The 57671-nt window shown below is 45.3% G+C and carries 55 protein-coding genes and 3 riboswitches (2 of these 58 cut by a window edge); of the genes, 45 read left to right on the top strand and 10 right to left on the bottom strand.

Annotated features, from left to right (window positions below):
• The 12 genes from AC58U0_RS27795 to AC58U0_RS27740 form a co-directional block, all read left to right on the top strand.
• On the top strand, window positions 1–1907 hold the end of the coding sequence (locus tag AC58U0_RS27795) for a DUF6531 domain-containing protein (protein ID WP_497382098.1). Its footprint begins 4327 nt before the window's first position; the window shows 1907 of its 6234 coding nt (coding positions 4328–6234); its start codon lies off the left edge, out of view; the stop codon is at window positions 1905–1907.
• A 5-nt stretch (window positions 1908–1912) separates the two neighbouring features.
• Window positions 1913–2518 (top strand): SMI1/KNR4 family protein, encoded by a 606-nt coding sequence (locus AC58U0_RS27790; RefSeq protein WP_497382097.1) that lies wholly within the window; start codon window positions 1913–1915, stop codon window positions 2516–2518.
• A gap of 860 nt (window positions 2519–3378) precedes the next feature.
• Window positions 3379–3810, top strand: coding sequence for a transposase (locus AC58U0_RS27785; RefSeq protein ID WP_497382096.1), 432 nt, complete (start codon window positions 3379–3381; stop codon window positions 3808–3810).
• A 192-nt stretch (window positions 3811–4002) separates the two neighbouring features.
• Window positions 4003–4641 (top strand): Tle-like phospholipase domain-containing protein, encoded by a 639-nt coding sequence (locus AC58U0_RS27780; RefSeq protein WP_497382095.1) that lies wholly within the window; start codon window positions 4003–4005, stop codon window positions 4639–4641.
• Window positions 4642–4789: 148 nt separating this feature from the next.
• Window positions 4790–5170 carry a hypothetical protein gene (locus AC58U0_RS27775; RefSeq protein ID WP_497382094.1) on the top strand — a complete coding sequence of 127 codons (381 nt, stop codon included), beginning with the start codon at window positions 4790–4792 and terminating at the stop codon, window positions 5168–5170.
• A 567-nt stretch (window positions 5171–5737) separates the two neighbouring features.
• A complete protein-coding gene (locus AC58U0_RS27770) occupies window positions 5738–6352 on the top strand; it encodes a helix-turn-helix domain-containing protein (RefSeq protein ID WP_497382093.1) in 615 nt (204 codons plus the stop codon).
• Window positions 6353–6610: 258 nt separating this feature from the next.
• Complete coding sequence (locus AC58U0_RS27765; protein ID WP_497382092.1) at window positions 6611–7279, top strand: transposase; 669 nt, start codon at window positions 6611–6613, stop codon at window positions 7277–7279.
• A gap of 200 nt (window positions 7280–7479) precedes the next feature.
• On the top strand, window positions 7480–7998 hold the full coding sequence (locus AC58U0_RS27760; RefSeq protein ID WP_497382091.1) for a Tle-like phospholipase domain-containing protein: 519 nt from the start codon (window positions 7480–7482) through the stop codon (window positions 7996–7998).
• A 48-nt stretch (window positions 7999–8046) separates the two neighbouring features.
• Window positions 8047–8589, top strand: coding sequence for a hypothetical protein (locus AC58U0_RS27755; RefSeq protein ID WP_497382090.1), 543 nt, complete (start codon window positions 8047–8049; stop codon window positions 8587–8589).
• Between the two features lie 271 nt (window positions 8590–8860).
• Window positions 8861–8955: riboswitch (cyclic di-GMP riboswitch) on the top strand.
• Between the two features lie 120 nt (window positions 8956–9075).
• Window positions 9076–9170, top strand: a riboswitch (cyclic di-GMP riboswitch).
• A 17-nt stretch (window positions 9171–9187) separates the two neighbouring features.
• On the top strand, window positions 9188–11563 hold the full coding sequence (locus tag AC58U0_RS27750) for an S-layer homology domain-containing protein (RefSeq protein ID WP_497382089.1): 2376 nt from the start codon (window positions 9188–9190) through the stop codon (window positions 11561–11563).
• Window positions 11564–11644: 81 nt separating this feature from the next.
• The gene (locus tag AC58U0_RS27745) at window positions 11645–13162 is read left to right on the top strand and encodes an O-antigen ligase family protein (protein ID WP_497382088.1); all 1518 of its coding nucleotides are present in this window, start codon (window positions 11645–11647) and stop codon (window positions 13160–13162) included.
• Between the two features lie 151 nt (window positions 13163–13313).
• Window positions 13314–13408: riboswitch (cyclic di-GMP riboswitch) on the top strand.
• A gap of 46 nt (window positions 13409–13454) precedes the next feature.
• The gene (locus tag AC58U0_RS27740; protein WP_497382087.1) at window positions 13455–13697 is read left to right on the top strand and encodes a hypothetical protein; all 243 of its coding nucleotides are present in this window, start codon (window positions 13455–13457) and stop codon (window positions 13695–13697) included.
• A gap of 176 nt (window positions 13698–13873) precedes the next feature.
• On the opposite strand, the gene AC58U0_RS27735 is transcribed toward AC58U0_RS27740, so the two are convergent.
• Window positions 13874–14956, bottom strand: coding sequence for a metallophosphoesterase family protein (locus tag AC58U0_RS27735; protein WP_497382086.1), 1083 nt, complete (start codon window positions 14954–14956; stop codon window positions 13874–13876).
• 245 nt (window positions 14957–15201) lie between these two features.
• Between AC58U0_RS27735 and AC58U0_RS27730 the strand changes: the two genes are divergently transcribed.
• The 15 genes from AC58U0_RS27730 to nadE all read left to right on the top strand — a co-directional run bounded on the left by AC58U0_RS27730 (window position 15202) and on the right by nadE (window position 30056).
• The gene (locus AC58U0_RS27730) at window positions 15202–15498 is read left to right on the top strand and encodes a LiaF transmembrane domain-containing protein (RefSeq protein ID WP_060646866.1); all 297 of its coding nucleotides are present in this window, start codon (window positions 15202–15204) and stop codon (window positions 15496–15498) included.
• A gap of 39 nt (window positions 15499–15537) precedes the next feature.
• A complete protein-coding gene (locus tag AC58U0_RS27725; protein ID WP_497382085.1) occupies window positions 15538–16200 on the top strand; it encodes a PspA/IM30 family protein in 663 nt (220 codons plus the stop codon).
• 2 nt (window positions 16201–16202) lie between these two features.
• A complete protein-coding gene (locus tag AC58U0_RS27720; RefSeq protein ID WP_057303693.1) occupies window positions 16203–16661 on the top strand; it encodes a PspC domain-containing protein in 459 nt (152 codons plus the stop codon).
• Window positions 16662–16664: 3 nt separating this feature from the next.
• Window positions 16665–17351, top strand: coding sequence for a PspA/IM30 family protein (locus AC58U0_RS27715; RefSeq protein WP_060646872.1), 687 nt, complete (start codon window positions 16665–16667; stop codon window positions 17349–17351).
• A 518-nt stretch (window positions 17352–17869) separates the two neighbouring features.
• Complete coding sequence (locus AC58U0_RS27710) at window positions 17870–19372, top strand: sugar ABC transporter ATP-binding protein (protein ID WP_497382084.1); 1503 nt, start codon at window positions 17870–17872, stop codon at window positions 19370–19372.
• A gap of 20 nt (window positions 19373–19392) precedes the next feature.
• Window positions 19393–20397: an ABC transporter permease gene (locus AC58U0_RS27705; protein ID WP_497382083.1), complete on the top strand. Its 1005-nt coding sequence runs from the start codon at window positions 19393–19395 to the stop codon at window positions 20395–20397.
• A gap of 60 nt (window positions 20398–20457) precedes the next feature.
• Entirely contained in the window at window positions 20458–21492 is a 1035-nt protein-coding gene (locus AC58U0_RS27700; protein WP_497382082.1) for an ABC transporter substrate-binding protein, read from the top strand.
• A gap of 105 nt (window positions 21493–21597) precedes the next feature.
• Window positions 21598–23214, top strand: coding sequence for a response regulator transcription factor (locus tag AC58U0_RS27695; RefSeq protein ID WP_497382081.1), 1617 nt, complete (start codon window positions 21598–21600; stop codon window positions 23212–23214).
• Window positions 23211–25001, top strand: coding sequence for a cache domain-containing sensor histidine kinase (locus AC58U0_RS27690; protein ID WP_497382080.1), 1791 nt, complete (start codon window positions 23211–23213; stop codon window positions 24999–25001). The genes AC58U0_RS27695 and AC58U0_RS27690 overlap by 4 nt, the downstream gene beginning before the upstream one ends.
• 9 nt (window positions 25002–25010) lie before the next feature.
• Window positions 25011–25991 carry a substrate-binding domain-containing protein gene (locus AC58U0_RS27685; RefSeq protein ID WP_497382079.1) on the top strand — a complete coding sequence of 327 codons (981 nt, stop codon included), beginning with the start codon at window positions 25011–25013 and terminating at the stop codon, window positions 25989–25991.
• A gap of 284 nt (window positions 25992–26275) precedes the next feature.
• Entirely contained in the window at window positions 26276–27157 is an 882-nt protein-coding gene (locus tag AC58U0_RS27680; protein ID WP_497382078.1) for a polysaccharide deacetylase family protein, read from the top strand.
• Window positions 27158–27223: 66 nt separating this feature from the next.
• Entirely contained in the window at window positions 27224–28111 is an 888-nt protein-coding gene (locus AC58U0_RS27675; RefSeq protein WP_497382077.1) for a prolipoprotein diacylglyceryl transferase family protein, read from the top strand.
• Window positions 28112–28128: 17 nt separating this feature from the next.
• Complete coding sequence (locus AC58U0_RS27670) at window positions 28129–28515, top strand: DUF3905 domain-containing protein (RefSeq protein WP_497382076.1); 387 nt, start codon at window positions 28129–28131, stop codon at window positions 28513–28515.
• 121 nt (window positions 28516–28636) lie between these two features.
• Window positions 28637–29074 (top strand): BrxA/BrxB family bacilliredoxin, encoded by a 438-nt coding sequence (locus AC58U0_RS27665; RefSeq protein WP_029194512.1) that lies wholly within the window; start codon window positions 28637–28639, stop codon window positions 29072–29074.
• 172 nt (window positions 29075–29246) lie between these two features.
• Window positions 29247–30056 (top strand): NAD(+) synthase, encoded by an 810-nt coding sequence (gene nadE / locus AC58U0_RS27660; RefSeq protein ID WP_497382075.1) that lies wholly within the window; start codon window positions 29247–29249, stop codon window positions 30054–30056.
• A 59-nt stretch (window positions 30057–30115) separates the two neighbouring features.
• Here nadE and AC58U0_RS27655 read toward each other — a convergent pair whose 3' ends face one another.
• Window positions 30116–31093 carry an aldo/keto reductase gene (locus AC58U0_RS27655; protein ID WP_497382074.1) on the bottom strand — a complete coding sequence of 326 codons (978 nt, stop codon included), beginning with the start codon at window positions 31091–31093 and terminating at the stop codon, window positions 30116–30118.
• 277 nt (window positions 31094–31370) lie between these two features.
• Here AC58U0_RS27655 and acpS point away from each other — a divergent pair, with 277 nt between their 5' ends.
• A complete protein-coding gene (gene acpS, locus AC58U0_RS27650; RefSeq protein ID WP_060646893.1) occupies window positions 31371–31757 on the top strand; it encodes a holo-ACP synthase in 387 nt (128 codons plus the stop codon).
• A gap of 8 nt (window positions 31758–31765) precedes the next feature.
• Here the strand turns inward: acpS and AC58U0_RS27645 are convergent, their stop codons facing one another.
• Both AC58U0_RS27645 and AC58U0_RS27640 read right to left on the bottom strand, forming a co-directional pair.
• Complete coding sequence (locus tag AC58U0_RS27645; protein ID WP_497382073.1) at window positions 31766–32242, bottom strand: c-type cytochrome; 477 nt, start codon at window positions 32240–32242, stop codon at window positions 31766–31768.
• A gap of 324 nt (window positions 32243–32566) precedes the next feature.
• Entirely contained in the window at window positions 32567–33229 is a 663-nt protein-coding gene (locus tag AC58U0_RS27640) for a hypothetical protein (protein ID WP_497382072.1), read from the bottom strand.
• A 99-nt stretch (window positions 33230–33328) separates the two neighbouring features.
• Between AC58U0_RS27640 and mutY the strand changes: the two genes are divergently transcribed.
• The gene (gene mutY, locus AC58U0_RS27635; protein WP_497382071.1) at window positions 33329–34453 is read left to right on the top strand and encodes an A/G-specific adenine glycosylase; all 1125 of its coding nucleotides are present in this window, start codon (window positions 33329–33331) and stop codon (window positions 34451–34453) included.
• Window positions 34454–34474: 21 nt separating this feature from the next.
• On the opposite strand, the gene AC58U0_RS27630 is transcribed toward mutY, so the two are convergent.
• Window positions 34475–35158, bottom strand: coding sequence for a Crp/Fnr family transcriptional regulator (locus AC58U0_RS27630; protein ID WP_057303463.1), 684 nt, complete (start codon window positions 35156–35158; stop codon window positions 34475–34477).
• A gap of 277 nt (window positions 35159–35435) precedes the next feature.
• On the opposite strand from AC58U0_RS27630, the gene AC58U0_RS27625 reads away from it, so the two are divergent.
• Complete coding sequence (locus AC58U0_RS27625) at window positions 35436–36071, top strand: LysE family translocator (protein WP_497382070.1); 636 nt, start codon at window positions 35436–35438, stop codon at window positions 36069–36071.
• Between the two features lie 213 nt (window positions 36072–36284).
• Here AC58U0_RS27625 and AC58U0_RS27620 read toward each other — a convergent pair whose 3' ends face one another.
• The 3 genes from AC58U0_RS27620 to yfhS form a co-directional block, all read right to left on the bottom strand.
• Complete coding sequence (locus tag AC58U0_RS27620) at window positions 36285–36524, bottom strand: hypothetical protein (protein WP_497382069.1); 240 nt, start codon at window positions 36522–36524, stop codon at window positions 36285–36287.
• A 257-nt stretch (window positions 36525–36781) separates the two neighbouring features.
• On the bottom strand, window positions 36782–37393 hold the full coding sequence (locus tag AC58U0_RS27615) for a superoxide dismutase (RefSeq protein WP_029194504.1): 612 nt from the start codon (window positions 37391–37393) through the stop codon (window positions 36782–36784).
• 84 nt (window positions 37394–37477) lie between these two features.
• Complete coding sequence (gene yfhS / locus AC58U0_RS27610; RefSeq protein WP_497382068.1) at window positions 37478–37684, bottom strand: mother cell protein YfhS; 207 nt, start codon at window positions 37682–37684, stop codon at window positions 37478–37480.
• 281 nt (window positions 37685–37965) lie between these two features.
• Between yfhS and AC58U0_RS27605 the strand changes: the two genes are divergently transcribed.
• From AC58U0_RS27605 to AC58U0_RS27560, 10 genes are all read left to right on the top strand, one after another.
• Window positions 37966–38397, top strand: coding sequence for a GNAT family N-acetyltransferase (locus AC58U0_RS27605; protein ID WP_497382067.1), 432 nt, complete (start codon window positions 37966–37968; stop codon window positions 38395–38397).
• A gap of 141 nt (window positions 38398–38538) precedes the next feature.
• Complete coding sequence (locus tag AC58U0_RS27600; protein ID WP_057303467.1) at window positions 38539–39093, top strand: DUF402 domain-containing protein; 555 nt, start codon at window positions 38539–38541, stop codon at window positions 39091–39093.
• The gene (lepB, locus tag AC58U0_RS27595; RefSeq protein WP_497382066.1) at window positions 39094–39693 is read left to right on the top strand and encodes a signal peptidase I; all 600 of its coding nucleotides are present in this window, start codon (window positions 39094–39096) and stop codon (window positions 39691–39693) included.
• Between the two features lie 47 nt (window positions 39694–39740).
• The gene (gene queG, locus AC58U0_RS27590) at window positions 39741–40916 is read left to right on the top strand and encodes a tRNA epoxyqueuosine(34) reductase QueG (RefSeq protein ID WP_497382135.1); all 1176 of its coding nucleotides are present in this window, start codon (window positions 39741–39743) and stop codon (window positions 40914–40916) included.
• Window positions 40917–40921: 5 nt separating this feature from the next.
• Window positions 40922–41476, top strand: coding sequence for a methylated-DNA--[protein]-cysteine S-methyltransferase (locus AC58U0_RS27585; RefSeq protein ID WP_497382065.1), 555 nt, complete (start codon window positions 40922–40924; stop codon window positions 41474–41476).
• 17 nt (window positions 41477–41493) lie between these two features.
• Window positions 41494–42525 carry an HD-GYP domain-containing protein gene (locus tag AC58U0_RS27580; protein ID WP_057303471.1) on the top strand — a complete coding sequence of 344 codons (1032 nt, stop codon included), beginning with the start codon at window positions 41494–41496 and terminating at the stop codon, window positions 42523–42525.
• A gap of 91 nt (window positions 42526–42616) precedes the next feature.
• Complete coding sequence (locus AC58U0_RS27575; RefSeq protein WP_036632513.1) at window positions 42617–42826, top strand: YneF family protein; 210 nt, start codon at window positions 42617–42619, stop codon at window positions 42824–42826.
• A gap of 192 nt (window positions 42827–43018) precedes the next feature.
• The gene (locus AC58U0_RS27570; RefSeq protein WP_497382064.1) at window positions 43019–43597 is read left to right on the top strand and encodes a TetR/AcrR family transcriptional regulator; all 579 of its coding nucleotides are present in this window, start codon (window positions 43019–43021) and stop codon (window positions 43595–43597) included.
• A gap of 29 nt (window positions 43598–43626) precedes the next feature.
• Complete coding sequence (gene folE / locus AC58U0_RS27565) at window positions 43627–44214, top strand: GTP cyclohydrolase I FolE (RefSeq protein WP_056833970.1); 588 nt, start codon at window positions 43627–43629, stop codon at window positions 44212–44214.
• A 605-nt stretch (window positions 44215–44819) separates the two neighbouring features.
• The gene (locus AC58U0_RS27560; RefSeq protein WP_497382063.1) at window positions 44820–46139 is read left to right on the top strand and encodes a deoxyguanosinetriphosphate triphosphohydrolase family protein; all 1320 of its coding nucleotides are present in this window, start codon (window positions 44820–44822) and stop codon (window positions 46137–46139) included.
• A gap of 349 nt (window positions 46140–46488) precedes the next feature.
• On the opposite strand, the gene AC58U0_RS27555 is transcribed toward AC58U0_RS27560, so the two are convergent.
• Window positions 46489–47508: an alpha/beta hydrolase gene (locus AC58U0_RS27555; protein ID WP_497382062.1), complete on the bottom strand. Its 1020-nt coding sequence runs from the start codon at window positions 47506–47508 to the stop codon at window positions 46489–46491.
• A gap of 530 nt (window positions 47509–48038) precedes the next feature.
• On the opposite strand from AC58U0_RS27555, the gene AC58U0_RS27550 reads away from it, so the two are divergent.
• Window positions 48039–48782, top strand: a complete 744-nt coding sequence (locus AC58U0_RS27550) for an IclR family transcriptional regulator (RefSeq protein ID WP_497382061.1) — start codon at window positions 48039–48041, stop codon at window positions 48780–48782.
• A gap of 128 nt (window positions 48783–48910) precedes the next feature.
• On the top strand, window positions 48911–49816 hold the full coding sequence (locus tag AC58U0_RS27545) for a cation diffusion facilitator family transporter (protein WP_497382060.1): 906 nt from the start codon (window positions 48911–48913) through the stop codon (window positions 49814–49816).
• Window positions 49817–49931: 115 nt separating this feature from the next.
• Here the strand turns inward: AC58U0_RS27545 and AC58U0_RS27540 are convergent, their stop codons facing one another.
• Window positions 49932–51581, bottom strand: a complete 1650-nt coding sequence (locus AC58U0_RS27540; RefSeq protein WP_497382059.1) for a PhoX family protein — start codon at window positions 51579–51581, stop codon at window positions 49932–49934.
• A 227-nt stretch (window positions 51582–51808) separates the two neighbouring features.
• On the opposite strand from AC58U0_RS27540, the gene AC58U0_RS27535 reads away from it, so the two are divergent.
• The 3 genes in view from AC58U0_RS27535 to AC58U0_RS27525 are tightly spaced (at most 41 nt apart) and all read left to right on the top strand, a layout consistent with a single transcriptional unit that may run on beyond the window.
• Window positions 51809–52825, top strand: coding sequence for a phage tail protein (locus AC58U0_RS27535; RefSeq protein WP_497382058.1), 1017 nt, complete (start codon window positions 51809–51811; stop codon window positions 52823–52825).
• 13 nt (window positions 52826–52838) lie between these two features.
• Complete coding sequence (locus AC58U0_RS27530; protein WP_497382057.1) at window positions 52839–53369, top strand: phage tail protein; 531 nt, start codon at window positions 52839–52841, stop codon at window positions 53367–53369.
• A gap of 41 nt (window positions 53370–53410) precedes the next feature.
• Window positions 53411–57671 carry the 5' portion of a cadherin-like beta sandwich domain-containing protein gene (locus AC58U0_RS27525; RefSeq protein ID WP_497382056.1) on the top strand. 3005 nt of this gene lie beyond the right edge of the window, so 4261 of the gene's 7266 nt are visible here — the first part of the coding sequence; the start codon lies at window positions 53411–53413; the stop codon falls past the right edge of the window.

The raw sequence follows: 57671 nt of genomic DNA, 5'->3' as shown, positions 1-57671 counted from the left end.
ATGATCGGACGGCTGCAACGCCATCGTTAACGAACTACAGCTACGACGCGATAGGCAATCGTCTAGCGAAACAGAGTGTATGGGATTCGTTATCGAATACCGAAACCTATACGTATGATCCCGCAGATAAGCTGCTTCATTGGCAAAGCGGAAGCAACTACAAGGACTTCACCTATGATCCGCGAGGCAATTTGTTACGCGTAATGGGCCTAGAAGATGACGAGGATGATGAGGCAATAACAAGCTTGATCAGTCCAACGGTTCTTAGCCAAGTGTATGGATCAGGATCGGTTACAAACGGTGTATATGGTAGTAACCCGTCCATACGAAGTGCAAGCAGCAATTCTTCCCCAGAGTTGATGGAAGAATACATCTGGGATTCGGCTAATCGCCTGAAGCAGCATCGCAGCGCGAAGAAAGATATCTCGCAATTCTTCTACGATGGAGATGGCAATCGGACGAAGATGATCGTGGACGTGGAACATGGTCCAACGGATCACAGCGTAAGTGGAAACGGACAAGGTAATAGCAATGGTAATGGAAACAACGGAAACGGCAATGGCAATAATGGTAATGGTAATGGTAATGGCAAAAATAACTGCCATGAAGTACCGCCAGGCTTCATTCCTCCGGGTCTAGCAAAGAAATGTGGACAGGTAGAAGAGCCATACCCAGACATGCACCCGGGAGGCCCGCGTGAAGGCTGGGAGAAGCAATTCAAGAAGAAGCATTGGGAGTTCAACTATACCAATGATGTAAGCTTGGCGAATCCCGAACCACTTCAAGTAACGGATAAAGATCAGTTAAGCGGATCTAACGACTTCTACCGCTGGAAAGAATCCTATACTTATGGAGCTGGCGGAGAACGGATCTCCATGACGTATCTACCAGCCTATGATGCCAACAATGGTTGGGATCCTCATGATGGTACAGCAGGAGCTGAAAAGGGCGTAGCGCCAAGAAAATTGTGGTACCTTAACGATGCACTAGGTAGCGCAGTAGGCTTAATTGAGAAGGATGGCCGCGTCTCATCACGTTACCACTATGACGAATTTGGAATCCCTACGGATGCCAAGAAATTCGATGTCAATTGGCCGGGACCGGATAACCTTTTCGGTTATACAGGATTAGGGTATGATTACTATAGCGGTATGTCGTATGCTAGAGCGAGATACTATAAGCCGGAGTTAGGGCGGTTTGTTAGTGAGGATACGTATAAGGGGCAGATTGATAATCCGCTGAGTTTAAATTTGTATACGTATGTGGGAAATAATCCTTTGATTCGCACTGACCCTTCAGGGCATGATTGGTTAGATAAAGTATCAGGATTCTTAGATTCAGTAGTCGATGATAGTACATTTGGCTTGTGGACAAAAGCGTGGAAGAAAATAGATGAGGCAAGAGGTATTACGAGCTATGACCCTGACCGTGCTGAAGGGGAAGCAATCTACGATGCAAATTTTACTCCACAAACCCTAGAAGACGAAATTTTATTAATGGGACTAGGCAGAGGTATTCCCAAGACAAGAATGCCGAAGACTGGTGGTTATTGGGAAGGAACACGTGGCAGTGGTAAATGGTATTCTGATAAGGCAGAAGTTAAAGAGATAATTGGTGATGCAGGTGTTGAATTTATAAATGGACGACCTAATTTCTCTCCTTGGTCAAGACTTGATCTTACATTCGAAAGTGGTAAACTTAATGGAACTAAAGATGATTTTGAGGTAGTGTACAACGAACTTAAAGACATCCTGGGTTTAGAAAATAAAACTAAGGCAAAGCAATGGCTTATAGACAATGAGTTGACTCCTCATCATCTTGATGATAATACAATTCAATTAATTCCTTCAAAACTACATGGAAATATACCACATATTGGTTCAGCATCCGATTTAAGAGGGAGGTAGCTAGATTGGAAAGTAAATTTGAAAATATCAAAGATAAATTTAAAGAGCTAGGGATTACAGGTAGATTTGGTACTTTTCCTAAAGAATTAATTTTGCAGACTGAACAGAAATATAATATTAAATTACCAATTGACTACTCGGAATTTCTTGTGGAATTTGGAAGTGTAAACTTTACCCAGGAGATATGTTTCCCATTGCTGAATAAGTATCCTACGGCGAGATCGGATGGTACTGAAGGAATTGTTAACTTTTACGGGTTTCATGAAGGAGAAAGTAATTTGTTCAGAATTATTGACCGCTATAATGGACGTATACCAACGTCTTTAATCCCAATAGCTGAGAGTCCAGGTGGAGATCAACTCTGTATTGGAGTAGGTGAAGAAACTTGGGGGAGAATTTACTATTGGGATCATGAACAAGAGCGTATGAACCCCTCCATTCAAGAGTTGTGGGATAATGTTTATCTTATTGCTCAATCATTTACTGATTTTATCTTGAGTTTTAAAGTACGACTCGAAGAGCAATTAGAAAGTCCTAAAGCTGTATCAATAAAAATGAGTAATGAGTTCTTAGAATTAATGAAAAAGACTAAAAATAATAAGTCTGAATAACTTAATTAAGTACAATTGTCTTCAACCACCTTGCGACTAACCATCGTAGGGTGGTATTCTTTATTTATCCACCGCTTCATTGGTAGGAACGTCAATTAACCATACAGTGGGTATTGGCGGCGGCTTCTCGATAGACCCCACCCAGTGCCGAATGAAGCTACCATTGTAAAAATAACTAACATAACCCTTGTAATACCGCTATTAAGATTTTTTCATTTCGTTTGTACGCACAAAAAAGCTTGAATATTATACCCTAAATACCGCTTTTGCGTTACATTGAACAGGTCAATTATGGTCAGATACCACCATGATTGACCTGTTTTTTGTTATCTTCGTTTTCTCGCGTTTTTTTCAAAATTATTCGCAACTGTAGAATACCTTGCAACGATATTGAGGGTGAGAAGGCATTGAATCGCACCTTCTAGGATGGATAGCACGACAATTATAGTGTGTACGGTAATCAAGAAGGTTACTTTGTCCGCAACTTAACTGACCATTGTAGCGATAATTAGTGTGTAAGAAAGAAATCTGGTGACGACCAGTCAACATATACAGGTAAGGATACGTTTTAGGCTAGCCACCTTGCCCTCTAATATAGTCCGAAATTCGTTAAAAAATTTCGGTTGGGGGCTGAACATGGAAGGAGTACGAGTTTCGATTGACCGGAATTTCTTCTCAAACCAAGCAATTACGCTTGTTCAATAAAGTCTGCTGAGAAAATACTAAGCATAGTTCAAGCAGACGGAAATACCAAAAGGCATTACCAAGCCGATAGAGACTTTATTATTCAAAGTCATATCAGACGTATCCGAAACTGTAAGGAAGAAATACAGGCTATTGAAGAGCGGCTAGCAGTACTGATGAAGGATACTGGCTACAAGTTAGAATCTATGTATGGCATTGAATTGGTCACAGCGGCAGGTTATGTAGCTGAGATAGGCTGTATTAGTAGGTTCTCTAGTCCTGAGAAGCTAGCACGATTTGCAGGTATCGCTCCTGTCTTTCGAGGGTCGGGGGACAAGGGGAAGTTCTATAAGTGTAAGCAAGGAAACCGTACGTTACACGAACTGTTTTACAGGCTTGCTTGTAGACAGATTGGAACTAAGCGAGGGAGCAAAGAACCCAACAATCCCTTTTACTATGACTATTTCCAACAGAAGATGGAGGCAGGGAAAACTAAAACCCAAGCAATTATTTGCATAATGAGGAAGTTAGTTGATGTGGTATATGCTTTTATGAAGAACAAGTCAGAGTACGTTAAGCCGACAGTACAATACAAACAAGCAGGATGATATACTTGGGGCGGGGGCTTGGAAAAGGTTTCCATCTTCTTTATTAGTATGGAACGCTTTATTAACTAGGATACGTATAAGGGGACGTTAGGTAATCCGCAGAGTCAGAATGGGTATGCTTATGTGCATAATAATCCATTGAGGTATGTTGACCCAAGTGGATACAAGCCTACTGTGATGGAAGCCGCTATAATGGCAGAAAATATTTATAGTGCAGGCGATAAAGATAAAGGAACATTAATATCGAATGGAAATGGATGGGGACTGGAGGACATCATAACAAATGACTTTGGATTAAAAATGGGCGTATACTCAAAAATCAAGTTAGGCGGAACAAAAGAGTACTCACTGGTTAACAAAGGTACTAGTCTACCAGAAAATTGGGCAGATAATGTTGGTCAACCCTTGGGTATGTCAGATGATATGGATGATTCAATTGAAAAATCTGAGTATTTTGTGGCTAGCCATTCAGATAGTGAAATCACGATGGTAGGACACTCAAAAGGAGGGGCTGAAGCAATTGCAAATGCAGTTGCGAACAATAAGAATGCCATTACATTTAATCCTGCTAAACCAAACCTTGGGATGTTTGCTTTAGACAAAGATAGTTACTCTGCAACCATGACCCATTATGTAGTTACAGGTGAAGTATTAAATACAGTGTTTGGTGAGCCCTCAATTGGAAACGTGGTATATTTGCCAAAAGTCTATGATTACACATATCATGCTTGGTATAATAATAGTATATCGGATTATATTAATGAACTAATTGATAATCATGGTATGGGTGCAGTAATAATGGCTTTGCAGGAAGCGGGGTATAAGTATTAATTCAAAAACATTGTTAGTAGGTATTCCATTACTGTTACTAGGTTTAATCATATTTTTAAATTTGCCTTGGCTTCTCCTATTTATAGGCATTCATAGCAAACCAAATCCTCCACACCCTGAAATCACATACGGAGAGTTTCCATTTCGTTTGGAGTATGAAATTAATGGAGATCGAAAAGTTATTGAAGATACACTAATATGTGAGTTCGATGGGTTTGGTGCAGATGAAGGGAGAGGCAAGTATCGCAAATGGAAGCAACGATTAGCTAGTGGGCAAAAAAATGTAACGTTAGTTAGAGTTAATGACTCCAATGAAATATACTTATTCCCCGGAAGTGCGGAATACTATATGGGCGATCTAGATACCGATAGAAATGACAGTAGTTTTCCAAATGCCTTGTATATTGAGAAAGACGGAAGGTTTACTAGTGGGGGGATCATCCGTGCAGATGAATTGCTTAGTAAAAACCATATAAAATTGATAAGTTGGAATCCTAGTCAACCAGTCAAAAATACTTTTTCCAAATGATTCTTCCGAGCCACCTTGCGACTAACCATCGTAGGGTGGTTTTCTTTTTATCTGCCGCTGTATCACTAACAACACAAATAACCGTTCAAAGAGTATGAGCGGCGGCAGGTTCAATAGACCCCACCCATTGCCTAGTGAATTACTATTCACATTCCAACGAACTTAACCTTCGAAAGCCCCGTATCAAAATTCCGTCAATTTCTGTGTACGCACAGCTTATGGCTTTAATTGTATACCCAATTTGCATCGTCGTCCTCTTTCCCTACCGAATCAGAATCCCCTGTTATCATCATATTTCATGCCAAATTCCTTACCTTCGCTTTCTTGCGGTTTTTCCAAGAAAAACATCCCGCAACTTCAGTACGACATTAGCCGACTACGAATAGTAAGGAGAATTTAATAATCACTCGCAACAATCTGGCAATAAGCAACGATGATTACCATGTAAAGACAATCTGGTAACGTGCCAGTTCATATATAACAGGTAAGGTACGTTTAGGCTAGCCACCTTCCCAACTTCAAAACCGCCGAGTGGCGGTAACAAACCACAAGAGGGATGGTAAGCAAATGAGAGATAACTGGTTGATTAAGAATAACAAAGCCGCTAATGCCTACATGGATGAGGTAAGTCAAGAAAGTCAATTCACGTCCCACCACAAGGGTTATGTCAAAGTTCCAATAAAACTTATCCGGTGTATTAGCTTGAGTTCCTATGAGAAGTTGGTACTCATTGACCTTATTGCGTATATGAGCGATAAGAGCATGTGCTACCCGACTATCGAAATGATAGCAAGAAATATCGCATGCAGTTCAAAATCAGTGGAGCGCGCTGTAAAGGAACTAGCGGACAAGAAACTGATACTGGTCAGTCAGGACAGGAAGAATAATACGTATTATCTGCCAAACTACTTCCATTGCCACCCGTATTTCCTGATGAGTGAAAAGACGCATGAGTTTATCGCTAGCGTTCGGAAGCAAGTCAATGAAAGGAAATTGACACCTTGGATACAAGCAATGGTCAAGAGAGACGAGTTCAAGGGATTTATCGTAAGACTTCAAAGACTTCATGAAAGACGACTGCCGATAGACAAATTCGCTGAAAAGGAAACTCTGGACAGCTATGCTCAGTTCTTGAGGACGGAGTTAGCGAAGCAGTTTCCGTTCGATGTGAACGGACAATAATGTTCTGTCTGCCATTTCAGCGGACACCCAGTCCCAATAACCGTCATACGGTCTGTAATAGGGTGCAAAACAGGTGCTTTAGACTGTGAGTCCGCGATATTGACATAGATTCGGTTATGGAAGACAGGTAGTCTGGCTGAAAGACCTAGAGTCTGTTGTTAGCCGTCCGACAGTCTCACTAATAAGAATCATAAGTAATACTCATGTAAAAAAGAATCAAGAAAAGAATCACTTGAAAAAGAAACAGCAGACACTCCGTTGGCGATCTGCGAGTTTCGGGGGGTCACAGTCGAAACATTACGTGCGTTCTTATTAGTACCAAGCAATTATGCCTGCTCAACAAAATCTGCTGAGAAAATCCTGCACCTAATCCAAAAAGACGGTTCTACGAAGTGTGAGTACCAACAGGAGAGAGACTTTATCATCCAGAGTCATATACGGCGTATACGTAACTGTAAGCAGGAACTGGAAGCCATAGAACAGCGGTTGGCGGTGCTGATGAAGGATACTATGTACAAACTAGAGTCCATGTATGGCATTGAGTTGGTCACAGCTGCAGGATTCATAGCCGAGATTGGAAATATCGACAGGTTTACAAGCCCTGAGAAGCTAGCCCGATTTACAGGAATTGCACCAATTCTAGTTGGTTCAGGCGACAGACATAAGCATTATAAGTGTAAGCAAGGTAACAGAAGGCTACACGAACTGTTTTACCGTCTGGCTTGCAGACAGATTAATGTAGCCAGAGGAAGCGGTAAGCCTAACAATCCCTACTACTATGAGTATTACCAACAGCGGTTGACGGCAGGAAAGACCAAGACACAGGCAATCATTTGTATAATGAGAAAGTTAGTTGATTTGGTGTATGCACTTATGAAGAAAAAGACGGAGTATAGCATGCCAGTCGTATTGAAACAGGCAGGATGATATAATTGGAACAGATGGGCGGCGATTGGAATACAGTCACCGTCCATTTTTACGAATTAACACGGTTAGTTAGCTAGGATACGTATAAGGGGACGTTAGGTAATCCGCAGAGTCAGAATGGGTATGCTTATGTGTGGAACAATCCTCTGAGGTATATTGATCCGAGTGGACATATTCCTACTGTGATGGAAGCCGCTGTAATGGCACAAAACATTTATGGTGCTACAGAAGACGACGTTCTAAATAAAACAACAGTTGCTGATAGACTGACAATAATTGACATTCTGACAAATGACGAGGGATTAAAAATAGGTGTATATTCAAGTGTCAAAGCAGATGGAACGACGGAATACTCACTAGTTAACAAAGGCACTAGCACAAGGGGGGATTGGGGCAATAATCTTCAACAACCATTTGGTTATTCAAATGACATGAAAGACTCGATTTCAAATTCCGAGTATTTTGTGGCTAACAATATGAATGCTGAAATAACGATGGTAGGGCATTCAAAAGGGGGAGCTGAGGCGGTTGCAAATGCAGTTGCCAACAATAAAAATGCTATTACATTTAATCCAGCAAAACCAGATTTAAGTGAATATGGTTTAAGTGACCTGGACTATACCGCCAGTGTAACGAATTATGTTGTTACGGGTGAAGTTTTAAACGGACTTTTTGGTGAAGTACCAACTGGGACAACGGCTTATAGTGGCAATAGCTAATCACTCGATGGATTCAGTAATAAGTGCTTTGTTGGAGGATGCTCGTAAATGAAAGTAAAAATATTTTTATTGCTAGGCATTCCATTATTTGTGGCATTTGTATCTGTGGCGTATTTTGCTTTTCCTTGGATTCTCATATTCATAGGAATTCATTCAGAACCAAACCCTCAACGCCCTGAAATCACATACGGAGAGTTTCCATATCGTTTGGAATATGAAATTAACGGAGAGCGAAAGGTTATTCAAGATACGTTAATATGTGAATTTGATGGTTTTGGTGCAGATGAAGGGCGTGGGAAATATCGCAAGTGGAAGAAACGATTGGCTAGCGGGAATGAGAGAATAACATTGCTAGAGGTCAATCAAACACAAGAAATATACTATTCTCCAGGTAGCCCAAACTATTATATGGGTGATTTGGAAAATAGCGAGGAGTATCGGCATGGTTTTCCCGATGCTTTAATTATTGAACGGAATGGTAGATTTACTAGTAATAGATTAATCCGTGCAGATGAATTACTTAATAAGTACCATATTAAATTGATAAGCTGGGACTCTACCCCACCAATCAAAAATACGTTTTCTAAATGATTCGTCCGAATCGCCTTGCGACTAACCCTCGCAAGGTTTTCTTTTTGTCTGCCGCAGTATCGCTAACAACACAAATAACCGCTCAGAGATTATGAGCGGCGGCTAGTCAAATTGCCCCCCCCTATTTTGTGTGAAATTACACACTTTGCAAATGGATTTCCTCTTTTTTGTAGAAATGTGTTGAAATTTGATGTTTTATGGAATAGTATGGAAAATAGTTGGTTCTATACGACTAGTAATAATGAGCGAATATACCCAATAACCAAGCATTAATGAACAAAGGCAAATTTATCGAAAGATAGAGACGCAAAGCCACGGGTCTAAGCCATGAGTCATGCCTCATGGGACGATAGCCGGGTTACCTTTAGGGGCTTGGTTTTTTATTGTCTAAAAAGAAAGGAAGGAAGTGCTTGATTTACATCATTTAGGAAGAGTGCGTTTGAAGAAGAAATTTTAAGCTCCAAATTATCTAATAACCAAGCAATAAACGAACAAAGGCAAACCCATTGAAAAATGGAGACGCAAAGCCACGGGTCTAAGCCATGAGTTATACCTCATGGGATGATAGCCGGGTCGCTCATTGGAGCTTGGTTATTTTTTGATAGATAAATTACTTACAGAAAAAGGAGTAGATGCTGTTTTGTTAAGATTCATGTCATTACGAAAGTTAAGCTTGTCAATTGCTGTTGTTATGGTTGCTACCCTGTTTATGCCGCTTATATCCTATGCTGCACAAACCATCTGGTTTACTTACAACCCGACTACAGGGAAATTAAGCGGTCAGGTGTATATTCATGATCCTAATAAGGTCTCGATTCAAGTTACTAGCCCTCAAGGAGTTACTAATGTAACCTATAGTACATACGGAACTGTTGTAGATACCACCTATGACGATAACAATGTTTTGTTGAAAGTGGTTAAGTATGATTTGAACTTAAATCCTAATAAAGCGCCTAGCCAAATCGTTATGAATGTATGTAACCAAACTACAGAGCTTAGTAAAAGTGTTTGGAGCGATTCAACGGTTTCCTATTATAGCCCAGACCGTTTTACAAGCGGAGCTTACAGATCGCCGGGGCACCAATACTTCTCAGAAATTCCTGCTGGATCCTACATGCCGAGCGGAGCTAAATTAGTATCTTTTACTCCTCTATTAGATGGGGATAACAGAGTCGAATTATATATGCCTTATGATAATAGTGTTTGGAATAGTAACATTGTCACGCAAATCGATAAGTCACAATTCACAATCTCTGATCTTGCATTAAAAGATACTACGACCAACGAATCTGTGAGTATAGGTAGTTTGAAATACGTAGGTAACTATTACTTTTATTTTGAAACTACAAGTAATCTGATTAAGAACCACAACTATGAGCTTAATCTTTCGAACACAAGTGGAGGCAATGAATTTCTGCTACCGGCTAGTGGGAACTATCTGGCTAAGTTATATCTAAGAAATGGCGATCTATTTCTTGGTAGTAGTGTTATGAATTTTTACCCGATCAATCTTGGAAACGGAACTCCAGGGGGTACCCCGAGTTATCATGGTACTGGATCGCCATACGGCACAATGGATAACTGTTCTGATCCAATAACGATTCCAGACAACGGGGATTCTGGTCCTGATCCTGGAGATAACAGTGAAGGTGGAAACGATACATCTCCAGTCGGGGGAAATACAGGACCTATAACTCCTGCACCGGGTACGGGGATAACAGATGGTAAAGATGGCGTAAAGCTTGATAAAGGAGCAGCGACCGTAACTAAAGATACCAATTCAGAAGGCAAACAGGTAACGAAAGTCGTTCTTGATGCCGACAAATTAGGAAAAGCCTTGGGTCTTCTCAAAGACAAGGACAAGGGTGCACAAACAGTAAGCCTAGAAATCGAAGGATCGGATCCGATATCTCAGGTTCAATTGCCAGTAGGCACACTAGCAGATTCATTTAAAGACTCTTCCGCAGTTATTTCCATTAAAAATGAATCGGCAAGCTATAATTTGCCTATAAAATTAATAGATTTAACTTTGCTAGCTACTCAATTGGGGGCTTCATTGAAAGATGTTGTTCTAACCATTCAAATCGAGATAGTTACAGGGAGCAAAGCTGAACAAATAGAAAACAAAGCTAAAAGCCTGAACGTCAAATTGTTAACAGACCTAGTCGACTTCAGTATTACTGCTGAGGCGAATGGCAAGAAACATGAGATGAATAACTTTGGCAGCATATATGTGACTAGAACCATAACAGTTCCTCAAGTTTTAAATGAAAATCGTTCTTCCGCAGTTACCTTTGATGAAACAACCGGTAAATTAATGTTTGTACCGGCTATATTTACAACGATCAACGGTAAGACGGAAGTTACGATAAAGCGAAATTCAAATAGTATCTACACCGTTGTTCAAGGGCTACAAACCTTCAAAGATTTAAGTGGGCATTGGGCAAAAGAAGATGTAGAGTTTCTTGCTACAAAGCAATTGGTTGAAGGAACAGCAGCTAATACATTCTCGCCGGAACAAGTGATAAGCCGTGCCGAGTTCGCGACATTACTTACTCGTGCTTTAGGATTAAATGAAGTTAAGTCCAGTATGCAATTTAAGGATGTTGATTCCGCAAGCTGGTACCAAGGTACCGTCGGTGCTGCCGTTAAAGCGGGACTAATCGAGGGGTATGAGGATGGTACATTCCGTCCTAATGCCAAGCTCACAAGGGAACAAATGGCTGTTATGATCGCAAAGGCATTAAAATTTACAGGTAAATCTGTTGATGCTGTTAGTGAGAGCCCAATAGCCTCCTTCCAGGATAAAGATGCAATAAGTACTTGGGCTCGAAACTCTACCGCTCAGGTAACGAAAGTTGGAGTAATTACTGGCATGACAGAATCTGACTTTGCGCCACAAAGCGAGGCCACTCGTGCACAAGCGGTTGTGATGTTGAAGAGACTATTACAGGTAGTTGGGTTTATCAATTAAATAAATTGACCAAGTGACTGCCGATTAATCGGCAGTTTTCTTGTATAGTAGAGGGATAAGTTAGATAAGCAGAGGTGTTACATGAAAGTGAAAACGATGACAGGGCTTTTATTGCTCCTATGCTGGAGTGGCTCATTATTTCAGGGATTTTATTACGAACAGAGCTATCTTATTGTATTTATTGTTCTTCTAGCAGGGTTTGCTGTGTTCGCATTTTGGGACAAGGAAATTCAATTTTCATTATTTCACTTTCTTATTGTGTTTATGGCAATCATGTATGGGGTGTCTATTCTCTATGCCGTTGATTGGGAGCAAGCCATCTTGGAAGCATCAAAGTTTAGCTTACTTGTTCCTTGGGCTTTGATAGTAATTAGAGTACCTCTAATACAAAAAATCAGGTATTTAAAGTCATGGACATGGGCTGCAGCTGGGCTCGTCGTGTGGGGGCTTCTACTGCACTTAGAGCGAAAAGGACGTCTTGAATCTACTATAGAGTATGCGAATACGTTAGCTGTTGTTTTATTGATTGGTCTTCTATCTGGACTCTTCTTTTACGTAAGCAAGCAGAAGAAACGGTATTTATTGCTTGCAGTTATCAGCGGAACAGGCTTGCTCTTGACATTTTCTCGTTCTGTTTGGATTCTATGGTTATTATCTATATGTATCAGTCTGATCCTATTTCCGGAATTTAGAAAGAGAGCCGCATGGATGGGGACCGCATTTGCTCATTTCTTGAGCTATGTGATCGCCGCAACTATCAAACAGGATCCATTATTTTTCTGGAGCAGAGTGCAGTCCATTCAACCCCAAACATCTGAATTTCAAATAAGGCTTGTATATTGGAAGGATAGTCTACAAATCATTAGGGATTATGGATGGACAGGGAGTGGCGGTGGAGGATGGGTTGTTCTGCAACAATTATACCGATCCAAGGAGTACTTTGTTAAATATGTCCATAATCATTTTCTGCAAATTACGATGGATATAGGGCTGCTTGGATTGCTGGCTTTTTTAGCGTGGATAGGATGGTTCTACCTAAAAGTATGGGGATTTTTCAAAGCAAAAAGTCTCGGAGAGATAGATTTTTATTGGGTGAAGGCAGCTATGGTGATGGTGACGGTTATCCTGCTGCATGCGGGCTTTGATTTTGATCTTAGCTTCCCATGGGTGTTTATGCTACTACTGTTTCTAGTAAGCTTTGTAGAGACTCCGATAAATAATAGATTTACATGGCGTATGAAGATGGAGACTCCATTTTCAAAAGTTATCTTATCTGGTACTTTGATTGTGTTGGTTGCGGTATTGGGGTGGTTTGAATGGGGCTACACCTGTAAAAGGGTGGGGACGAATCTAGTATTATCTGGGCAGCTAAGTGAAGGCCGAGCTTATTTAGAAAGAGCTGAACGTGCTCTCCCATGGTCACATTCAGTGAAATATGAATCCGCTAAAAGCTACGTGCTACTAGGGAATAAGACGGGGGATCGGACTTATTATATATTGGCAAGAGAGAAGATCCAAGCTGCTGTAGATATCTTGCCTAAAGAGGAGCTTTATCGTTCGCTTCTGGATGAATTAGCAACTAGTAAATTAGTCAATTAGGCCTTTTTTGTGTGAAATCACACACTTTGCGTAGTGGGTACCTCATTTTTGTAGAAAAATGTTGAATTTCATTATTTTATGGAATACCATGGAAATAGTTAGTTCTTTACAACTAGAAATAATCACTGAAACACACCTAATATCAAGCAATAATGAACAAAGGCAAATCCATCGAAAGGTGGAGACGCAAAGCCACGGGTCTAAGCCATGAGTCACATGTCATGGGATGATAGCCGGGTTACTCTTTAGGGGCTTGTTTTTTTATTGCCAAAAAAGAAAGGAGGGTCGGAAAATGGCAACATATCTGATGCTGATTAAAGTATTCGACGATGCAGAAAAAGTCATATACAAATTTGGTCCAACAGAAGAAAGTTTGGGTGAAATTGAGTTTGATCTAGTTAATGAAGAATTTCGGCAGCTAGAGAGGGTCCCAGGTACTACCAAGGATCATATGTTTATGAAGGCCGCTTCAGCTATAGCAAGATGTTATGCAGAGGGAGACGGTTTTCCGGACAAAACTTTTTTTGCTTCATAAATGAGTTGTTTCAATTACTATCTTTCCGTACGATACATGCGACCCGCAGCAAACGCAGCAAGGATTTTGTTAGATTACAAAAATCGCTATGAATAGTGTCGAGTTTTCTTTAGTTAAACGATATGTATAAAAGTGGATAAAAACTACCTTGCGTCCTCGCTCGGTAGTTTTTTCAATCAATTCCCCTCATAACGCTTCACAAATGCCGGCTCAATCCACCTTTTCTCCGAATGCTCACGCCCCTGAATCACAATACGGTCCGTATAAACGTCCACAACGATGCTCTGGCTAGCCGCGCTGCCTTCAGGCTCATTTTTCGAATTCCATATTTCATGGACAGAGGCGCTAGATACCGCAAGGAACTCCAGCTGTTTAATCTGTTTAGTAGTCTCCAAATTCCAGTGGGTATGCCCACTGAAGAATACAACATTCGGATATGCATTCACAATCGCCCTAAGCTCTTCCTGCTGTACAACTCCGAGCTCTTGATCCGAACCGTCCACGGTATGAACGAGTGGTTGATGCAGGAACACGAAAATAGGCTTGTCCGGCGCTGCAGCCGCAGCTGCCTTCAATTTATCTTGAAACCAAGTAAGCTGTTCAGTGGATAGATAAGCGTCCTCTTTCACGTTAGGATCCACATCGCGATAAAATTCACCCCCAAGAAATAGAAAGTGATAGTCCTCCATGACGAGTTCATGGTAGGGCTTTTCATAGTTAAACATCTGATGGAATAGGTCGATGGCCTTTTGGCTTGTCCAATTCGGATTTAGCCTGCTGGTATCTTGACCGCCACTCTTCGTCTGCCACATTCCATAATACTCATGATTTCCCATCGTTGCATGAACGGGAGGTAAAGGGTGTTCGCTCATAACGCTGACCAGACTCCGATTATCTGCTTCGTTGCCATTGCTGAGGTCGCCATTCATTACTATAAGTTTGCTGTCAGGTCGAATAAGACGGTGATCGGCTAAAGCAGCACGGAAGCGCTTTTGAGAATCTTTGTCTTTTGCACCCACATGTATATCGCTCAGCACGGAAAAAGAAAAGAGTGGCGCGTTACTTGCTGTGGACGTTTTTTTGGGAACAGTACGAAAAAGTTTTACCATAGGCAATGGCTCTTTACTAAGAATATCCGCCTTAAATGATTTCGAAACAGGCGCTATCGCCGTTGCTTCCCAAGCATAAGTAGGGAGTAATAGAAGGAATAGAGTGGATAACAGGATGCGTATAGTTAACGTTTGTAATCGTTGTTTCATAATTTAAACCTTCCTTTTCCCGGGATAAAAGCGCGGGTTACCGAGTTTGTTAAGTATTTAACCAAAACGTCTGTCGTATAAACACTGTTTTTGCCTGACACAGGTCTTAGATGCGCCCCGACTAAGGTCTAGGAACAAATACCGTCGTTAGTCCGTTTTGGAAAGCTTCGTTTTTACCTAAAATAAAGACATGAACAAGAGCACAGCAAACAACACAGCAAACAACGAAAGGCGGTGACGAAACGATGAAAAGAAATACAGGCTTAGCCGCTCTGCTAATCGCATTCGGTGCACTGATTCTGTTAAATAAGCTAGGCGTTCACATGGGACCATTTATTGGCTCGGTGATGGGATACTTGATTCCAATAGGAATGGTTGGCCTTGGTTATGTAGGTATACAGAACGGTAGCAAAATCGGTTGGATTATTGCAGGGCTTGGCGCAATCATCCTGATTGGTAAGTTAGCTGGTTGGATCATCATTTTACTGGCGATTGGGTTGATAGGTTACGGAGTTTCGATGTTGACAAGAAGAACGGTGTAATTGAAACGAATACAGAGAGTGAAAAAGGTGGTATGAGAGATGAGCCTATTTAGGCGAATGAGAGACATTACCGTAGCAACACTGAATGAACATTTGGAGCGATCGGAAGACCCGGTCCGCTTGATTGACCAGTACTTAGCAGCGCAGCGTGAGCAGCTTCAACAGTCCGAGAGACTGTATCAACAATGCGTAAGCCATGCAGCTTCTCTCCGGCAGCAATATCTGACGGCGCTGGAAACCAAAGAGAAGCGCGAGCATCAAGCGCTGCTGGCTCTGAAGGCCGGCGAAGAACATATGGCAAGGATCGTGCTTCAAGAGAAGCTGCAAGCTGAAGAGAAAAGCGAGCAATATCATGAATTGTACGACCAAGCAAAGCAGTCAATCCTTGATTTGGATGAAGAGCTGCAGCAGCTCAAGGCCGATTACAAAGAAGTGGCAGACAAACGCAGCTACTACTTAGCGCGAATGGAGTCCGCAAGGTTACAGCAAAGATTGCATGCTCGCAGCAGTGTGGCGCAGGATGCGACACCGCGGATGTTCGGTCGCTTGGAAGAGTGCGTATCCGATATGGAGCTGCATGCCAGAACGCTCCGCGATGTAAGACGAATGGGGCGCGAAAGCTACTATAGCGGGGGAAACCCGGCAGTAGATGCTGAAATGGAAGCTCTTAGAAACAGACTGCAGCAGGAGGGAGCCAAGTAATCATGAGCAAACTATACCGCTCACGAAGAGATAAGAAAGTTACTGGCCTATGCGGCGGACTCGCCGAGGCCATGAATGTAGATGCAACGCTATTACGTTTGTTAGTGGTGATCACCACTATCTTCACTGGAGGAACAGTCATTTTCATCTACTTTGTAGCTGCACTTGTTATTCCAAAGGAACCTGGGTATGATCAGCCGCCATTTGATCCTTATGCCGGCTCATATGGCCGTCAAGGCTATAATGGCGGGGCATGGAACGCTCACAAGCCGCACCACCCTAGCCATGCGCCACAACAAACGGGCTACAATGCTCCGTACGACGCTGGGAAAGTAAACAACATTGACGAGATGATGAAAGACATTGAAAAGAAAGCTCTGCAAAGAGAAGTAGAAGAACTGAGAGCCAAAGTCGCTCGCTTTGAACAACAACCAATTGATATTAAAAAAGGAGACGTGTAAACCATGGGAGTATTTACAAGAATGAAAGATATGACAAAAGCATCAATTCACGAGGTATTGGATAAAATTGAGGATCCGATCGTTATGTTGAATCAATATTTACGGGATATGGAGCAAGAAATCGCACAAGCTGAAGTTACTGTTGCTAGACAAATCGCCAACGAGCGCAAGCTGAAGCAACGTCTGGAAGAGTCTGTTCGTCTCGTGGCTGACCGTGAAGCTAAAGCTTCCGCAGCGATCAAAAATGGCCAAGAGGCTATCGCTCGCCAAGCTGTTGAAGAAAAATTGTACCACGAAGATAAAATTGTTGAGTACACAGATCTATATGCCGCTTCCAAAGCACATGCTGATGAGCTAACACAGCAGCTGCACGAAATGAAAGACGAGTTCTACAAACTGCGTAACAAACGCAACGAGCTTGTGTCCCGCGCTCAACTGGCTAAAGCAAAAAAACAAATGGCACAAGTGTCCTACAATGGCGTCATCGAGAGCGGCAACGCATCCCGCGGCTTCCAACGTATGGAAGAGAAAATTATCCAACTGGAAGTTGAAGCGGAAATCGCTCGCAAGCCATACGTACCAGCAGGCTCAGTAGGCAGCTACACACCTGTTGATGTTGCAAAGCAAGCTAAAGTTGATGAGCAGTTGAATCTGCTGAAAGAGAAATTAAACGTTAAAGAAGCCGAGTAATCTGGGTTTTATCTAGAAGCCCCTCCTTGTGAGGGGCTTTTTTTGTTTGAAAGTGGCTTATAGGAGTGGAGCTTACTCCTTTCTCAACCTTTTAATGGATTTTATTGATTGAGATTTTGGATGAATGAATTTTCATCCGGGGACTGTTTTGATTTTCTGGTTTGGTTTAGTTTTTAGTTTTTGATTTTAGTTTTGGTTTCCGCATTTTGGTTTCTGGTTTCTGATTTCTTTTCTCTGGAAACTGGCTACAGGTTACAGGGTTCAAGTTTGTTGGTGAAGAGGAATTATAAGGTAGTTGTTCTGTCATTCCCCGATTTATTGATGGTGTGCCCAAAGACAATTTAATCCGGACAACCTTATTGTTATGTTGGACATCCTTTTACTTTTAGTGCTGCGGCATCAGTAAAATCATAAGATTTTCAACTTTTTTGAAGAGATTTATCCACTCTTTTTCCAGCAAATTGCAGATAGAATAAGCACATAAGCACGAAATGTTAAAACGAACACGAGGTGAGGTCATGAATGAAGCTCTGGTCCGGATGGAAGGAATTGAGAAGCATTTTCCTGGTGTGCATGCCCTCCATCAATGTCGTCTAGAGTTGGCAGCCGGTGAAGTGCATGCGCTTGTTGGCGAGAACGGCGCCGGAAAGTCCACGTTAATGAAAATTGCCACGGGTGTCTATCAGAAAGATGAAGGCAGAATCATCCTGAAAGGCAAGGAAGTGAATATCCCCAATACGAGAGCGGCTCAGCAGCTTGGCATCTCGATGATTCATCAAGAGCTGAACTTAATGCCGGATTTGACGATTGCCCAAAATATATTTATTGGGCGCGAGCCGAGGAAGGGAATTAAGCTGTTCATCGATGATCGGAAGCTGAACGATCAGGCACAGCAATTGCTAAGCGAAATGAATCTCCAGCTCGATCCTCGCACGAAGGTGTCGGAGCTAACAGTCGCCAAGCAGCAAATGGTGGAAATCGCCAAGGCTTTGTCATTTCAATCCGAAGTGCTCATCATGGATGAGCCGACGGCGGCACTTACCAATGCTGAAATTGAGGAGCTGTTTCGAATCATCGAACAGCTGCGCGGGCGTGGGGTAGGCATCGTCTATATTTCTCACCGGATGGAAGAGTTAAAGCGAATTACCGATCGCATCACGGTCATGCGTGACGGCCGCTATATCGATACCGTACAGACGAAAGATACGTCCATCGATCAGATCATAGCGATGATGGTTGGTCGTGAACTCTATGTCAGCACGCAGCAGACTACCGTTGATGCTTCAGAGATAAGAGTGCTCGAGGTAACGAATCTGAACCGGGGTTCTGCGGTGAAAGACGTCTCCTTCCATTTGGCAAAAGGCGAGATTCTTGGCTTTGCGGGTCTTATGGGAGCTGGTCGTACTGAAGTGGCGAGGGCCATTTTTGGCGCAGATGAGATTGACTCGGGCGACATACGCATCCACGGGCACAAGGTGCAGATCAAAGCCCCGCATGATGCGGTGAAACATGGAATCGGTTATTTATCAGAGGATCGTAAACGTTATGGGCTCATGGTGGATATGGACGTGAAGACGAATATCGCCGTTGCCTCTTATCGCAAAGCTAGACGTCTGCTCGGGTGGATGCATGATGCCAAAATTGATCAGTCAGCCTCACACTTTGTGGAAGCGCTTCAAATCAAGACGCCGAGCATTCATCAGCAAGTTAAATTTCTTTCTGGCGGCAATCAGCAGAAGGTCGTTATCGGTAAATGGCTGCTGCGGGACTGCGACATTCTCATCTTCGATGAGCCGACGCGAGGTATCGATGTTGGCGCGAAAACGGAGATTTATAAACTGCTGGATGAGCTTGCCGCACAGGGGAAATCGATCATTATGATTTCGTCGGAGCTGCCCGAAATATTGCGAATGAGCCATCGCATCATGATCATGTGCGAAGGGCGAATTACCGGTGAGCTTCGTCAACAGGACGCCACCCAGGAAGCGATTATGAAATACGCTACGATGCGAATCAGTTAGCGGATGTCTTAGGAGGAATCATGATGTCAACATGGCTTGTACGTAAAAAAATAGTACCCACGATATCGGGTCAAACCGGTGCTGCACAGAAGCTGCTGGCATTCGCCAGCTTGATTATGCTGGTTATTATCTTCTCGGTATCTTCCAGTAATTTTTTTCAATTCAATAACATTGTAGCCATTATGCTATCAACAGCCGTTATCGGCGTGCTTGCTTTAGGTTCAACGTTCGTTATCATCACCTCCGGGATTGATCTGGCCGTCGGAACCGTTATGACCTTCTCGTCGGTGATGGCCGGAGTCATCATCACAACGTGGCATTTACCGATGCCGCTTGGCATTATCGGGGGCATTGCCACTGGAGCCGTTTGCGGTCTCATCAGCGGGCTTCTCGTTGCGAAGATGAAAATTCCGCCATTCATCGCAACGCTAGCTATGATGATGGTGACCAAAGGACTTTCTCTCGTCATCTCAGGGACGAAGCCGATCTATTTTAATGATACGCCGGCATTCTCACAGATTTCGATGGGGTCCATTCTTAATTCAATCATTCCTGGCTTCGAAATTCCGAATGCCATTCTCGTCTTCTTCGGCGCTGCCATTGTCGCCAGCATTATTTTATCGAGGACGATCATTGGACGTTATAACTTTGCCCTAGGAAGCAATGAAGAATCCACTAGGCTTTCCGGCGTTAATGTAGACTATTGGAAAATCGTCATCTACTCGCTGACTGGTGTGTTCAGTGGTATCGCCGGTATTATGATGGCTTCCCGTCTCAATTCCGCTCAACCCGCGCTTGGTTCTGGTTATGAACTGGAAGCAATCGCAGCCGTTGTCATTGGAGGGACTTCCTTAAGCGGCGGCAAAGGTTCCATTCTTGGAACCGTCATCGGTGCTCTCATTATGAGCGTACTCACGAACGGACTGCGAATCTTATCTGTTAAGCAAGAATGGCAGACGGTCATCGTAGGGGTTGTTGTTGTGTTAGCGGTCTACGCTGATATGATGAGACGTCGCAAAAAATAGAGGTATTTCACTCCAAATCGGAGTCACATACAACAAATTATAAGTAAGGGGAGATTAAGATTGCATAAACGGACGAAGAAATTTGCGGTAGCATCATCGCTATTATTATTAACAACGATAGTACTTGGGGCATGCGGTGCCAAAACGACAGATACGAAAACAGCTGCCACAACGGCTGCGCCAGTCGCATCAACAACAGCAGCGCCTGCGGCGGCAAAATCGGATAAAATTTATATTCCGGTTATCTCAAAAGGCTTCCAGCACCAATTCTGGCAAGCTGTCAAACAAGGGGCTGAGAAAGCCGCCAAGGAATTTAATGTAGAAATTACTTTTGAAGGTCCGGAAACGGAGACGCAAGTGGATAAACAAATTGAAATGCTGCAGGCTGCATTGGGCAAAAAGCCACAAGCCATCGCTTTCGCTGCGCTGGACAGCAAAGCCGCAACGCCGCTGCTGGAGAAGGCAAAAGCAAGCAAAATCCCCGTCATCGGCTTTGACTCCGGTGTGGACAGCGACATCCCGGTGACGACGGCCGCCACCGATAACAAAGCTGCCGCCGCGTTGGCAGCGGACAAAATGGCATCGCTCATCGGCAATGAGGGAGAGATCGCCCTTGTCGTACATGACCAAACGAGCCGTACGGGTATTGATCGCCGGGATGGTTTCACGAATCGGATCAAGGAGAAATATCCGAATATCAAAATTGTTGATACGCAGTACGGCGGAGGCGATCAACTCAAGTCAACGGATTTGGCCAAAGCAATTATACAAGCTCACCCGAATATTAAAGGCTTCTTCGGTGCTAACGAGGGATCCGCGATCGGTGTTATCAATGCCGTGACAGAGCTGAAAAAAGACGGCAAAATCATCATCGTCGGCTATGACTCCGGCAAGCAGCAAATGGATGCGATCCGCAGCGGTAAGATGGCTGGTGCCATTACACAGGATCCGATCGGCATTGGTTACTGGTCAGTGAAAGCTGCCGTCCAATCGATTAAAGGCGAGACTGTCCCTAAATCGATCGATACAGGCTTCCACTGGTACGACAAAACGAACATTGATGCTGCTGACATCAAGCCGCTGCTCTACGAATAAAATAAAGAGGCTGCGCAAATACGCGCAGTCTCTATTGTCATTTAATGAAACTGCTGTGTACAATACACATAGAGCTTAATTCGATTTCGCCAGAGGTGGCCCATAATGTACAAAATCATCATGATTGACGATGAAGATGAAGTCAGAGAAGGCATCAAGCGGAAGACGAATTGGGAGGCCTGCGGCTTCCAACTGGTTGGAGATTTCGATAATGGCAGAGATGCCTATGAGGCGTTGGAGAGCCTGCAGCCTGATGCCGTCATTACAGATATTTGCATGCCGTTCATGGACGGCCTTCAACTGACAGAGCTAATTGCTGCGAATTACCGGGATATCAAAGTTATTATTGTAACCGGTTACGAGGATTTCGATTATGCGAAGCAGGCTATCAAACTCAAGGTCAAAGATTATTTGCTAAAGCCGATCAACTCCGCAGAGTTTACCGATTTTCTTCATAAGTTAAGGCTAGAGCTGGATGAGGAGCGTAAACAGAGGGAAGATGTGACCTTTCTCCGTCATCAGTTTCACGAAAGCATGCCGCTTCTTCGAGAGCGATTTCTTGAACGGTTAGTTACTTCCTGCATGAGAAGAGATGAAATTGAACGCAAGTTCCAGATGTTTGGACTTTCTTTGAGCGGTCCCAGTTTAACGGTACTTGCTCTTGATATTGATGAGTTTAACCGTGAGTTCTACAGTGACCCAGTAGCTGAGGAGGAGCTATTACGCTTTGCAGCTTACAACATTTTTCATGAAATCATGGAGAAAGAACAAGGCGGCATTGTGTTCCGAACGCGTGATGACAAGCTTGTCGCACTGCTTTCTGGCGATTCGGAAAGAATCGAATTGACCTGCCAAACACTTGCCGAGCATGTGAGGCACAGCATCGAGAAATATTTGAGCATGACGGTAACGATGGGAATTGGTCGCACTTACAGCGATCTGTCAGACCTGCCAAAAGCATTTCAGGAAGCGCTTTCTGCGCTGGATTACCGATTTTTGCTAGGGATGAACCGGATCATTTCGATTGGGGATATGGAATTTGGGAGCAGCCTGGACAATCTTAGTTACATCCATATGGAGAAGAAATTGATTTCTGCCATCAAAACAGGTGAAAAGACGGTCGTAAAGGTTACGCTGCAAGATTGGATCAATGAAATGAAGAAGGGCAACTGCTCGATGGATAAATGCTACGGCAAATTGAATAAACTGCTCGTCACGTTAATGAACGTATTGGTGGAGACTGGTTTCGAAGAAGCTGCGGTGCTTGGCGATCATTCTTTCATGCAGTTATATGCGAGGAAAACCTTAGATGATGTGCGGATCTGGTTAGAGGAAATTTGTTTTGCACTCGTGCACTTGCTGGCTGAGAAACGAACCAAAGTGTCTCAAGCCCAGATGGAAGCCGCGGTCGCCTACATTCATGCGAATTATGCGGACGAACAGCTCTCGCTTCAGCAGGTGTGCAATCATATTTATATGAGTATGAGCTACTTCAGCGCTTTGTTCAAACCGCATACCGGAGAGACTTTCGTCGAGTACGTGACCCGATACCGTTTGGATAAAGCCAAAGAAATGCTCGCTGCTTCGCAGCTCAAAACCTATGAGTTGGCCGCTAAGGTTGGCTACAGTGATCCGCAATATTTTAGCGTTATTTTCAAAAGAAATACAGGCATGACCCCCAAAGAATTCAGATCAGCGCAAAAAGGTCAGCCGAGCCTATGAGAACCTGGCGGCGTCCTATTCAATTCAAAAGCATTCATACAAAGATTGCACTGGCTTTTTCATGCTTAATTCTTTGCACAACCATCATCCTAAGCTACAGTGCTTACCGTCTCTCTACGGTGGCCGTTACGGATACTTCATTGGAGTATACCAAGCAGCTTATCGAGCAAGTAAACAAAAATATCCAAACCTACATTGGTAACATGGAAAGTATATCTGCTCTATCGCTGAGCAACGCTGATTTGAAACGATACTTAGCTTTGAAAAACCCTAAGGGAACAGAGGGAGAGCAGCTGGCGAGTCAGATCAGCAGTTATTTTCATGCCATTGTTGCTTCTCGAAATGATATCGCTTCCATCGTATTTGCAGGTTCCAATGGAGCCATTGTATCGGAACGCATGGATGCAAATTTCAAATCATATGCCGAATTAATTACACAAGAATGGTACAGCAAGGCTAATAGAGACAACGGTGACGTCGCCATTTCTCCCTCACACGTTCAACACCTATATAAGGATGAGTACAAATGGGTCGTGTCGATTAGTAAGCAAATGCCTAATCCATTGCCTGGAGCGGCAAGCGGTGTCCTGTTGGTCGATTTGAATTATAACGTCATTAATGATTTGTGTAATCAAATTCAGCTAGGGCAAAGAGGGTACGTCTTCATACTCGACCAAGCAGGCGATCTGATTTATCATCCTCAGCAGCAGCTTATCTACTCGGGGCTGAAATCAGAGGATATTCCAACCCTTTTACAGGTGAAAGACAGTACTTTCCATACACAAGAAAAAGAGCAAAGCAAAATCTACACCGTCCGTACAACGAAATTTGGCTGGAAAATTGTTGGGGTTACCTACGCTGGGGATCTAAGTGGAAATAAGAAGGACATGCAGCTGACTTCGGCGATGTGGGGCGGTATTTCGTTAATCATTGCCTTAGCGATCTCCATTTTGCTGTCTGTCACCCTAACCAAGCCGATTAAACAACTGGAAGTCCATATGAAGCAGGTGGAAAAAGGCAACTTCGACATTCGTGTCGATGTGGAAGGTGCGAATGAGATCAGTAAACTGTCACGAACCTTTAATCTAATGATCAGCAAAATCAAAGAGCTCATGAACCAAACTTTGAAAGATCAGGAGGTCAAACGAATCAGTGAGCTAAAAGCGTTACAGGCGCAGATTCAGCCCCATTTTCTGTACAATACACTGGATTCCATCATTTGGATGGCTGAGATGGGCAAAGTGAATGAAGTGGTTACGATGACTTCGGCCTTGTCCAAACTCCTCCGTTCGAGCATTAGCAAAGGGGAAGAACTCATTCCAATTGCGGTTGAGTTGGAGCACATTCAGAATTATTTGACGATTCAGAACATCCGTTATCGGAATAAATTTACGTACGTGGTCGAGGTAGAGTCGGACATTCTTAGCTGTCGAATATTGAAAATTATTTTGCAGCCTCTGGTTGAAAATGCCATATACCATGGAATGAAGCATCTACCGGAACGCGGACATATACGCATCACGGGACGCAGGATCGAAGGGGTTATTGAGCTCAAGGTCATGGATAACGGTGTTGGGATGAGTGAAGAGAAATTGAAAACCTTGATGCTCAAAACACGTCAAACAGAGTCAGGCAAAGGCTTCGGCTTGCACAATGTGAATCATCGCATCCAGCTTTATTTCGGGGAATTGTACGGATTGCAATTTGAGAGTGAGCTGGAAGAGGGCACGACGGTTACCGTACGAATTCCTGCCATACCCCCTGTCCATAACGACAGCGAGAATTGAGGTGTGAAGTTGAAAATTAGAGCAAGCTACGTAACGATTGCAATCATACTGGTCCTGCTCATGACGACTGCTTACTTCATCGTGTCAAAGGGCATAGAGGCTAAGGACAGGCCGCTTATCCTCATTCCCAAGACGATCGATCCTCACGTGGAATTTTGGCGGGTTTTGAACCAAGGAGTAACTGCTGCGGCCAAAGAGTACAATACAGAGGTGAAAGTGATGGGTATGCCGTCCGAATCAGACATCGATGAGCAGATCAAGTTGGTGGAAGAGGCGATCGCATTGAAGCCGAAAGCCATCATTTTGGCGGCAACGGATTATAACCGACTGGTGCCTGTTGCTCAAAGAGTAATTAGCTCTGGCATTACGTTAGTTACCGTAGATTCCGGTCTGGAAGGCGGTGTTTCAACCAGTTTGATTGCAACTGATAACTATGCAGCAGGGAGCAAAGCAGTGGAGGCGATGAAACGCTATATACAGGGACCTGCAACCTATGCGATCGTCAGTTTTGTCAAGAGATCTACAACCCAGCTGGATAGGGAGAATGGGGTACGAGACCATTTGCAGAACGACTCTTCCATACAGATTTTAGATACGTTATACAGTAATGGTTCTGAAGACAAAGCGTATGAGCAAACGAAAAATCTCCTTGCCGAACATAAGGATATTCGCGGCATTTTCGGATTGAATGAGGTTTCTACGATAGGGGCTGCGAGGGCGTTGAAAGAGTTTGATCCAGAGCATAACATTAAGCTGGTCGGCTTCGATAGCTCGATGAATGAAATTGCTTTCCTGGAGGCTGGGATCCTGCAAGCAACCATTGTGCAAAAGCCATTTAACATGGGATATTTAGCTGTGAAAACAGCACTTCAGGTTTACGATGGGGAAAATGTGAAAACATCCATAGATACAGGCTCGGAGGTTATCACGAAAGAAAATATGTATACCAGGGAAAATCAAAAGCTGCTGTTTCCATTCGTTGAGAAATAGAAAGTGTTTGATTAAGAAGCTCCTCCTTGTGAGGGGCTTTTTTGACATATTCGAATCCTGTAAGCGCGGTTTTCGCGCTTATTTGTTCGAGCGCTCCAGAATAAGCGCGGTTTTCGCGCTTATTTATGTTATTTAGACGAAGAAAACAGAACTTTTGCAAATTTCCCGGGAAATATTGGGTTTAATGTCGAAAGCAAAGGAAGCCATAATAAGAACGGTATCTAAGGAGTGATTATTCCTTCTGGAGCAAGAGGGTTTCAGGATCGAACAGGGGGGAACATAGAATGGGTAGCATGATTCGGATTACAGGTTTACTTGTAACGATGTTTCTGAGTGGGTCCAGCTTAATTGGTTGCTCGACACCAGAATTACATAAAGGGAAGGACCCGAAATCAGTATCCATCGAGACATTGCAGCTTTCACCAACTGGAACAGTGAAGACATTCACAGCTTCCACAGCGAATTACATAGACGACGAAATCGTGGAAACGCAGCATTCCTACACGGGACCTCCACATATCTCTTCTTCTGGCAAAATTGCCTATCTCACCTTCGATGACGGACCCTCTGAGAGTACGAGCAAGATACTTCATATTTTAAAAAGATTCGGTGTCACCGCCACTTTTTTTGTTGTCGGCGCGGATACGAGCGAAGGGAGGGCGCTTTATAAGCAAATCGTCGCTGAAGGCCATGCCCTAGGGAATCATACATACTCACATGACTATAATCGTATTTATAGATCACCTGAGGCGTTCATGAAGGATGTGCATAGGTTGGATCAGCTCTTGGAGGAAACGGTCGGTTATCGTCCAGATATTTTGCGATTTCCTGGAGGGTCGAATAATCACTTGAGCTGGAAGCCAGGAGGCAGAGGCATTATGAGTAAAGTAGCTAGCGTGGTAAAAAAGGAGGGGTACCAGTATTTCGACTGGAATGTGAGCTCAACGGATGCGGCTGCTCCTGTGCAAGACAGGGAAATGATTATCGATTCCGTGCTTAGCGCGAGCCGCGGCAAGAAGAGCATTATTGTACTGATGCACGACAACACCTACAAGACGACAACCTTAGAAGCGCTGCCTACCGTGATCAAAAAGCTGCAAGCAGCCGGCTTTCATTTTGAAAAATTGAAGAGATCCTCATTCACGTTCCAATTCTTGGAACCATAAGAGTTGCAGATGCCTCTTACTTTGACTACGATAAAGAGAGTCGAATGAGAGAGGCTGGCGTTATCTATGCCTGATGTGTTACAGATTGGACCGTTTCAACTGCAAGGAAGATTACTGGCGCTGCTGTTAGCTTGTGCTTTGGGATTATGGCTAATCCGAAGAGCAACCCAGCGTTTGTTGAAAGACACCGAAATCGTGATCGCCAAGCCTATTGAGGATTTTGTTTTTAACAGTGCTATTATCGTTTTACTGACTTGGAAGCTAGGGGTCATTGTGACGCAGCCATCCCTATTGTGGAATAATCCATTAAAGCTGCTCATGGTGTCTGGCTCGGGCACTGAGATTGCTTTAGGTGTGCTGATTGCTTGTATCTACATGTACTACCAAATTCATAAAAATCGAACGCCACTCTTCCTTGTACTGGATGTTATAACAGTTGGAACAACGGCTTCAGTTTTCCTATACTGCGCACTCATTCCCGCATATGGGCTGCCTACAGCGGTACCTTGGGGTATAGGAGTCGAAGGTACGGTATCTCGTTTTCATCCTTATCACGCTTATATTTCGCTGCTTCTTGTGCTGCTCCTTATTTGGCAGCATGTTATAGAGCTGCGTAAGAAGACGCTTGGACAAGGCGTACTGCTCAAATATTCGCTGTTGTATGGGGGCGCGGCAGGGATGCTGACAAGCTTTTTTGCTGCTGCTAAACCGACACTGCTGTATCTTAGCTTAGCGCAGCTATTGTTTCTATTCATGCTTATCATTGGAATGCTTCTCCCCGTTTTGACACATAATACTAGCAGAAGGGAGCTGAGTGCAATGAGTCAAAACGATTCCAAGACGCAAATCCAGCAAGAACAGCAAAACCAAGAGCGCGAGAAGTCCGCAACACCAGCAGGGAAAGAGGGCTTTGTTGATAAGAAACTGGACGGCCCAAACCGACCTTCGACATGAGTCAAGACAAGAATAAGATGGCCAAATCAGCTCAGGAACAGAGCAATCAGAACCAAAGCGATCTCGATCCGTTCGAGATTGAATTTCTCCCTCAGTTTGAGCAAGGGCGCGGTCCGCGAGAAGCTTTTGTGAATGAGCATGGCGTCGTCATCGGCGACCATGAGTATGAATCGGACAATTCCCCGCTAGAGCAATGGACGGCTGAGACCGACCCTGCGGTCATGGCCGGAGATGAATGGGTTCATCCTTTTAAGGATATTGGGTTCCAAAGTGCCGAGAATCGCGAATATTTTGAAAAAGGTATCGTGCCGCAAAGCGGAATTTTCACGCATCCGGATAAAGATGTTTCCTACGATCCATACAAGGAAACTATAAAGAAGAAGGAAGATGAAGCGGAAGCGTAAAAGCTTTCGCTTTATTTCTATTTGGGACTTTGGACTTTGCTTTCGCGGCTATCGGATGTATAATATAAGTTGTAACGATTACGTTTTGAGAGTAACTAATAAATCCTAAGGGGTGGCACATATGGCAATGTCTTTTGATTCCTACATGAAAGATATGGTTAAACCGATGAGAGAAGATTTGACTCGTCTGGGTATTACAGAGCTTCTTACACCTGAGCAAGTAGAAGAAGCGATTGAAAAATCGAAGGATGGCACGATGCTGTTAGTCGTCAATTCCGTTTGTGGTTGCGCAGCCGGCCAATGTCGTCCAGGAGTAGCCAAAGCACTTCAAAACGATACACTGCCAACATACACATACACCGTGTTCGCTGGACAAGAGAAGGATGCAACAGCAAAAGCGCGTGAATTCTTGGCGCCATACCCGCCATCTTCCCCTTCTATCGCATTATTCAAAAATGGTGAACTCGCTCACTTCATTCAACGTCACCAAATCGAAGACCGCTCCGCGGATATGATTGCTGGCGACTTAATTAGTGCCTTCAATGAATTCTGCAAATAATAAATAACTTAAATATGATTCGGAAAGACCCGCCTTGCAGTATTTGCAAGGGGGTTTTTTTGCTTTTAGGAGCCATGTCCGATGGATTGACCTTTGAAATTTCAGGAATGAAAGTCTATACTAGTGCTTAAAGAATGAATGGTTTCAAACTATAGAAAAGGTGGAGAGATGCATGAGTTTGCAAACGGAAATTATCGCGAAGCTCGGCGTTAAGCCGGAGATTGATGTGGATGAAGAAATCCGCAAACGTGTGGACTTTCTGAAAAGCTATGTGCTGGGTGCGAATGCAAACGGCCTGCTGATTGCGATCAGCGGCGGCATCGACAGTGCTGTAGCTACGGGATTATGCAAGCAAGCGACGGACGAGCTGACCACTGAGAAGGGCAAAGAGTACAAAACCGTCGGTGTGTTTCAGCCATACGGTCAGCAAGTGGATATTGAGGATAGCTACGCGGTGGCAAAAGCTTTCGATTTGAAATATCAAATCGAGAATAATATTGAAGAAGCTGTCGACGAAATCGCCATTGAAGTCGAGTATGGTCTCAAGCATATCGGTGTTCATCAGCATGTAAGCCGCGGCGGCAAAGGCAACATCAAAGCGCGGACACGCATGGTTATGCAGTATGCACTTGCTTTTGAACTTGGCCTGATCGTTGTAGGGACAGACCATGCATCTGAAGCGATCACTGGCTTCTTCACCAAATATGGCGACGGTGCGGTCGACATTACGCCGCTGAGCACGCTGAACAAGCGTCAAGTGCGTTCATTGGCCTCAAAGCTTGGCGTACCGCAAAGCGTGTTGGATAAAGCTCCGACAGCCGGACTTTGGGACGGCCAGACGGACGAGAACGAACTGGGTATTACATACGGAGATAACAGTGACTATCTTGAGGGCAAGCAAATTGATCCGGCTGTGCAAGAGAAGCTGGAGAAGCAATATTTGAAAACGGAGCATAAACGAATCCCGATTCCGGGTGTGTAGGGCTTCATACAAAACAACCCCCGACCAGACAAGGTCGGGGGTTGTTATCGTGAACTAACCTATGGCATCGATTGGCCGCGGGAGCTCGTATAGAGGGTGTACCACTCTTCGCGAGTCAGGGATTCGGCTATTCTCACGGCGTCTTTGCAAGCGACAATGCGCTCTGCGGAAGACGTACCGATAACCGGTTGAATGCGAGCAGGGTGCTTCATGAGCCATCCGAGCACGATGGATTCCGGTTTAGTTTCATATTTGTCGGCTAATGTCTGCACGAGAGCCGTTGTTTGTCTCACAGTTTCAGGTGCGTCATCGAGACTGCCGCCAGAAAACTTTCCATTGGCAAGAGGGCCCCAAGCCTGGATTTGAATGTCTTGCATTTGGCAATGCTCCATGATGCCATCTGCGAAATTGGTATCCAAGCCAGCCTTCTGGTTGACTGAAATACCTTGATCCAGCCAGTCTAGACGGGCTAGGCTCATTTCCAATTGATTCACAACAAGCGGTTCTGGCAATGAATTTTGAATGAAACGAATTTGTGCGGAAGACATGTTGGATACACCGAAATGACGCACTTTTCCAGCTGATCTCAATTGATTAAAAGCTTCAGAAATCTCTTCCGGTTCCATAAGCGGGTCTGGACGATGCAGCAAGAGAATATCCAGATGTTCCACGCCAAGACGCTGCAGAATGCCATCAACCGAGCTTATGATATGGCTTTTGGAGAAGTCAAAGCGAGTTGGAAGCACGCCGTCACTAGGACGAATGCCACATTTGGATTGCAGAATGATTTGGTCGCGCAGATCAGGTCTTTGTTTGAGGATTTCTCCGAAAATAGACTCGGATTTGCCTTTTTTATAAATATCAGCATGATCGAACATCGTAATACCAATCGACAATGCAGCTTCTACAGCTTTTTCAGCGATGATGAAATCTTCCTTTGTATAAGGAGTCGTATTCCATTCCCCGCCAATTCCCATACATCCATAGACGACTCGGCTATTTGATATTCCACGTTTCTCAAGTGGCATGATTCTCATTATGTTTGGCCTCCCAGCTTTTAGTCTATACCCAGTATACCCCTTGTCGAGGCTCGGCATAAGAGCTGAAAATAGTGTAACTTACTTACCTCGAAGTAAGCGTTGGGGGAGACATGAAGAACTAGAGAGAATAACATGATCCAATTCACATCCATAAGAATGAACAAGGATAGACTAGGGGCAAGTACAGACAAGCTCTTACTCCCCCTTGACCGCAAGCAAGGAATCATGTAAATTGTACGCACAACGTTGCAAGAAAAGTGGGGCTTAGGTGTCTATGATTATTGGAGTCGGAACGGATTTAGTTGAAATTGCACGGCTTCGCAAAATGTTAGAGGGTTCGACGGGTGAAAGGTTTCTTGAGCGGATTCTGACGCCTCAGGAGAGAGAATTGGCGCAGAGGAGGCGTGGGCGACTTGCTGAGTTTGCTTCAGGCCGGTTTGCTGCTAAGGAGGCCATTGTCAAAGCGATTGGCTGCGGCATCGGCAAGCAAATTGGCTTTCAAGACGTCGAGGTGCTGCCGGATGAACTTGGCAAACCGATATGCCGTGTGAACGAGGCAGCGCTGCTGCGGGCAGGCTTAATAGGCAGCCACCGCATCCATATTAGCATAACCCATACGGAATCGATGGCTGCCGCCTATGCAATTGTGGAGAAAGTCTAAATCGGCGACTACTTCTTCGAATTGAGCCACTCGGATAGAAGTCCGATATCCTCTTCGGAAATCTTGGTATTATAGACTGGCATGCCGCCTCCGCCATTCTTGATCTTGTTCGCGATTTGCTCGCTGCTCAGTCTGCTGCCGACCTTTTGCAAATTCGTCTTAGGGCCGACTTTGCCAGCAAGATCAACGCCGTGGCAGCTGATGCACTTGTTCGTTGTGAAGAGCTCCTGCGCCTTCACGAACGCAGGGTAGCTCTCGGCTGCCGCAGTTGCTGCCGGTGTCTTCGTGGCGGCGCTGCCACCCGAAGTACCACCGCCGCACGCGGCCAGCGCTAGAACCATCGGCGCAATGACGAGCGCGCCGATGGTCCTAAACCGCCGTGCTGCTTGCAGTGGCGGTCTAGATGTTATGCCGGATTGCTCATCCTCCGGCATCCGATATCCGTTCAGGCTTGCGCGAGTGCAAGCCTTTTTGCTTTGTTCCATAGTGAGCTTCCTCCTATGCTGGGATTAATTCTTCGTTCGTCCACTATATTCCAAGTTGGGCAGCATCAAGCTTTGACAGACGGGGAATAGGGTGGGCAAGGCGGTAGATTTCCCGTAAGATGCAAAAAGTGCAGCAAATAATCATTTATTTTCTGATTTGAAGAGTTATCATGCATTTTGTGCATCTAATTTCCACATTATTGCTGAAAATGGTGGCAATCCTCTGTATTAGATGCACTTTTTGCATGTTCTCTTCTGAAACGGGAGGTGTAGCCAGAATTTGATGCGCTTTTTACATCATTTTTGCATTTCTGCTCATTCCGCTTACCGTCCCCAAACACGCAGCATATACCCGCTTAGAATAAGGCTAATGCCGCCCATTCCTTCCAGCACAACACCAGAGTAACCTAAATACCATACGCCCATCAGGGCAGACAAGGCGAACAGCCACAAGCCAAGGTAAACCAGCGGTCTACCTAGCAGGAGTCCGACCTGCACGAACCCGATGGCGAGAATGAACGCTCGCAGCACTGGCGCGAAGAGCGGGCTAACAGCGCCAATGGCCTCGAGCAGAGCAACGGCTGCAATGAGCATCGCTCCAGGCAGCACTAGAAGGGCTGGATGTCCCCAGCCGTTGCGCTCACCAGCACTTGCGCCTGCATGTCCATCCGAGCCAGCTGATCTTTCACGCGCGCCTTCAGCAGAGCCAGCCCTAAATTCCTTGCGCAGGCTCCATATCTGAACCAAGCTGGCCACAACCGCTGTGATAAAAGCCGCTTGCTTCAACCAATCCAAGTCGCGCCAATAAATCGCAAAATCGACAAGCGCGCTGAACATCCATTCCGCACCCCAAATGAACAGAAGCGGGATTAATGCGTTAGCTTGACCGATCCAGGCTTTTCTTTTATTCTCCAAGTCCTGCTGCTTTTTATTCTCCAAGTCCTTCTGATTCGTATTTGCCAAATTTGTTTGTTTTGAGTTTTGCATACATTCACCTCTAGTTTTATGTTCCACACTTCTCGTATAATGGAAACATGTCCATTCATTCATTATAACTGGAACGTGCCCCATAGAGAAGGAGAGCTCATGTACAGCGAAGAACAGAAAGTTTATTTTTCCAAAAATCTATTGGATTGGTACCAAACGCATAAACGGGATTTACCATGGCGAAGAAGCAAAAACCCTTATTATATATGGATTTCCGAAGTCATGCTGCAGCAAACCCGGGTGGATACAGTGATTCCGTATTTCCATCGCTTCGTCGAGCAATTTCCAACGGTTGAGGCATTGGCAACTGCGCCAGAGGAGAACGTGCTTAAGGCATGGGAAGGGCTCGGCTATTACTCGCGTGCAAGAAATCTTCAAACGGCAGTCAGAGAAGTTCACGAGCGCTATGACGGTATCGTCCCCCAAAATAAAGAGGAGATATCCTCGCTCAAAGGCGTCGGCCCCTACACATCAGGAGCGATCCTCAGCATCGCCTATAATAAACCTGAACCTGCCGTGGACGGTAATGTTATGCGAGTCCTGTCACGCTATTTTCTAATTGAAGAAGATATTATGAAGCCTGCAACCCGGACTAAAATGGAGAAGTTGGCACGCGAACTCATTCTAGAAGGTACCGCAAGTGACTTCAATCAAGCATTGATGGAGCTTGGAGCTATGGTATGTACACCTCGTTCACCGCACTGTTTGACGTGCCCTGTAATGGCGCATTGCTCCGCGCGTGAAGCTGGGATGGAAGAAGCCCTGCCTATCAAAAAGAAAGCCAAACCTCCGCGTCCAGAACTGCGTGCAGTGGCTTTAATAGAAGGTACGGGTGAAAACGAAGGGAAATGGTTGATCAGGCAGCGTCCGCAAGAGGGATTGCTCGCTCGTATGTGGGAGCTGCCGCATGTGGCTTGGAAGTCTGAAGGATGGAATACGGATGAGGATAATAGGACTGAGCTCCGTCAAGCCCTTGTTGATCAGGAACAAATCGGTATTGAGCCTAACGAGTGGTTCATGGATACTGAACATATTTTCAGTCATATTGTTTGGAAAATGAAAGTATACCGCGCTAAGCTAAGCAACTCTAACCGCCTAAGTACTGGAGGGGAATGGATCCCTTTTCATTATCGCTGGGTAGGCCCGGACGAGCTCGATCAATACGCTTTTCCGAACGTTTTTATACGGATTATGAAAGAGTGGCAGGAGAGAAACGAGGCATAACTTTCTCCGCTTTCTCTTTTCTCATCGAATCTCGCTCTTAATGGCATCCACATTTCTTAATGTGATTAATTTTTTATCAATTTGTATAAGTTCGTCATCGAGGAGCTCCTGCAGCACCTTGGTTACAGACTCTCGCACAGTGCCAACCATATTAGCTAGCTGCTGATGTGTAAGTTTTACATTAATCAGAAGACCTTCCGGTGTAGGAACACCATGCTGCTCGGATAGGCGGATAATGGTCTTCATAATACGAGAGCGAACCCCTAAGAACGTAAGGTCGTAGATTTGATCATTGGCCAGACGCAGTCGTCCCATCGTGGTTTCTAGGAGCTTTAAGCATAGCTTAGGGCTCTTTTCCATGAACTGAGTGAATACCGTACGTTTAAGGACATAAAGTGTGCAAGACTCCATCGTTTCGGCGGTTGCTGACCGAGTATGACCGCTGCCTATCAAGGACATTTCACCGAAAAAATCCCCATCGCGAAACAGAGCTAGAATAATTTCCTTGGCTTCATCCAAGCGATATATTTTCACGACACCTGATTTAATTAGAAATAATTCCTCGCCTTCATCACCCTCGAGAAAAAGAATTCCGCCCTTTTTTGCTTTTTTTTCTGTGAATAAAGGGGCAATTGCCTGTAAATCTTCTTCCGAAAGCTCTTGAAATAAGGGGACATTTTGGAGTAAAGAAACGATTGTTTTCACCAGGTATTCATCTCATTTCGGCCATATTAAACGACCAGCTGTTCGCCAGATGCCGGATTCACCTGTAATTAGGGAAACTCCAAGGCATAAGGGTAGATCGCGATGTTGCCCTCGGATCAGCTTGACCATGTCTATATCGTACAGCTTTCTGGTGTTTGCGTAAAGAACTTCCAGCGCGTGATGTGCGGGGATGGCTTTGTGTTTGAAAATTAAAAATCTTTCTATTTACAACTTGCCTTAATATGATAAGATCTTAAAAAAAGATGGGGGTGCGAATATGTATGGAATAATTAATTATGAGGTATTCTTGCTAACTGGAATTCTTCTGAATCTTATTCCTGGTGCAGACACAATGTATATTGTGGGAAGAAGTATTTCCCAGGGGAGAAATGCGGGTATTTATTCAGTGTATGGAATTATTAGTGGCTCTTTAATCCATACATTACTAGTTGCTTTTGGTTTATCCATCATACTTACAAAATCACTTCTCCTATTCAATATCATTAAAATAGTTGGAGTTATCTATTTAGTTTATCTTGGCATTCGAATGTTACTTGATAAATCAAATGTAAACTTTAGTGCTGCTTCTGAGTCCAACAAACAAAACATCAGTAAAATATATATGCAAGGGCTTGTGACCAGTCTTACGAACCCGAAAGTTTCTTTATTTTTCATTGCCTTTCTCCCGCAATTTATTGACAAAAAGGCTTCTGGGCCTATCCCATTTATTATTCTAGGACTTACATTTACGTTCACTGGATTGCTATGGTGTCTCTTTATTGCCTATTTTTCTTCGCACCTTACAAAAAAAGTAAGAGGAAGCGCAAAGATTGGCACGGTTTTAAACAAAATAACGGGCATTATTTTTATTGGAATGGGATTAAAGCTGCTTCAAACCAAGGCTCCTCAGTAAATTCTCATATGTTAATAAAATAGAGCCAATCCAAAAACGACCCCTCAGGGGTCGTTTTTTTTGTTGTATAGGAAATTATGATTTTCTGCTTCTGTGGATAAAATGTTGATAATGTTGTGGATAAGTGTATTCTTCAACCTCAGGGTGATTTTGTTCGGGCATGAACGATTAAGCGCCTTTTCTGCCCTTTCACAGTACGGACGCGCATGACGGTCAGGTGAGAAGTCGATTTCCGACCTCTCGGACATTGTCAACGAGCATCAGCTCACCGAGCTCTCGCTGAAAGCGCGGTTTTCGCGCGTATTTGTTCGGGCATGCAAGAATAAGCGCGGTTTTCGCGCTTATTTGTTGCTTAGCAGAAACTGCTGGCACCTTTACATAATCCATTGGATTATATCCAATGAATTTCCCATTCAGTCCTAACCATGACATATTCCATTGGATTATATCCAATCGAACTCCCACCAAATGCTAATATTCATGGAAAATCTTAGATTCCATTGGAGTTTATCCAATGAAAGTAGGATATCCAAAGTCTGAATAGGTAATTTATTGGATTTTGTCCAATGAAATTCAGATACCACCGCGTGTTAGATCCAGTTTGTTCTATGAACTTCATACTCTATATAACCAAACTTATGCTAATAGTGTTCCGTACCATGCAAACAAAAAAAGCGACCCCGAGAGGTCGCTTTCTCTATGCACAGATATTACTTCGCAGCGTCGTAACGTTTGCCAACTTCGTTCCAGTTCACAACGTTCCAGAAAGCCGCGATGTAGTCAGGGCGTTTGTTTTGGTAGTTCAGGTAGTAAGCATGCTCCCATACATCAAGACCAAGGACCGGCGTTTCGCCTTCCATGATCGGGCTGTCTTGGTTAGGCAAGCTGTATACTTTCAATTTGCCAGCTTTGTCAACAGCTAGGAAAGCCCAGCCAGAGCCAAAACGTGTTGTAGCTGCAGCAGCGAAGTCTGCTTTGAATTTGTCAAAGCCGCCAAGCTCGCTCTCAATAGCTGCTGCTAAAGCGCCAGTAGGTGCTCCGCCAGCTTCTGGTCCGATAGTTTCCCAGAAAAGGGAGTGGTTTGCGTGTCCGCCACCATTGTTGCGAACAGCTGTACGGATATCTTCAGGAAGGCTGTTCAGGTCAGCGATCAGGTCGTTTAAGGATTTGTCATGCAGAGCAGGGTGTTTGTCCAGAGCTGCATTCAGGTTGGTTACATAGGCGTTATGGTGACGATCGTGGTGAATTTCCATCGTTTTTGCATCGATGTGTGGCTCAAGTGCGTTGTTCGCGTACGGAAGAGCTGGTAATTGATGTGCCATTGTATAAATACCTCCTAAAATTATGTAGTTTCAACTTCATTATGAAGGAATTTCGATAATAAAGCAACATGTATGTTTACTAAGTCAGACGCCGCGGCGCTCAATTTCCTGGATGATTTGACTGTGAATATGGGTTCCTTGTTCATTGAGCCAAGGGGATAAATCACTCATAGCTCTGTGATTATATTGGAGCTCGATTTCCGTCCATTCACTAGGCTTCATTGAGCTCAATTCCTGGAAATCACGTATATTTCGTGGGTATGACCCCGCGGAATCATCTTTGTTAGACATAGATTCACCTCCCATTCCTTGCACATCCTTCTATAAAATCCGACGTTAGCATGATTTTTATACATGAGTACATATCTTTTAGACAATATATTTGCTAAATTTTTGAAACAATTTGATGAAAACGCTTGCATTTAAGCGCTTTCAAGAGGAAAATCGAAAAAAACTAAGTTTTTTGTGAATTTTGACACATTTTTAGCAGGATTCCGCACTTTTTTGTCGTATTTACTACTTTACCAAAAAATTATTCCTAACAAATAAAAGTGGAATTGGGAGAGAACCGTATGCACGTTCGTTCATTTCAGCTTGGTGATACCTCTTCGGTGAAGACACTTCTGCAGGATGTTTTATCGGAAACCTGCTATGAAGAAACAATTGAAGCATTTGCACGTCAACTATCATGGGATACAGAACTTGTTTTAATCGCTCAAGAAGAAGAGGAAGTTGTAGGCATGATTATCGGCACGATTGATAATAACAATGGCTACTACTATCGGATCGCAGTTGCAACAGAGTATCAACGCAAAGGTATCGGTAAAGCTTTGATCGAAGCAATGAAGCAAAGGTTCCTTCATCGGAACGTGAAGAAGATTATGGTAACAGTGGATGTTCATAATGAAATGGTGCTGCCTGTGTACGAGTCTGCTGGTTACAGCACATCGGACTTTTCTCGTACTGCACATCGCCTTAGCATTGTGAAGAAAGTCAGTGTTTAACGGATCGTTCGGATATCCATGAAATGAATAGATTTGGAACGAGGGAAGCATATCTGTGCCGCCATTGCAATTGGGGGTCAGATATGCTTTTCTATATAATATGGGAACTTTTCGGCAGCAATGAATAGAGGAGCTTTGGACATGGATAACTTCGCGCCGTATGTGATAAAAAGCTTCAAACATGATGGACATCTTCACCGGATGTGGCTGACGAATTGGCGGGTACCGCAGCACATTCTTCATGCCGATCATCAGCAGCAAGAAATGATGGTGTTTATTAATAGCCAGACGAAGATTCAGGAAGCTGACGGCAAGGAGTGGGTTAGCCGCATTCCAGGGGTATCTTTTTTTATTCCTAAAATGTGGTTTAATATTGTTGCACTTATAGAAGAAACAGGTGTTAGATACTACTGCAATGTCGCATCTCCACTGTATGTGACCCAGCAAGTCCTGACTTATATTGACTACGACCTTGATGTTATCCGGATGCCGGATCGTTCCGTGCATATCGTAGATCAAGATGAATATGAACGCCATAAACTGAATTATCACTATTCTTCTCTAGTGGAAACGAAGGTGAAGGAAGGTCTTGCAGCTTTACTCGCGCTGGTGAACGGGGACAAGCCGCCGTTTCAAGATGATATGGTTATGTATTATTACGAGCAGTGGGAAAAGTATAAGAACGGAGGAGCATAAATGAGCTTCTTTGTAGGACGAAGTGAATCGAATAAGGCAGCTTCTCAGCCTAAGAACTATCATGAGGCTCGAAGCCTAACCCATGAGCTATGGGATTGGACGAAATCCATTCTTGTAGCTCTTCTTGTCGTTATTCTCGTACATCAATTCGGATTCAATCTCTCCACAGTTCGAGGTCACTCGATGCAGCCCACCTTGCAGGAGGGGGAGTGGTTGTTCGTGAATAAGGCCATTACGTACCTGAAGGCACCCAAACGCGGAGAGATTGTCATTCTCAAAGAGTCAGAGGAGTTTGTTACAGTGACACATCCTTTCTTGGTTAAAAGGATTGTCGCGATTGCAGGCGACGAGGTGCAGGGCCGAGCCGGATATTTGTATATCAACGGCGACAAGATGGAGGAGCCGTATACAGATACGCTCATCGAGGACGGAGACTTTGGACCGACACGCGTCGGGCAAGGCCACGTCTTCGTGATGGGCGATAACCGCCATGCGGCGGCGAGTGGCGACAGCCGCAGGTTCGGGGCTGTCCCGATCGGCCAGATCCAAGGCCGGGCTGAATATGTGCTGTGGCCATTCGCGATGGCCACGAAGCTTTAAGATAACGGACGCAAAAGAAGAGAGAGGTGAGAGGGTTGGCGGTTTCCATAGCAGCAGGAACAGATGCGGACTGGCGCAAGCTACAACAAGAGATCGTGGAAGCCGCGTCGTCCCTCGGTATTGATAAGATCGGCTTCACGTCAGCGGAGCCGTTCACAGAACTGAAAGATATCCTTCTCCGCCATAGGGAGAAGGGTTTTGAATCCGGCTTTGAGGAGCCGGATATCGAGAAGCGGGTACATCCGAGCTTAAGCTTCGACGCGCCGCAGTCGATCATTTCCATCGCTGTTGCGTACCCGTCGAAACTGCCGAACCCTCCCCGATCCGAGCCTGGGGCTTATCGGGGGATTATTTCGCGCTCCTCATGGGGGAGCGACTACCACGACGTGCTTCGCGATAGGCTCGCGAAGCTGGAGGCTTTCATCGCGCAGCGCGTGCCTGACGCGAGGCTAATGAGCATGGTCGACACCGGTGCACTGGTCGACCGCGCCGTGGCCGAGCGGGCTGGGATCGGCTGGAGCGGCAAAAACTGCGCCGTCATCACCCCCGAGTGGGGATCGTGGGTTTATTTGGGCGAAATGATCACGAATATACCGTTTACATCCGATACATCTATTATGGATCAGTGCGGAGACTGCACGATTTGTATCGATGCTTGTCCCACGGGAGCACTGGTTGGACCGGGGCAGCTGAACTCAAGCCGCTGCATCTCCTTCATCACACAGACCAAAGGCTATGTCGATGACGAGTTTAAGCTCAAAATCGGCAATCGCCTCTACGGCTGTGATACCTGCCAGATCGTCTGTCCGAAGAATAAGGGCATGAACTGGACGCACCACCCAGAGCTCGAGCCTGACCCCGAGAAGGTCAAGCCGTTATTAATCCCCTTGCTGACCATGTCGAACAAGGACTTCAAAGAACAGTACGGGCGCATCGCAGCGTCCTGGAGAGGCAAGAAGCCGATCCAGCGCAATGCGATTATCGCGCTCGGGAATTTCAAGGACAGTTCAGCTGTACCCGTCCTTGAAGAGCTGCTGCTGACCGATCCGCGCCCTGAGATCAGGGCTACGGCAGCGTGGGCGCTAGGGCGGATTGGCGGCGAAGAAGCATCGGCTGCTCTCGATAAAGCCCGAGCAGCCGAGCAGGAACCCGCTGTTAGGCAGGATATCGAGAAGGCGCTCGACGGTATAAGCCATTCTATAGCTGATATGGGGGAGAAATAGCAGATATGACACAGCAACAGACACAAGCTGCGACCGTACTTTCCTATACGGAGGTAACTTCTCCAATAGGTCCTCTTGTTCTTGTATCGACCTTACAGGGGCTCTGCAAGGTCGATTTCGGCACCTACGAACATAACCGAGAGAAGCTGCAGCAATGGGCTAACCGCTGGTTCGGCAGGCATGAGCTGCAAGAGAATGCAGCACGGCTCGAACCGGTTGTGAGGCAGTTGGAGCAGTATTTTAGAAGAGAACGTTTAAGCTTTGAGGGTGAACTGGAATTACAAGGAACTGAATTTCAGAAACAAGTATGGACAGCATTGCTTTCTATTCCATATGGAGAGACAGCTTCCTATAAACATATTGCAGAAGCCATAGGCTCTCCGAAAGCAGTTAGAGCGGTTGGCGGAGCTAACAATAAAAACCCAATTCCCGTCATTATCCCCTGTCATCGCATCATTGGCGCTAGTGGCGACCTTGTCGGCTACGGTGGAGGTCTCCCTATTAAAGTGCTTTTGCTCGATTTGGAACGAAGCCCGAATACGGTAATAACTAATAAATAAAACGTGGAGTGAATCCTATGAAATATGTGCATTTGGATTCCGTTGAGCCGGGTCAAATTTTGGGCCGAACGATATTTGCCAGCAATGGAGCAATTTTGCTTTCAGAAGATGTGCATTTAACGGTGTTTATGATTAACACGCTTAACCGAATCGGAGTCACAATGATTTACATCAAAGACCCGAACCTAGAGGATGTAGAAATCCCAGAAATCCTTTCGGATGAAACCAAGCGTATCGTTATGCAGCAAATGGGTCAAACGTTCGCAGCTATCCAGTCTGGTAAGGAATTTAACTCGCGAGCTATGAGTATTTCGATTAATACGCTGCTGGATGAGATCATGAAAAATCGTGATGTCCTCGTACAGTTGACCGATATTCGTACGCAGGATAACGAGATGTACGTTCATGCAACGAATGTCTGTATGATGGCCGTGCTCATTGGGATTAATATGGGATTCAATGGAACCCAATTGAAGGAGCTCGCCATTGGTGCGCTTCTGCATGATGTGGGTAAGGTGGAACTTGTTTGTGATGATGAATCGCCCGACATGAAGAAGCATCATACTTGGCGCGGCTTCGAGCTTCTGAAGAACAAGCGTGAATTCAGCCTGCTTATAGCTCATGTAGCCTTCCAGCATCATGAAACGCTTAACGGCCAAGGAGTTCCGAGAGGACTTATGAGTGAAGATATTCATATTTATGCGAAAATAACAGCCGTCGCGAATATGTACGATAATCTCCTCTTTGATGTCTCCTTAGGGCGTCGTATGCTGCCGCATGAGGCTTGCGAGCATATGATGGCGGTAGCGGAGACCCAGCTTGATCGCGATGTCTTGATCCAGTTTCTGAAAATCGTCTCGATCTATCCCACGGGAGCTTCCGTTCGTTTGTCCAATCGGGAAACGGGTGTCGTGGTCGGACAGCATAGAGGACTGCCAAGCCGTCCGATTGTGCGAATCGTGAAGCAAAATGCGACGGATAAAGAGCTGGATATCAAAGAAATTGATCTGGCCAAGCATACGACTGTTTTCATTGAACAGGTTCTGTAATTAAGGGGTAGTCATTTGTAAAAAGATCAACAGAAATGATATGATAAGGCAAGCAATTGATACCAATTTGTACATTCAGGGGGCATAAAATATGTGGAGTTATCTGATTCCCATTCTCACGTTAATTGTTGGCTTGGTCGGTGGGTTCTTCATCGGCGTATTTTATTTAAAAAGACAGCTGGAATCCATGCAGAACAATCCAGAAATGCTGCAAAAAATGGCTAAGCAAATGGGCTACAACATGAACAAGCAGCAGCTCAACAAAGCGCAGCAAATGATGAAAAACCAAAAGTGGAAATAAGACGTAGGGTTAGATTAACTCTTCAAAAGGGCTTTGCTGTTTAACCGTACGAACGGTGGGCAGCACGAGCCCTTCCTAATATATAATATAGGGATCTAATATAGGGATCTTTGAGTGTAGCTCAAAGTCTCTCCTAATGTGAGTGTAGCTCAAAGTAGGACATACCAGTACTATTCAGAGGTGGCTCAAGCGATGGCTAGCAACAAAGACCGCATCATGGAAGCTGCCATGGATTTATTTCACGATCATGGTTTTCAAGGAACGGGTCTGGAAGATATATTGACGAGCAGCGGGGTATGCAAGAGCAATTTTTACTACCATTTTAAAAGTAAAGAAGAACTGGGTTTGAAAGTTATTGAGCGTAAGGTGCAGGAGATGCGGCAGTCTGTGATGGAGCCTAGTTTGGGTAATGCGCAATTATCACCGAAACAGCGGGTACTGGCATTGTTTGAACGCATGCTGGCCTTTTGTGAGGAGCATGAATGCCGCAGAGGCTGCTTCTTCGGTAATCTGGCGTTGGAGCTGAGTGACAGCTCTGAGGAGCTGCGTAAGCCGTTGAGCCGCTTTTTCAGTGAGCTTACGGCTGAGGTAGAATCCTGTTTGCAGGAAGGTAAGAGACAAGGCGAGCTGCTGCTGCAGGGGTTAACCCCAGTGGAGCTGGCGACCCCGATCGTATCCCTTCTGCAGGGTGGGATGCTGCTCACCAAAACGCACAAAGACACCAGAGCGCTTCGCGACAGTATCAAGGTTTTGACCGTATGTATGGGGTAGAGGATAAGAAAGAGGAGTGATATAAAAAGATGGCGTCCATTGACTACAAAAATACAAGAGTTGCTGAGAATCGGGAGCTGATTGAACAGCATGTCCGAGAGATTTTACGGCTGATTGGCGAAGATGTAGATCGGGAAGGCTTGTTAGACACACCTGCTCGCGTAACTCGGATGTATGAAGAAATATTTTCGGGCTATGAGGCGAATCCGCGCGATGTGATGGGTGTAACTTTTGATGAACAGCACGAAGAACTGGTTATTATTAAGGATATTATCTATTACAGTCAATGCGAGCATCATATGGCGCCCTTTTTCGGGAAAGTGCATGTAGGGTACTTACCAAGCGGCAAAGTGGCTGGACTAAGCAAATTTGCTCGTTTGGTTGATGTGATCACTCGTAAGCTGCAGGTGCAGGAGCGGATTACTTCAGAAATCGCCGACATTCTAGATGATGTGCTGAAGCCGCACGGCGTCATGGTTGTCGTGGAGGGAGAACATATGTGTATGTGCTCCAGAGGCGTGAAGAAATACGGAAGTCAAACGATTACCTCAGCTGTTCGCGGTTCTTTCCGCTCGGACTCGACACTTCGTGCTGAATTTCTGTCTTTGTTAAAATAAGCAGTGCGTACGAGGGATGTGCATGGAGACAATAGTCTTGTGCAGCATCCCTTTTTTTGTTCTGGAAGCGCTGCATGACTTGTTGCGAGGTAGACGATATAGTATTATTTTACCACATAAGAAAGTTTGAGTTTTCGGCCTTTCGATAAGTGTAGAATTAGGAAGGCAAGTTGTATAGCGTACAACAATTTCTTTGATTTCTTTTGAAAAAGCTCAAGATGTTGTATGCGGTACAACAATTTAGCCATTTTATAAGTGATAGCTCCTTTTGCCTGAAATTGTTGTATTTTATACAATCTTCGTTTGAAAAAAGTGGTTTAGCCTGCCTAAAGTTGTAGAATTTACAACATTACTCGGATTAGCAAGCGGTCGTTTAAACATATACGTCTTAGGCGTAATTTGCGCTGCATCAACCTTTACTCAGACTCTTGACTAAGGAAGGCGTAAGCTGGTTATTTTGCATAATAAATATCCTCAAGTGACTATCGTACATGCTTTAGCATAAACTGATAGGAAACATGAAGAGGTATACGGAGTGGCAAATTGGACAAAGAGACTAAGAACTATACCGGGCGTCCGGCAACAGCACTAGAGGAGGCAAGCTTATGAACAACATACGAAAATATCGGCCAGGTGAGGCTGGTTCCTCTAAATTGAGTGAAGAACGGGATGAATTTGAGCGGGATTATGCGAGGTTAATTCAATCTCCGACCTTTCGTCGGCTGCAGGGGAAGTCGCAGGTGTTCGGCGCAGGATCAGGTGATTACTATCGAACACGTCTAACCCATTCGCTCGAAGTTGCCCAAATCGCCAGAGAAGTAGCGAAGCGGTTAGAACGGACGAATCCTTTTTTGAGTAAAAGAGAGCATCCAGGCTTGATCATTGATCCTACCGTCGTCGAGTGTGCGTCGATCGCTCACGACTTCGGTCACCCGCCTTTCGGGCATAAAGGGGAAGAGGTTCTGAATCATATTCTGATGAGGGATCATGGTTTAAAATATGAAGGCAACGCCCAAAATTTCCGCATCCTGATGTTTCTCGAAAAAAGAGCAGGCAGTGAAAGCGGCCTGGATCTCACAGCCGCGGTGCTTCTTGGCATTAATAAGTATCCATTTTTGATCGAGGAAGAAGGACGACTTAAGGGTGTCTACGCCTCCGAGTGGGAAATCATTCGTGATCTTCGCTCACAATGGAACATGCCGGAGGGCTGCTCGACCTTGGAGGCACAATTAATGGATTTATGCGATGATATCGCATACTCCACCCACGATATTGAAGATGGTATTCGTGCTGGCAAAATTCAAATGAACGCAACCTTTTTTGAGGATCAAAGACTGATTCGTCATGTGGTCATGGAAATATTAAATGATCCCAACAAGCATAAATTCGGCTGGGAGCAAGTCAATATCGAGCAAATGGTCAGGCAAGTTCTGTCGGACTATCTGGAGCAATGGGAGCAAATTTTCTCAGAGTGCAACGGGGAAGAATCGCGTACGCGCAGAGAGATGAAAGCCCGCTGGGTGAGCTCTTTCGCGAGTAGTCTGGACATTATAGATGATCCTGACCGAGGCTGGAAAAAGGTTGCGCTCGTGAAAGACGGAGCCGAGGATATGAGTTTGCTGCGCACGATGGAAATTCTCAAGAAGCTTGCGTGGGTCACGTTGATCAAAGATTTCCGGGTGCTGCGCCTGCAAAAACGCAGCGAGATCATCGTCGAGCGCCTGTGGGACAGCTTCATCGACAAAGAGAAGGGGCAGTGGATCATGCCTCCCGACTGGATAGATAGCTACGAACGCCGTAATGGCAACTGGAGCTGGCCGCGTTTCGTCGCGGATTACATTTCCGGTATGACCGACGCCTACGCGGAGAAGGTCTACGCCGAATTGTTCGCAAGCAAATCCGGCTCGATTTATGAGATGGATTAGTTGGGTGAAACGATGCGGAAATGAGTAGCGTGGTATAAAGTATTTGCATGGGATTTTCGCGATGTTAGAAGAGATGGAAGATGTGAAAAGTGCAGCAAATTTAGTCTATATCGACGATTTCAAGAGTACAAGTTGCAAAAGGTGCATTTAAATCGACCGATTCGGCCTATTTATGGCTAAATCTCAAGTATTTGATGTACAAAATGCATCTTTGTTACCTCGAATGAAGAATAGACGATAATTTGCTGCACTTTTTGCTGATGTTGTTTGTAGACCCAGTCAGGTGCTGAACATACGGCAGAATCACGTTAATATAGGCAAAAAAATATCGACCCGCGAGGGGCCGATTTTATAGGGAGGAGGGAATACCAAGGTTAGCTTGCAAGGGAGTAGACGAGATACCGTTAAGGAAATTCATCGTTCGGCGCATATACGTCTTGGGCTCTGCTCGGTACAGCAGCTCATGCTGCGCTTTTGGGATAATCCATAGCTTGGATTCGGAGTCCTTTTGCTGCTTGAACATATCCTCTACCATGCCATAGGGTGCTTTGTAATCTTCGGTACCATGGATGAAGAAGATTGGCATCGGATAAGCTGTTGAGGTTACTTTGTTGTAAGGCACCTCTTGCAAGCTTACGCCATTGAGCAGAGGGAAGAATAAGCGTACAAGCGGTAGAGATGGAAATTTAGGCACATTAACGACTTGCTTCATATTATGATAGAGTGTATCCGGATTAAGCAAAAAAGTGCTGTCCAGAATCATCCCCGAAATATCGTTGCCACTTTGAAGAGCAGTCTGTAGTGCTGTTCCTGCTCCCATGGAGAAGCCCCAAATGTAGATAGGACCGCTGGATACCTGCTTGATATAGTTGATGGCGCCAAGCAGCTCTTGCGATTCTTGAATGCCGCCGGTCATAATTCGTTTACTGTTAGGGTGCACATAGCCATAATCGAACATAAGTACATTGTAGTTTTGCAAATGAAGTTCGCGGGCTAGGTTGTAAATGGGAACCCAAAGTTCTTCGCGATTGCCGCCGTAACCGTGGGAGAAGATTACCGTTTTGTCGGACTTACCAGGTATGAACCAGCCGTCTAGGTTTGACGAACCATTCAGACTTGGGAAGGTTACATCGTTGTAGGGAAGACCAACGGCCCTCAGCGGATCCGAATGAAGCGGGTCAATATGCGGTCGAGCCAGTGTCCAAGCAATATAGGCGTGAAAACCAAGAAGTAGAGAAGTGCATAGGATTAGAAATGAGATGAGGATGGTGAAAACCAGCCTTTTTTTGCGCAAAAGCGGTCGGGTGACCACTTGCTCGAGTGTGGGTTGTAGTGAACCAGTTCCAGGGGTTAGAGATGTTGTTGACATCGTAGTACCCTCCCTCCATTAAAATTAGTGAGATTATGCTTCTGCGGGTTAGAGGTTAAAGGGAGAATAAATTGTTTAAATATTCAGATAAGTATTCTATTAACTTAATATTATTCTGAATGCGCTTACAAGTCAATGAGGTTGCGCTAATTGTAAGCCCTTTGTAATCGTCCTGTAACAATGAGAAAACGGACGTTTGACCATATATAGGGATCTTTGGTCAAGACCAAAGTCTCTCCTCTTAGGGATCTTTGGTCAAGACCAAAGTCTCTCCTCTTAGGGATCTTTGGTCAAGACCAAAGTTCTCCTCTTAGGGATCTTTGGTCAAGACCAAAGTCTCTCCTCTTAGGGATCTTTGGTCAAGACCAAAGTCTCTCCTCTTAGGGATCGTTGCTCATACCAAAATCTCCTCTTTAGAGATCTTTGTGACCAAAGCTCTCCTTTACGGTTTGAACGAGTTTCGGTATACTGAATATAACTGAGTTTCATATAGTGAAACTTTCTCACACGGATGAAAGTGGTGTAAAGCGATGGAAGATGGCAAGCTGACAGTGCGTGCTGTAGAGCGCGCTTTAGATATTATGCTTTGTTTCACTGGGGCGTCGGAATTGACGCTGACCGAAATAGCAAGTCGTGCTCAGCTTCACAAAAGCACGGTGCACCGCCTTCTGGCATCCCTAGAAGGCAAAGGCTTCATTATGCGCGACGGCTCGTCGGATAAATACAGACTTGGTTATCGGCTGTGGGAGTTGTCCGCTAACCTCTCCAAAGAAGGAGACCCCGGCATCATTCTGCTGCCGGAAATGGAACGGCTGCGCGATCAACTCGGCGAGACGATCTCGCTGTACGTGCAGGACGGCCTGGTGCGCGTACGCGTCCAAGCCGTACAGAGCAACCACGCCATTCGCCGCGTTGCCCCTGTCGGGGCGCGAATGCCCTTATACGTCGGCGCCTCGAGCAAGGTGCTCGTCGCCTTCGCTGAGCCAGCGCTGCAAGAGCAGCTTCTAGCCTCGGCCGATTGGCCGACGGGGCTAGATCAGACTGCGTTCCTGCAGCAGCTCAGCGACACCCGACGCGCAGGCTTCGCCACGAGCGTCGAAGAGCGCGAACCCGGTGCGGCGGCTGTGTCTGCACCGGTTCTGGACCGTGGCGGCCGGCTTGTGGCCGCCCTCGCGGTCTCGGGCCCAGCGAACCGGCTTACGCTGGAGCTGATGCAAGAGCAGGCGCCGCTCATTGTGGAGGCGGCGCGGCGTATGGGAACGATGCTGCGCTAGCGCATCGTCTTGTTATGCGGCTTCGTGCGGGCGCGAAGCCGCGGCCCTTACCCGTCATCCGTCGTTAGGATGACGGATGCTTTGCTTCTAGGAGGTCATACTAGAAGAGGGAAAGGGAGTGGCAAGTGATGAATAAGACAGCCTCGATGCTGGCGATCTGGATCAGTCTTGCCAGTAATATCGTGCTGACTGCCATCAAAATCATCGTCGGCCTCAATTTCAAAAGCCAAGTGCTTATCGCCGACGGCATCCATAACGCGGGAGATGTCATTGCGACCGCAACAGCTTATAGCTCGATGCGCGTCTCCTCCAAACCAGCGGATATTGATCATCCTTATGGGCATGGCAAAGCCGAGGTGCTCGGAGCCTTCATTGTCGCTATCATCCTAGGTGGAGCAGCCATTTATATGGGCTACCACTCTATTCATGCGTTATTTGAGCCTGCTGGAGAGGCACATATTATTGCATTTATCGCGGCGATTATCTCGCTAGTTTGGAAGCAAATTCTTTATATCTATACGAAGCGTATCGGCCAAAAGGTCAATAGCAAAGGATTAATAGCCACTGCGTATGATCATTTAGCCGATGTATATGCTTCGATTGCGGCTTCTGTAGGCATAGGTTTGGCTTTAATTGGGGATCACTATGGCTATAGCATATTAGCTTTTGGCGACCCCGTTGCTGGTATCATCGTTTCTTTTTTAGTGCTGAAATTAGCTTACGAAATGGGCAGCGAATCTTTCGACATTCTCATGGAGCGCAGTGTAAGTACGGCATACATTGAACAATACGCGGCATTGATCCGATCTGTCCCGGAGGTCAAACGGATTGACCGCTTGCGCGCCCGCGAGCACGGTCATTACATATTAGTTGACGCCAGATTGGCTGTTTCGGGCAAATTAACCATCCAAGAAGGCCATGACATTAGCCGCCTTATTAAGAAAAAGATCAAGGAAGCGCATAGTGATGTGGATGAGGTGCTGGTTCATTTGAATCCTTGGTATGAGGAGTCTACTGAATCAGGCGGTGACTGATTGAGACTAAGGTGACAGATATACTTTTAAATAAACAAATAAAGGCCGAGTTAAGGAGATTAATTCCTTTAGCTCGGCCTATTTACTTATTTTTCGGGGGAAATGACTTAGGGAGTTAGAGCAAAGAACGTGTAATGACGACAACGGCGGAACGCGGATCTTTCTTCCCAAAACGATGCTGCCATTGGCTGGTTGGGGTATTGGTTCCAGCGCCGGAAGCGCCTGGATGGTTTACCGCTATAAATACTGTAGCTTGATTATCGGTAAAGGATAGACCACTTAAAGCAGCTTCCGTTGGAGCAGATGCATATTGCTTTGTTTTTTGGGCGGAGCCTGTAGGATGAATCAGATAAAGTCCGTTGTTTTTGAATTCAGACCATGCTCCAGTGTTCAATCGCTCAGGTGAAATATTTGAAGCTACCCAGAGATTGCCGCTATTATCGAAGGTCAAGCTGCCAGGAGAACTGAAGCCGCTTTGGCGTCCACCAGCAATAAATGTTTCGAACGCAAATGTTTCTCCCATGCTCTCTTTCAATCTGATGATATGCCCGTGAAGGTTACCACGGCTATCGTTCTGTGTACAAGCGATGAATACATTATGATTTGTCGGATGAACGGTAACTTCAGCGGGACGGTCGCAAGGAGTAGCGCCAACAATCACTGCAGCTTCACGAACGGATGTCAGAACGTCGCTCTGGGATTGAAACTGCTTGAGAAGCGTTTCTTTGGATTTATTAAGACTTTCGGGAACTTGATAAGTGAGTCGGTTCAATTGCTTCCGAACATTATCAATGGATAATTCAATCCAACGACCTTGGATTAAGTCAGCAGAATAGAGTGAACCTTCGCTCAAAAGCTGAGCATTCTTCTTGTCATTGGCTTCGGACCACTTGCCCGTACTTACGAATTTATAAATAAAGCCGTCTGGCGAATCTTCACCCATGTAGACGACGACTTGGTTGTCGGCAGTTAAGGTCATCGCTGTGCTGCCATGATGAAAGCGTCCGAGCGCGGTATGTTTGACAGGCTTGTTGTTCTTATCAAAAGGATCAACTTCGACGACCCATCCATAATGGGAAAGCGCCAGTCCAGCATCGCGACAGGTTGATTCGAAAAGATTTTCGCAAGTAAGTTGGGTGTTCCATAAAGTCTTTCCACCGCCGCGGTTAGCTAGCGTGCCTTGTACAAGTGTTGCACCGCTAACGGCATTGGAACCTCTAACAGGTCCAGTTAGCTCGATAGGCGTTAACCCGGAGATGCGGTGGGCAATGGTCGAATCGGATACGAGTTTCCATTGACCAAAGGTGTCTTTTTTCAGGTGTAGGACAGAACCACCTTGTTCGTAAAGCAGCTGCTTCTGCTGTTCCCATACTACAGCTTTCGAACGATCTAACATCCATGAATATCGAGCAGATTCGTGATTAACCCATAATAAGGCTTCAGAACTAGATCCAGGGAATGGAAAAAAGGATGTGTAGCTGTTGTTAAAACCTAACGTATCGCCAGTTTTATTAATAATATCGCCATATGCTGCTAAAACGTTATACGAGAATCCATTAGCTAGAAGCAATTGATCCGTATCGGCTGCTGTATGTAAGGTAGGGTTAAACGTTTCCGGTAATTGGTCATAAGCATTGACATCGGAGGCGGCGCTAGCCTTGGAACTAAAGGAGCTTAGACCAGAATAAGCAGCTGCGAATGAAGCAGCACTAGTTCCTAAATATTTCAAAAAATGTCGACGAGACAGTGTCTTATTTGATTCCATTTCGTGTTTTCCTCCGAATCTTAGGCATTTGTAATAAAGATAACACATAATCTATGAAATTGAATGATTTTTCCAAAAGTTTTTGCTAGAATAATAGTTAACTAGGACTAAAATAAATCGACATAATTTGTCATACTTCGCAGGGATGAACTTAACTCAAGATCGTCCCTCATTTGCGTGTACGCAAAATGTATTAGATAGCAGTGATTATAGGAGGAGGAAATAAGATGGGACAGCCTTTTGTTGGCGAGGTTCGTATGTTCGCAGGTAATTTTGCCCCGGCTGGGTGGGAGTTTTGTAGCGGGCAGTTGTTACCAATTAGCGAAAACGAAACATTATTTAATTTGATAGGAACGACATACGGTGGGGATGGTCAGAGTACGTTTGCTTTACCGGATTTACGAAGTAGAGTTCCACTACATCAAGGAAACGGATTTATACTGGCAGAGACTGGCGGAGTGGAGAATGTAACTTTAACTGTTAATCAAATTCCTGCTCATGCTCATAAAGCCAACGTATCCTCCAAATTCGGCAGTACGAACAGTCCGGAGGGTACCGTAGTTGCCAGATCGACCTTAAATCAATTCACGGATTCTGTAGTGACGAAAGGTTCTATGGGAACCGCATCCTCTATAGGAAACTCCGGAGGGAGCCAACCACACAGCAATGTACAGCCGTATTTGACCATTAACTATATTATTAGTTTATTTGGAATCTTTCCTAGTGAGAGTAGTAGTGGTGCTGGGGACCCTTTTTTAAGTGAGATTCAGTGGGTTGCATTTAACTTTGCTCCTAAAGGATATGCTCTATGCAACGGACAAGTATTACCGATTAACCAAAATCAAGCTTTATTCTCGTTGTTAGGTACAACGTATGGAGGAAACGGTCAAACTACCTTTGGTCTTCCGAATCTACAGGGCAAAGTGCCGATTCATGTAGGGAATGGTCATACCTTGGGAGAAACGGGCGGAGCGCAAGCGCATACGTTAAGCTTAAGTGAATTGCCAGCTCATCAGCATTCCCTTAATGCCAATGGCAACCCACTAACCCCGGCTACATCCCAGACTGCTCAGGGCAATACATTTGGGGTGACCTCTGCCAGTTCATATGCGTTCGTGCCGGACGACGTCTCTGATACCGTGATGACGAATGTTGGCGGCAGTCAAGCACATCTGAACATGCAGCCTTTTCTAAGTTTGACCGCTATTATCGCTTTGACAGGTATATTCCCAAGTCCAAATTAAGGAGAGAGATACTATGGCTTCATTACCATTCGTTGGGGAAATTTGCATATTCCCATTCAATTTCGCACCTAAAGGGTGGGCATTTTGTGATGGGCAACTTCTATCCATCTCGTCAAACACGGCGTTATTTTCATTATTGGGAACAACTTACGGAGGAGATGGGAAAAGCACCTTCGGCCTTCCGGATTTACAAGGCAAAGTGCCGATGCACCCTGGACAAGGTCCGGGATTGTCACTGTACGACCTTGGTCAGACAGGCGGATCGGAATATGTCACACTGATTCAATCTGAAATGCCTGCTCACTCTCATTCTCTTCAATATGGAACATCCGCGGGGTCGCAAGAGTCGCCATCGGGTCAAATTTGGAAGGACGCGGGCGGACGGCGCGGTGGGGCGGCTTATACAAATTTAGTTAATACGGTGGCAATGGGGGCGGAAGCGATTAAGTCAGTGGGTGGCGGCCAACCACACAATAACATGCAGCCTTACTTGACACTTAATTTTTGTATTGCCTTACAGGGTGTGTTTCCACCTCGAACTTAAGGTTGGGATGTTTTTTTTGAGACGGAGAGGAGTCTGGGGATGTGATTCATTCGAGGAACGGGTTTGCGCATATTTTTTTGAATTATAAATACATAAGATTTGTCCTGTTAGGTTTAATATTATTTGCGGCTGCGTGTATAGGGTTTGCTGGTTCGGCACATGCAGCGACTTTCAACGTGACAACACCAGTAGATTCAGTGGATAGCACTCCAGGCAATGGGACTTGTGCGGATAGTAATAATCAATGCTCGATTCGAGCGGCATTAATGGAAACAAACGCACTTGCGGGAGCTGACGAAATTAACATACCGGATGGCACCTATACGCTGACTTTGGGGCAGCAGTTGGAGATTAAGGATCAGGTTAAGTTAGTAGGAAACAACCCGCTATTTACGATCATTCAAGCGTCGGCAAGCAGTGCGGCAGCAGCATCTCATCGTGTACTTGAAATTAATCCATTACTAAATGGGACAGGATACGATGTGACTATACAGGGCTTAACGTTTCGTCACGGCAAAGCACCGGATAATAACGGATTTGGAGGCGGAGGGATTGGCGGCGATATCGGGGACAAGTCACTGATCATCAGCAATTCCGTTATTGAGAAAAATATCGCTTCAGGAGAAGGGTTCGGAGGCGGTCTGTTTGTATCGGGTTCCCCTTTAGGAAAAGTCAAACTGACGGATGTTGTCTTTGACAATAATACGGCAGGAGATATAGCTTCGGTAAATTACGGCTCAAGAGGCGGCGGTATTTACTTGGAAGGTGACATGAGTCTAGAGATGTCTAGCCTCACGATTCAGGACAACACATCCTACGGTCTTGGTGGGGGTGTTGCCATCGTTTCAGCATCTTCGTCTTTACGAACGGTTACATTAGATTCCAGTACGATAACTGGAAATAAAGCAAAAAGTAAAAGCGGCGGTGTTGAAGGGCGCGCTGGGGGGCTTTACCTAGGGACTCCGGCAGTTATTACGAAAACAAATATTTTGAACAATACCGCTGGCGGTGATGGAGGCGGATTGGTTTTAGACTTTTTTGCTGGTTCTGTGTCATTAGCTGATGTAAACGTGACAGGAAACACCGCTGTTCGTGGAGGCGGGATGTTCATCAATGCGAATAAAGCGCCAAGCTTAACGAATACTTCCATTAGCGACAACACGGGAGGCGATGTAGCTGTTAATCCGGATGGGACGGATATGCAGGTTACAATTGCTCCGAAGGCTGCTCCTGCCGGTACCTTCTCGCAAGGAAAGAGCGGTGCCCACTATTTGGTTACAGCACGAAATAACGGTAAAGTACATACAAATGGAATGGTTACGGTGACGGTTACACTGCCAACGGGGCTAACAGCGACTAGCTTAGTAGGAACCGGATGGTCGTGTACTCTGGGAACTCTGACTTGTACGCGTTCAGATGTTCTGAATGGTGGAGGCAGTTATCCTGATATTGATGTGACTGTCAATGTCGCAACAAATACGGCGCGTTCGGTGACAAGTACCGCTAAGGTATCCGGCGGGGATGAGCTAGATGTGAGTAACAATACGGGTTCTCATGTTACGACAATTTTGAGTAGAGATGCGACTCTAAGTGGGCTTGCTATAACCGCTTCGACGCTAAAAGAAACATTTGCATCCGGAACAATAGCTTATACGGCTGATGTTTTATATGCAATCAATTCAATAACTACTACTCCAACTGTAAATGAATCTCATGCAACAGTAAAAGTGAACAACACTAATGTGATTAGCGGACAACCAAGTGGTTCTTTGGGACTCACAGTAGGTAATAATAACACTATTACAGTGCTTGTTACCGCGGAAGACGGAACCACACAAAAGACATATACGATAACAGTGACTCGTTTACCTAAATCAACTAACGCTAAGTTGAGCGATTTGAAGGTGGATGGCACAAGCATAACAGGCTTTGCATCTGGCACATTGGGCTATACGTTGAATGTCCCGAATGCGACGACAGCGATCGTGGTGGCAGGAACGAAGGCAGATGCAACGGCCAATGTAGTCGTGTCTGGTGGTAGTAATCTGGTCGTAGGTAATAATACGGTTACGGCGACAGTTACAGCAGAGGACGGAACAACGGTGATTACTTACACTGTGACCGTAGTCAGAGCGAAGAGCAGCAATGCAAGCTTAAGTGACCTCAAGGTGAACGGCACAAGCATAGCAGGCTTTGCGAGTGGCACGTTTGGTTATACAGTGAATGTCCCGAATGCGACGACAGCGGTTGTGGTGGCGGGGACGAAGGCGGATGTGACGGCAAGTGCAATCGTGTCTGGCGGCACTAATCTGACCGTAGGTAATAATACAGTCACGGTGGTCGTGACAGCTCAAGACGGAACGACGGTGGTTACATATACCGTGACCGTAGTCAGAGCGGCGAGCAGCAATGCAAGTTTAAGTGATCTCAAGGTAGACGGAACAAGCGTAGCAGGCTTTGCGTCAGGCACGTTAGGTTATACGTTGAATGTACCGAATGTGAAGACAGCAGTCGTGGTGGCGGGGACGAAGGCTGATGCAACTGCCAATGTGGTCGTATCTGGAGGTAGTAATCTGACCGTAGGTAATAATACGGTTACGGCGACCGTGACGGCTGAAGATGGTACGACGGTGAATACTTACACCGTGACCGTAGTCAGAGCGGCCAGCAGTAATGCGAGCTTAAGTGACCTCAAAGTGGATGGCACAAGCATAACAGGCTTTACTTCTGGCACATTGGGCTATACGTTGAATGTTCCGAATACGACGACAGCGATCGTGGTTGCAGGAACGAAGGCAGATGCGACGGCCAATGTAGTCGTGTCTGGAGGTAGTAATCTGGCCGTAGGTAATAATACGGTTACGGTGACAGTGACAGCAGAGGACGGAACAACGGTGATTACATATACCGTGACCGTAGTTAGAGCGGCGAGCAGCAATGCAGGCTTAAGTGACCTAAAGGTAGACGGCACAAGTATTGCGGGCTTTGCGACTGGCATGTTGGGTTATACGTTAAATGTCCCGAACGCGACGACAGCGGTCGTTGTCGTGGGAACGAAGGCAGATGAAACGGCTAGTGTAGTCGTGTCTGGTGGCAGCAATCTGGCCGTAGGTAATAATACGGTTACGGCGACCGTGACGGCTGAGGACGGAACGACGGTGATTACTTATACTGTAACCGTAGTCAGAGCGGCGAGTAGCAATGCGAGTTTAAGTGACCTTAAGGTTGACGGAACAAGCATAGCAAGTTTTACGTCTGGCACATTGGCTTATACGGTGAATGTTCCGAATGCGACAACATCAGTCGTGGTAACGGGAACGAAGGCAGATGCGACGGCAAGTGTAACGGTGACAGGTGGCAGCAATCTGACCGTAGGCAATAATGCAGTCACAAATACGGTGACGGTCACGGTGACAGCAGAGGATGGCATTACGGTGAATACGTACACCGTAACGATAGTTAGAGCGGCTAGCAGCAATGCGAGCTTAAGTGACCTGAAAGTAGACGGTACTAGTATCGCAGGCTTTGCGAGTGGCACGGTAGAGTATACGGTGAATGTACCGAATACGACGACAGCGGTCGTAGTGACAGGGACGAAGGCAGATGCAACGGCCAGTGTAACCGTGTCTGGTGGCAGTAATTTGACCGTAGGCAATAATAATACGGTTACGGTGAAAGTGACAGCTGAGGATGGAACGACGGTGATTACCTACACCGTGACAGTAGTCAGAGCGGCGAGCAGCAATGCGAGCTTAAGTGATCTGAAAGTGGACGGCACGAGCGTAACGGGCTTTGTATCAGGCACGTTGGCGTATACGGTGAACGTTCCGAATGCGAGGACATCAGTCGTGGTAACGGGAACGAAGGCGGATGCGACGGCAAGTGTAACGGTGACAGGTGGCAGCAATCTGACCGTAGGCAATAATGCTGTCACAAATACGGTGACGGTCACGGTGACAGCAGAGGATGGCATTACGGTGAATGCGTACACCGTAACGATAGTTAGAGCAGCTAGCAGCAATGCGAGCTTAAGTGACCTGAAAGTAGACGGTACTAGTATCGCAGGCTTTGCGAGTGGCACGGTGGAGTATACGGTGAATGTACCGAATGCGACGACAGCGGTCGTAGTGACGGGGACGAAGGCAGATGCGACGGCAAGTGTAACGGTGACAGGTGGCAGTAATTTGACCGTAGGCAATAATAATACGGTTACGGTGAAAGTGACAGCTGAGGATGGAACGACGGTGATTACCTACACCGTGACAGTAGTCAGAGCGGCGAGCAGCAATGCGAATTTAAGTG

It is taken from the genome of Paenibacillus sp. J31P190 (genome assembly GCF_059692075.1).
Note: the sequence above shows the minus strand (reverse complement) of the source record. Positions and strands in the feature narration are given on the sequence as shown.

Coding starts and splice junctions, on each gene's coding strand:
- AC58U0_RS27705 (WP_497382083.1), top strand. CDS start 19,393: ATGATGTCAACATGGCTTGTACGTAAAAAAATAGTACCCACGATATCG.
- AC58U0_RS27665 (WP_029194512.1), top strand. CDS start 28,637: ATGGCAATGTCTTTTGATTCCTACATGAAAGATATGGTTAAACCGATG.
- AC58U0_RS27545 (WP_497382060.1), top strand. CDS start 48,911: ATGAATAAGACAGCCTCGATGCTGGCGATCTGGATCAGTCTTGCCAGT.
- AC58U0_RS27640 (WP_497382072.1), bottom strand. CDS start 33,229: ATGCAAAACTCAAAACAAACAAATTTGGCAAATACGAATCAGAAGGAC.
- AC58U0_RS27725 (WP_497382085.1), top strand. CDS start 15,538: ATGAGCCTATTTAGGCGAATGAGAGACATTACCGTAGCAACACTGAAT.
- AC58U0_RS27600 (WP_057303467.1), top strand. CDS start 38,539: ATGGATAACTTCGCGCCGTATGTGATAAAAAGCTTCAAACATGATGGA.
- AC58U0_RS27530 (WP_497382057.1), top strand. CDS start 52,839: ATGGCTTCATTACCATTCGTTGGGGAAATTTGCATATTCCCATTCAAT.
- AC58U0_RS27680 (WP_497382078.1), top strand. CDS start 26,276: ATGGGTAGCATGATTCGGATTACAGGTTTACTTGTAACGATGTTTCTG.
- AC58U0_RS27670 (WP_497382076.1), top strand. CDS start 28,129: ATGGCCAAATCAGCTCAGGAACAGAGCAATCAGAACCAAAGCGATCTC.
- AC58U0_RS27570 (WP_497382064.1), top strand. CDS start 43,019: ATGGCTAGCAACAAAGACCGCATCATGGAAGCTGCCATGGATTTATTT.
- AC58U0_RS27730 (WP_060646866.1), top strand. CDS start 15,202: ATGAAAAGAAATACAGGCTTAGCCGCTCTGCTAATCGCATTCGGTGCA.
- AC58U0_RS27535 (WP_497382058.1), top strand. CDS start 51,809: ATGGGACAGCCTTTTGTTGGCGAGGTTCGTATGTTCGCAGGTAATTTT.
- AC58U0_RS27690 (WP_497382080.1), top strand. CDS start 23,211: ATGAGAACCTGGCGGCGTCCTATTCAATTCAAAAGCATTCATACAAAG.
- AC58U0_RS27580 (WP_057303471.1), top strand. CDS start 41,494: ATGAAATATGTGCATTTGGATTCCGTTGAGCCGGGTCAAATTTTGGGC.
- AC58U0_RS27720 (WP_057303693.1), top strand. CDS start 16,203: ATGAGCAAACTATACCGCTCACGAAGAGATAAGAAAGTTACTGGCCTA.
- AC58U0_RS27770 (WP_497382093.1), top strand. CDS start 5,738: ATGAGAGATAACTGGTTGATTAAGAATAACAAAGCCGCTAATGCCTAC.
- AC58U0_RS27755 (WP_497382090.1), top strand. CDS start 8,047: ATGAAAGTAAAAATATTTTTATTGCTAGGCATTCCATTATTTGTGGCA.
- nadE (WP_497382075.1), top strand. CDS start 29,247: ATGAGTTTGCAAACGGAAATTATCGCGAAGCTCGGCGTTAAGCCGGAG.
- AC58U0_RS27550 (WP_497382061.1), top strand. CDS start 48,039: ATGGAAGATGGCAAGCTGACAGTGCGTGCTGTAGAGCGCGCTTTAGAT.
- AC58U0_RS27675 (WP_497382077.1), top strand. CDS start 27,224: ATGCCTGATGTGTTACAGATTGGACCGTTTCAACTGCAAGGAAGATTA.
- mutY (WP_497382071.1), top strand. CDS start 33,329: ATGTACAGCGAAGAACAGAAAGTTTATTTTTCCAAAAATCTATTGGAT.
- AC58U0_RS27780 (WP_497382095.1), top strand. CDS start 4,003: ATGGCAGAAAATATTTATAGTGCAGGCGATAAAGATAAAGGAACATTA.
- AC58U0_RS27745 (WP_497382088.1), top strand. CDS start 11,645: ATGAAAGTGAAAACGATGACAGGGCTTTTATTGCTCCTATGCTGGAGT.
- AC58U0_RS27715 (WP_060646872.1), top strand. CDS start 16,665: ATGGGAGTATTTACAAGAATGAAAGATATGACAAAAGCATCAATTCAC.
- AC58U0_RS27760 (WP_497382091.1), top strand. CDS start 7,480: ATGGCACAAAACATTTATGGTGCTACAGAAGACGACGTTCTAAATAAA.
- AC58U0_RS27605 (WP_497382067.1), top strand. CDS start 37,966: ATGCACGTTCGTTCATTTCAGCTTGGTGATACCTCTTCGGTGAAGACA.
- folE (WP_056833970.1), top strand. CDS start 43,627: ATGGCGTCCATTGACTACAAAAATACAAGAGTTGCTGAGAATCGGGAG.
- AC58U0_RS27785 (WP_497382096.1), top strand. CDS start 3,379: ATGAAGGATACTGGCTACAAGTTAGAATCTATGTATGGCATTGAATTG.
- AC58U0_RS27575 (WP_036632513.1), top strand. CDS start 42,617: ATGTGGAGTTATCTGATTCCCATTCTCACGTTAATTGTTGGCTTGGTC.
- AC58U0_RS27585 (WP_497382065.1), top strand. CDS start 40,922: ATGACACAGCAACAGACACAAGCTGCGACCGTACTTTCCTATACGGAG.
- yfhS (WP_497382068.1), bottom strand. CDS start 37,684: ATGTCTAACAAAGATGATTCCGCGGGGTCATACCCACGAAATATACGT.
- AC58U0_RS27710 (WP_497382084.1), top strand. CDS start 17,870: ATGAATGAAGCTCTGGTCCGGATGGAAGGAATTGAGAAGCATTTTCCT.
- AC58U0_RS27560 (WP_497382063.1), top strand. CDS start 44,820: ATGAACAACATACGAAAATATCGGCCAGGTGAGGCTGGTTCCTCTAAA.
- lepB (WP_497382066.1), top strand. CDS start 39,094: ATGAGCTTCTTTGTAGGACGAAGTGAATCGAATAAGGCAGCTTCTCAG.
- AC58U0_RS27625 (WP_497382070.1), top strand. CDS start 35,436: ATGTATGGAATAATTAATTATGAGGTATTCTTGCTAACTGGAATTCTT.
- AC58U0_RS27645 (WP_497382073.1), bottom strand. CDS start 32,242: ATGGAACAAAGCAAAAAGGCTTGCACTCGCGCAAGCCTGAACGGATAT.
- acpS (WP_060646893.1), top strand. CDS start 31,371: ATGATTATTGGAGTCGGAACGGATTTAGTTGAAATTGCACGGCTTCGC.
- AC58U0_RS27740 (WP_497382087.1), top strand. CDS start 13,455: ATGGCAACATATCTGATGCTGATTAAAGTATTCGACGATGCAGAAAAA.
- AC58U0_RS27695 (WP_497382081.1), top strand. CDS start 21,598: ATGTACAAAATCATCATGATTGACGATGAAGATGAAGTCAGAGAAGGC.
- AC58U0_RS27555 (WP_497382062.1), bottom strand. CDS start 47,508: ATGTCAACAACATCTCTAACCCCTGGAACTGGTTCACTACAACCCACA.
- AC58U0_RS27735 (WP_497382086.1), bottom strand. CDS start 14,956: ATGAAACAACGATTACAAACGTTAACTATACGCATCCTGTTATCCACT.
- AC58U0_RS27540 (WP_497382059.1), bottom strand. CDS start 51,581: ATGGAATCAAATAAGACACTGTCTCGTCGACATTTTTTGAAATATTTA.
- AC58U0_RS27655 (WP_497382074.1), bottom strand. CDS start 31,093: ATGAGAATCATGCCACTTGAGAAACGTGGAATATCAAATAGCCGAGTC.
- AC58U0_RS27615 (WP_029194504.1), bottom strand. CDS start 37,393: ATGGCACATCAATTACCAGCTCTTCCGTACGCGAACAACGCACTTGAG.